Origin of the sequence: Photobacterium sanguinicancri, assembly GCF_024346675.1 — a bacterium.
In the GTDB taxonomy this organism is placed as follows: domain Bacteria; phylum Pseudomonadota; class Gammaproteobacteria; order Enterobacterales; family Vibrionaceae; genus Photobacterium; species Photobacterium sanguinicancri.
Map to the genome: position 1 here is coordinate 1,672,470 of NZ_AP024851.1, position 57,671 is coordinate 1,730,140.

Consider the following 57,671-nt stretch of genomic DNA (forward strand, 5'->3'; position numbering starts at 1 on the left):
GACTCGGTATTTGGTTTCTATGCTCCTGATTATGCTCCAAGCGGAGAAATAGAAGACATTGAGCTGACCGCGCCAGAATTCTTTATTCATAACCAGGACTGTGTCATGGGGATCAATAATACATTTTGGGATGCTATCTTGGCATATAATTCTACTCATAATAATAAACATTGGAGTTGGGATAGGGGGGATTTTGAAAAAGTACATGAGGATCCGAAGGCACTTGTTGAACTCATTAATGAACGCTTGTTTGGCGGAAATATGTCTAGAGAACTGATTTCTTTTCTTAAAGAAAATATTAATGAATTAGATATTTATGATATTGACCGCCGTATTTGTAATGCACTCTATATCGCTGTTAGTTCCCCTCAATTCCGCTGCCAGGAGTAAAAGAATGAAGCTTAACCGACGTAATTTTCTTAAAAGCAGTTTAGCCGTAGGTGCATCTTCACTTGTTACGTCAACTGCAGTTAAAGCTGCAACGGCGGGATCAACGGACTATAAAGCACTCGTGTGTATTTTTTTGAAAGGTGGTAATGATGCTTATAATATGGTGGTCCCTAGAAGCCCATCAGCCTATCATCAATATGAATCTTTTCGCCACAATATAGCTATAAATAAAGATTCGCTAATAGATATAGATATAACCACATCCAATGGTATAAAACTAGGTTTACATCCTTCTATGAGTGCGATGAAGCCTATTTTTGAAAAGAATAATGCAACCATCATTGTTAATTCCGGTACACTTGTTGAATCATTAATTGATAGGGAAAATGGATGGGAAGACGCGATATTCCCAGAATTCTTGAGAGCGCACAATAAGCAGCAGTCAATGTGGCAAATAGGGACCCTAAATCAAGGTACTTCTTTGGGTTGGGCTGGTCGAATGATGGACTATATGTCTCTTAGAGGTAAAGTGTCCCCGGCAATATCAATATCTGGTAATTGCAATTTTTTGCGAAGTAAAAGTCTGCAACCACTTGCGCTTAGCACTTCTGAACCTGGTAATTATAAGGGAATTGATGAACTGCAGCGATACAATGGACTAATTTGGAATTGGGAGCGAGAATATAGTAACTTATATGAAAGAAATTATGCACTCATGATGAAGCAACGCTTCGTACAGAGTGAACTGCTCAAGGAAGAATTAAACAATTTCCCATCAGGGGAAGGATATTCTGGAAGCCTTGGCAGTCAGCTTTCTATGGTTGGTCGAATGATTCGGGCTAAATCTGCATTTAGTCATAGTCGGCAAGTGTTTTTTGTTAGCCTAGGTGGTTTTGACACACATCAAAAACAGTTAAAGCAACACTCAAAACTTCTTGAGCAAGTTGCAAAAGCAATGGCTGCTTTCCAAAAGGAGATGGAGCTGACAAATAACAGTGATAACGTTACTGTTTTTACTATGTCTGACTTTGGACGTCGACTACAATCAAACGGTGATGGTACTGACCATGGTTGGGCAGGTCACCAAATAGTTATGGGTGGTGCCGTTAATGGTGGCAAGGCTTATGGGAAATGGCCTGATTTCAGTTCAGATCGTGAATATCATAATGGAGATATTATTCCAGGGATTGCGGCTGATCAGGTTCATGCTACGCTCGCTAGTTGGTTTGGCTACCCCAGTGATGATGATTACCTAGTGAAGCTTTTTCCTAGCCTTGACAATTTTGAAGACAAAGTAATATCAGGACTACTAAGCTGAATTTGACGGCAAGGAATATTTAACGTTTCTTACTATTAAACAAGTAGTGTACTATTATTTAAATAAACATGAAAAATGACTATTTATTTTAATCTCTTTGAGGTTTGAATGTGTTTTTTAACGTTATTATAAACATCTGCGCAACCTTTACAGTGCAATAAAGAATTATGAGGCTTAATAATAAACCCTTATAAAAAGGTTATATATTTAAGTGCACTTCATTAATTATGTTACTAATTTAATGAAGTGTACACTTCATTCTATTTAAAATTACAAGTTAAGTGATATGTATGAAATCGTATTATGATATAATAACACGAATAATCCACTGGGTTATGGCTGTTGTAATAATTTATGCTTCAATTGCTGGGTATACCATGCATTTAGTTGTTAATTCACATCCGATAATTTTTAAATTTTTGTCAACTTTGAATATGTCTCTTGCAACGATAGGTGCAGCTTTATTTATTATACGATGGGTATGGAAATTTTTCAGACCCAATATTTCATATGCAAATACAAGAACGAACAAGATTGAGATTAACGTTGCACGTATGATTCACAGCTTTATATACTTCCTTATGTTCTGTGTGTTTGTTAGTGGTTTCATGATGCTTAAAGAAGGGTATACATTTTTTTGGTTTGCTGAAATACCTGCACCGTTAAGTAATCCACCCGTTAACGATTTTTTTCTTTTGGTGCATAGATTTGGATGCGCTTTGCTATCGATAATTGTTATTCTACATGTCTCCGCAGTTATTTTTCATCATGTTATTAGAAATAATGATGTATTACATCGTATGACTGGCCTAACGACATACTCCAAGCAGTAACTATTTGGGGTCTGTCGCTTTTGGTGGGCATTGTTGCAACACTAAAACTTTGGGTTGTGTCGCAAACTGGAGTGCTGAGTTATGATTTCCACCAGCACTCGTTACTTTTATCATTATGACTATCAATTTTTCAGGCCGCCACTTTCCGTCAGACATCATCCTTCAATTGGTTCGGTACTATCTCTCTTATAATAAATGGCATTGTTGCAACACTAAAGCTTTGTGGTCTTTTGATACGGTTAGGCGACCCGGTAGCTATTAGGTATACCGAGGTGAGTGAAGCGATTTAAAATAGAACAATCGAGTAACATTTCCTTTGACTGATTTTCAAACTCTCTGCTGTGTAATGTATTGCCGCACGCTCTGCCGACCGATAATGCCAAGGGCGAAGCAACCTATCAGGCGCTCATTCTCTTTGGAAGGTGAGCTTTATCTGCAAACGTATTTTCTTTCGGCGGAATAACAACCTCAGCCTCCGGGAAATGCTCCTCTAATGTCTGGTACACCGCATTGGTATCATACATTTTATCGGTGAGGACTGCACTTTGAATGAAGTGAGCCTCATCAACAGCGAAATGCGCCTTTCGCCAGCAGCATTTTGCATTAACCTTATGTTTTTCTTGATGCCATTCATCCTTCCCTAACCGCTTGAACCCGTTGAATCAATGGCTATTGCTGCAATTTTGTCATCTGGTCTTTCATGCTTTCTAAATCGAGGCACCGTAAGATTAAGTTGCTTTAGCCGCTTTGACAGCAGCGTATAATTAGGGCATTGAAGGTTGGTCATGCCAAACTTCATCAGTAAACTATCAATCAACCCTTGAGCTTGACGTAGAGGAAGTTTGTACCCCAGTCGGATCTAATGGCAGGCTTCAATGGTGCTGTCAGGATACTTTACAGAAGAACCAGTACCATCATAAATACGAATGTCATGCTGCCAATGTTTGATGATATCGTCAGATATCCAAATATCGAACCGCCCACGTTGCCTGAGAGCCTGGTTATACTCCCGATAGTTATTTAAGGCGTAGGTATGCTTCTTAAAATGATGGCGTTTTTTTTCATTGTGTTTGTAGGGCATGTGTTAAACAGCTAACCGGAATGAAGGGCTGGCTATGATAACTGAACTCAGTGCTAATGGAATTATTGAGTGTTATATGAGCAATTCAACAAAGCCCTTTCGAAATGATATAGGTACTGGGCGGTTCTGAGGCTCGTGTATTTTCTTAATTTCATTAACCCTTTTTAATAAAATTAAAGGGAGAGAACATTTACCCTTTTGGCTAATAACAATAGAGTCTAATGAAAGATAACCCTTCTTTTCAATTGTACGCTGAAAGGTTAGGTAGACTCTCTTATCAAAAAAAGCCCATCGACTAGCCATTACTTTCTCCTTCATTTGAAATAAATCAAGCTTGATTGTCATAAGTGAAATCTTATTTACCTCACTAAATAGGCTTTGTTGAATCGCTCATATAACACTCAATCATTCCATTGGCACTGAGTGCAGTTACTGAGGGGAAGATCACCACCTTGATCATCTTTCCGTTTCTGGTGGCCCTTGCTTCTCCTTTGCCTGCTAGATCCAGAAGCCACTTCTACATCCATTTACAGAAACGATAACGTGTTAATCTGTAAACGCTAAGTAGGCATTGTACCTCAATGCGCTGACATTCCTTGCCGATGCTTTAGCATGACAAGGAAGAGGAAGTTATTGATTAGAATAATAACTCAACAGCATAAATAACTTCATCGGGTTGGCAATTCATATATAAAGGCTTGAATGTATCGGACCTTTTATATAGTCGTTCAATATCATTATACTCAATGCTTCCACTATTTTTTAATGAATAGAATTTTAATATTTCACTTGCTCTTTTAACATCTAATGGGAAAACGCTCATAATATCATAAGTGCTAATTTTTCCTGATTTGTTTATTACTGCTTCTATAAATTTATCATGATAAATAGCCATACAACCGCCTTGTATTAAACGATAATTTAGTACTTTTGATTAATAAATGTTATCAATTGAATATGTATATTGTCATTTTTATTAAAATAACAATAAATTTAATCATTTTAAATTATGCCCCTTGTCGTGGTTAAGAAGATAGACACATTGTATCTTGCTCTATTTTTTATTCAATACACAAATTTCACGGAAATCAGGTGTTATTTTAAATTAACAGTTGAATTATGTTGATGTAAAAAGGATTATAGATTTAGCCAGTTAAGTTTATTTAATATAACAATATATTTAAAAGGTTTAAAAATATGGAATTTACACATATATCTGACTTGAAAGAATTATCAGGTGAGGCCAAGGCATTCATCGCTTACTTCATCGAGCAAGACTTGCCCGAGATTTATGAAAATTTAGGCTTTGTTGAATGTAATATGCCGCTTGGAAGTAAAACTATTAAGTATAAGACTGCATTCAATAACGATCTTGATGGGCGACTTGAGTATTGGGTTGTCTTTAACACCTATGGTGCAGTAGGTTTAGCTAAGAGGCTGACTTACGATGATAAGTTCGAAACAACTTTTGTTCACTTCAATCTAAAGCATGATAGAGATAGTTTTATCAAGGATACGATTGCAAAAATTCCAATGATAATCATTCACTAAGATATCATGGGTATAGGGTGATCATTATATAGTTAGAATCACTTTCCAGTAATAAGGCATAGACAGCTGTATTATAAATTACCTTTATTCAGAAGTGACGAATTATCTTAATTTCATAGTAGTGATTACAGTATGTTTTAAACAAGTTGAATTAATGGGTTAAAATAAGAAGAAAGGACTATATATTGAAGTCAATATACCTTTTTATGTTTGTGATAACTGTTTTATGTTCATTTTCTATATTGGCTAACGATGGGAGTATCAAGTTTGCAATAGGATAGATGAATTCAATGTGAATGGTATTGGCATCGTAATCGCTGCGAAATTGTGTAATTAACTACAAGGTAAGTGAAAGTTCAGATAAGAAAATAGATATAAGTTAACACTAACTTATTTGAATAATAGGCATAGAGAAACTGTAATTTTACTACCGGAATTTAATTAATATTGAGGTGACAATGAGAAGTAATATATCAGCATTTAAACTTATTGAATCAATGATTAAAAAGTACGGAAAAGTAAAACGTAGCAATATATTAGATACTTTTTCTATATCAATATCAGAATGTCAAAAGCTCATTAGGTGCTATGAAGATTTAACTGATTATAATCTTGTATATGATGATTCACGCTGTGAATACTCACTGATTATTGATGGCTACTTCCACACAATGTTCCTAAATGATGATCCAAGTCTGTTCATAAGATCGATTGAGCTTGTTTCTGGAAAAACGATGATAGTCGATGATGATGAATATGATACGTATAGGTTCCAAATCATCGCGGCTAATTGTAATGAGAATACAGATCAGGAGTTGATAAGAATTTCTGAAGCCTTAATTGAATATGGTTGTGATGACGTAACGATAGGCGTGATATGTGGGGAGCTGTACATAGAGTTTGAAAGAAAAGACGCATGTTATGACATGGCGGTCGCGAGGGCATCAAGCCAGATCAACGCTGTCTATGGGTTACATTGTATTAAAGATGAAAGATTATAATCACCATGTCCTGAGGCTCTCTCTCACAGACATGATTCGCATCGATAGGCTGATGTTAAATCCAGAAAATGGTATCCTAGGCGGCTGTTAGGTGCTCCATGCTGGAAAGATAATGAATTATACCCGAATCGTCTGTTTTGACCTCGAAATGTGTTGCTGGGATGATGAGCGCAAAGCTCGGACAGGTGAAATCATTGAGATCGGTGTCGCTGAATTAGATCTCCAGAGTGGTGAGATTGTTCGCCGAGCTCAACATTATGTATTGCCAGAGCAAGATGAAGTGTCTTATTTTTGTACAGAGCTGACGGGCATTAAGCCTGAAGTTATTGCAAAAAATGGTAAGCCGTTAGGCTCTATTTTGAAATCGATAGAACAAAAATTTGGCGGGCGTCATAAAATTTATGCTGCTTGGGGCCATGACGATCGTATTTTACGTGCTGAGTGTGAAGCGAAAGGGCTTAAAGTTCCATTCGAAGAATTCTTAAATATTGCAACCTTGTTTCGCATGCAGAGACACGTAAAGAAAAAACGTTGTGGTCAGCGTGCAGCAATGGAAATGGCGGGCGTTGAATGGGAAGGGCGCCAACATTCTGGTTATGTTGATGCTTACAACCTTGCTAGGTTAACTAAGACCTTATTTTTGCCAGAACAACAGGTAGAGTAACTCTCATTTGCTAAATTGTATTCAGTACTAAAAATGCCGCTGATTTATCAGCGGCATTTTTGTAGGAAGCTATCAAGGAGGTGTTGTGACAAAAAGCCACGAATGTCTCTTCGGTAACTATAAATTGCTTATTGCGTGTCTTTTAGCGCCGCAGTAACAATTAATTCAACTTTTAGCTCAGGACGAGCTAATTTAGCTTCACCACAAGCGCGCGCTGGTGCATCGCCTTCTGGCATCCAGTTGTCCCATACTTCATTCATTTCTTGGAAATCAGCCATATCCGCAAGCCAAACTAAAACTTGCAGCATGTGGTGTTTATCACTGCCAGCTTCATTTAATAATGCTTCCACACGACGAAGAGCTTCTTTTGTTTGGTCTGCAACGCTTTCACCCGCAATACCGACTTGACCACATAAATAAACAGTATCGCCATGTTTAACAATTTTGCTCATGCGTTGGTTAGTTTGTTCACGTTGAATCGTTGTCATCATTTAGCCTTTATTGTTTTCGTATGTTGTCGTAATAACGATATAAGTTCATATCGCCATCATTAAAATTTGTTTGATGTTATACCAGTAAAGTGGCTACTTGCAATGCAAATGTGATCCCTGTCGAGATTGTCGCTAGGGCTAATCATGTGCTGCAATGGCAATGAACATAGGGAATATAAGCTTAATAGGAATATTGCCTGCATAAGTATCTATGCATGTAGTTTAACCAAAACAAAAAAGTTCAAAAACTTTGTTAATTATTTAGAACAAAAAAGCATAAGTGGTGAGAGTTATTTTATAAAAAGTAATCGGAGTTAAGTGCATCAATATACATGTTTTGCTGGTTGTTTATTCTTGTTGTTGGTTTTTTATGTGCTTGGTTGAAGTCTTGTGTTGTGGGGGTTCGTGCTATAAATATTGTTTATGGTGGTCGTTTATTACTCTGCTTTGTTGAATAAAACATGAAGGTTAAGTTTCAATGTACGTGGTGGTTTCATTCAGTTTATATCTTGTTTTGTTAAAGTTTTGTAATTTTGTTGTGCGATTGGCTGTTGTCTCAGTATTTTTTTCCTGTTAGTTTTTTGTCAGCAGATTCAGGAAAGAATGTGCAATTAAGGAAAATAATAATACAGGATCGTATGATGAAAAAAACACTATTAGCAGTAGCAATCCCTTCTCTTCTTGTGGCTAACATGGCGTCAGCGGCAGAAATTTATAAGTCAGACGAAGGATCCGTCGACTTTTACGGTCAATTACGTACCGAACTGAAAAAAAATGAAGATAAAGACGTAACACTTAACGCGGGTTCTTCTCGTGCAGGTGTTGCTGCACAATACACAATTGCTGAAGGCGTTGATGTGTTTGGTAAGGTTGAGTTTGGCCTACAAGGCAAAGGCGACTACGTAATGAAAAACCGTCTACACATTGCTGGTGTAGCAACAGATTTTGGTAAATTCTCTTTTGGTCGCCAATGGGTTGTATCAGATGATGTATGGGGTGCTGATTACTCTTACTTCTTTGGAGGCACTGGTCTTCGTCACGCAACGTTATCTGGCGCTCGTCACGACTCGCTAATTAAATATAACTACGAAGGCGAAAGTTTTTGGGTTGCTGCCAACTACGGTCTTGCTCAAGATGATTCGAATCAAGAGCTAGCTGAACTATACGCAGGTACCAGTGTTGCAGGCTTTAACTTACACGTCGGTGGTGGTCAAAACCGCGATAAAACGTTTGAAGTGACACTTGCAGATAAATCAAAAACTAAACATGACCTACAGAACACGTATTTTGAAGGTACAGTTGAATACACATTTGGTGCTGCGCTGATTGGCTTTACTTACTACAACGCGACACTTGATGAAAAAGACACGTCAGACAAAATCAAAGAAAATGCATATAGCTTAGGTGCAACTTACGGTTGGGCTGATAATGCAACGGCATACACTGGTTTTGAATATGTGACTCAAGAAGCAGAAGACAGTACGGTAGCTGACGGTAAAGGTAAAAACTTCTACCTTGGTTCTGATTACCACTTTAATAGCTGGGCACGCGTATATGCAGAATACAGCTATGCAGACGGTGATACTTTAGGTTTCACTAACAAAGCATCTGATTCTTTCGTTGGCATCGCATCAACAGATGGTGAGAGTCGCTACGCAATCGGTGCACGTGTTTACTGGTAATACGTAGCAACCACTGAGTCTTTTCTTTTTGCCCAGCCTGTTTATTTAGGCTGGGTTTTTTCATTTATAGGATAGGGGGGTGGCGAAAATTCACACTGTAAATCGCTTGGGTTACTGATTTATTATTTATCCTGAACCTAGTTGAGCGCGTGATTAATCGTTATTTTTGATTGCCACTAGTGCCATGAAAAGTAGCTGTTTGTCGCGGTCTGTCACATGTTTTGTGGTGATCGTTTGATTAAAAGCATCAAAATCGCTCGATGTCAGAGCCCTATTCTCTCTTATATAGTCAGCAATATGCTCTGTTATTGATGAACCTAAAGTAATGAGTGTTGGGTGAATATCGTTCTGAAGATCTCGTGGTAAACTGCTGGAAGGCAGTGATAACCAATCGGCTCGGTGTCGGTATTGAATTGCCTTTGCAACCGCAATTTGTGCTTTAAAGAAAGATTCCAATTGCTCAGGGTTTAATCCTTTCTCTATTGCTTCTGCTTTGGCTTTATTTAATACGATTTCTTCTCGTAAAGGATCTTCAATTGGTTGATGATGCGTCGCCTTATATAAGGCCACCGCTTTCATGAAGCTTAAGCGTAGATTTATCGCTGTAAAGAGGTCTTGGCTAGCAGGTGAGGTATAAGTTGTCATGGATAAAAAATATAAAGGTATAAAGTGATTAATTTACACACGGTAGCGCCAATTTAAGTTGGATCCTGTGTACTATGCGCGGTGTTACATTGGTAGTGTTATTTACAGCATGTTGATTTATTGCCAGATTTTGCACAGTGAATAACGGCATAACCGATAGCCATTAAAATATGATCTTCAGGGTTTTCGTCATCCCCACCAATAAGCTCAATCAGTCCCGCAACGCCTTCTTGTTCATTACACAGTGCATTCGCATGTGCGATAACATTACGAAAATAGCTGTCGTTATCGATGGCATCCTTCCAGCTTTCAAAGAATTTTTTCCCACTCGTGAAATCAAGCTTGTCGGTGATCACTTTTTTTAGCATGGGCTTGAGGGCATCTAACAGTTCAGACTTCTTTTTAAAGTGCGCATTGATACCAGAACGACTGACTTTTGCCGCTTGGGCTATTTTCGTAAAAGTTAATGCATCGTTACCGTACTCAACTAATAACGAAAAAGAAGCATCAATGATTTTTTGGCGGGTCTGCGCCGCAACTTCCTGACTAACTCGTGGCATTTTTATCGTTCTCTTTAGCGTTAAGCGTGCAATTCTACACGAAAGCATAGAGTAGATGCTAAATGAAGATAGGGCTATATGTGGTTATCTTTATGACTGTGTATCGAGTACGTTGAGTTTAGAGTGACAAACTGAAACAAGAAGATGCCCAACGAAGACTCATTAGGCACGTAGTTTACGTGTTGATTAGAACTTGTAATTGACGATTAACGAGAAAGTATCCAGATCCAGGTCGTTATATTCAGGTACGTCGACCGACGAGAATTTGTACTCAGCTGCAAGTACGAAATGTTTGTTGAATGTCGCTCTTACACCTGTACCAATTGCAAAGGCATATTCGCTGTCATCAAAACGCTCATTGCCTAAATCGGTAGAAACGCCGATACGTTCAACACCCAGTAGGCCGTACGGTTTTATTGTAAAGTTATTCCGCCCAATAAGGGTATAGCCAATATCGGTGTAGAGTCCAAATGTTGAAATTTCAACATCACCCGGAAGTTTTGATGGATTCTGGGTATTATCATTATCGAAGGTAGCATTTGAATAACGACCTGATACACCAAAAATTTTGTTAATGTCGTAACCCGCCTCAATGACATAGCCTGTCGCGTCATCGAGCAGATCATCTGAATCGTGGTTTAGTACGCCCGCACCTACTCGAAAACCTGAAACATCAGTGTTAGCCAATGCTGAATGTAGACTCTCATTGTTTGCAGCATCGCTGTCGATTGCCGTGTTTTCTGCTGCTGCGGAGAAGGATACTAAGAACGGTAAAATTGCTGCCAGAAATTGCTTTTTCATGAATGAACCTTATTCCTTAAAAACACAGTGAGCTAGCGATGCACACTTCCATTTTCGGATAATTATTATTTTTCAATATGTAAGTTGTAGCACTAATATGAACTAATTAAAAAACACTCGTTTTTAAATTAGTGAATACTGTCACATTGATGAGTACTTTTTATGGTGCATTGTTTAAACCATGCTGAGAGTGATCCTATCCATATGATTTTATTATGTTTGGTTTTTAGAGTTGAGGTCTGTATTGCATATCCAAAATGAATGTTATATCTGCATTAATGTTATGTTGCTGACCAATTTTTATCATTACCTGCAGCGTCATACGGAGATTACCTTATCTAATCTGATGCTATTTTCTTTTGGTGAGCATTGTTAGAGTCGATATGATATTTGGATGATGAATGGATTTTATCAACCCAACACCGAAAATAAAAGATACTATCTCTTATTTTCGGTGGTTTCAGAAAAATAAAAAATTGGTGAGCGATTTTAGCGGTATGAATACCTAGGATGGCACTGATATTGGCGATAATAAAAGCTATGATACTCAGCATATTGAGTGTAATAAGTATTGAAATAAACGATGATAAATGTGAACAAAGGTGAAGGTATGAGCCTGGATCTAGATGGTTTTTTTTCTAAGGAACAAGGAGATGAATTACCATTGATACTGGCAGGGCCTATTTTACGTAAGGTAACCGCCTCACATATTTCAATTTGGCTTGTGTGTTCAGAACGACTTCAAGCAACATTTTCATTGTATAACAGTGAAGTAGCGGCCCCTTTTTTCCAAGCAGAGGTACAAGCAGAGCATCAAATCCAAGTTGGGGTTAATGCGTGGGTGGTGCATGCTCAGTTTACGGGGTGTTTCCCAACCGATACGGCACTTCAATATTGTCTCGATACTCAGCAAGGCAAAATCACTACGCTATTACCTCATTTACTGTACCGTGATGAAACAGCGCTGACATTTAGTATTAAACCGCGGGCCGATTATGTCTTGCACGGTTCTTGTCGTAATCCCCATCACCCAAGCCAAGACAGTTTAGTGGCCGCTGATGATAAAGTGTCGACACAAGCGATTAATGAACGTCCTGCATTACTGATGATGAGTGGTGATCAGATTTATGCTGATCATGTGGCAGGGCCTACGCTTGATGCGATAGAGCAAGTGATTAAGTTATTGGGGTTATCGAATGAAGGTTTTCCCGATGGCTGCGAAAGCGAATTAGTGTCGGCTGAAGATATTTTCAATAGTCCTCATCATTTTTATGGACGTGATGAATTACTGCCTCATTATGTTCATGATCATTTGGATTCGCGTTTTTCACGGCTGAAAGACTATCTACCTAAACGAAAGTTGCCCGTATTTAGCTCTCGTGAAAGTGAAAATCATTTGATCACCTTTGCTGAGTATTTCGCGATGTACTTATTGGTATGGTCGCCACAGCTTTGGAGTTTGGTGAAGACTAACCGCTTAGCTGAACTCGGTTTTAAGGTTAATGGACAAACGCTTAATGCTAAATGGCAGCAAGTCTGGCATGAAGAAAAACAGCATATTGATGTGTTTGTAGCAGGTTTACCGCAAGTACAGCGCTTAATGGCCCATATTCCTACTTATATGATTTTTGATGATCATGATGTTACCGATGATTGGAACCTAACTGTCGGCTGGGAAAAAGCCGCTTTTGATAGCTTATTGGCACGTCGAGTGATCGGTAATGGGTTAATGAGTTATTGGTTATGTCAGGGGTGGGGTAATGCACCTGAGCATTTTGATGAAAATTTCATGTCTTTAGCACGACGTTATTTTGCTCAACCAACCGTTGCGCATCACGATGAATTTATCGCTCATCTATACCGTTTTGAACAATGGCATTATGCCATAGAAACACAGCCGAAAATGTTGGTGTTAGATACGCGCACTCGACGTTGGCGTTCTGAATCTCGGATGAATAAGCCTTCGGGCTTGATGGATTGGGAAGCCTTGGTTGAAATGCAACAAGCTATGCTGAATGAGCCTGCGGTGATCATTGTTTCTGCAGCCCCTATGTTTGGGGTGAAGTTTATTGAGACGCTGCAGCGTGGTATGACGTGGCTTGGTCAACCTTTGCTTATTGATGCTGAAAACTGGATGGCGCACCCCGGTGCGGCGAATACCTTACTGAGTATTTTTACCCATACCAAAACCCCAACTAATTTTGTGATCTTATCAGGTGATGTGCATTACTCATTTGCTTATGACATCAAACTCCGTTTTCGTCGTTCGAGCCCGAATATTTTTCAGATCACTTCTAGCGGGATCAAAAATGAGTTTCCTAATCGGTTATTGCGGGTCTGCGATACCATGGATCGCATGCTCTATAGCCCGAGATCACCACTGAACTGGTTAACAAAGCGAAAGCGACTAAAAGTGTATAAGCGAGACCCTAGTATTCAAGGTCACCATAGGTTGATTAATCGAAGTGCGATAGGTGAACTACGACTAGATCAACAAGGGCGTCCGAGCCAAATATCTATATTAACAGCTGGTGGTGATGCTATTATTTTTCCGCCAATTAAAGATCAAAATATAACAGTGTTACTCGATTAACAATAAACAGTCGAAAAGGATGCGTAAATTAATAGCCGATATATCTCGGCTATTAATTATGATTTTTATCAAGCATTACCTGCGGTAGCTATATAGACAATTCTTTTCTAAGTTGGAATGTTATAAGTTTGCATGAATGATTTTTCTAAAATTGCATATTAAATTAGGATGTTAGTAAAAAATAAAATCGTTAAACTTTAGAAATTAGAGCAAGGTTTTCATTAATTGTAAGTTCAGCATCTTCTAACCATTGGTAACGTTTGGTGTAAAGGCGTCTTTTAGTTTTTTTAAGGGTTGATGGGTCTTTACGTTCTGGTTTTATTGGAATATCGAACAGATACTTATTTATTGCAGTTCCACCATATTCTTTCCAGAAGTCATCATAATCAAAGGTGACTGATTTTCGTTTTGACCCCATATAGCGTAGTGCTTGATAAATATGTCCTTTATTTGATACACCCTTTACTTGTGTGATGTTCCAGTGCTTAGCCAGAATTAATGCAACTTCGATCATTAGTGCTTTGGTTCTAAGTCCATGTAAAGAGCGGGTCAGCGTTCGAATTAAACATGGACGGTCTTCGATTTGCGGTGTAGGCCCTTGAACCATACCTATGTACATACAGTGTTGCGCTGTGCCTGAAATATTAAGCGCTAACGAATAGACTTCGAGTCCTTTAGCATTAATTAGCTTCAGTCCCAGTCCACCTTCACGGCTTGCTCCACAGTATAAATTTACGCGGTAGTGCTCTTCATTGTTGTCTTGAAAGGTCAGTATTGTGACACCTTGATACGAAGTGACATCACTGGCATTCTCACCAAAGGTTTGCCCCAGAAAACGGTAGTGGTCACTGAGGTGCTGAGCGCGCTCTTTCGGGGACCAACTTACACATAGGTAAGGTTTAAGTGGTTTTTCGATAATGCCGGGGTCATTATCAAAAATAGGTTTAATATCATCATCACTAAAGGCATTAAGGATGTTGGTTAAGGTGCTTTTATACATAACACCCCAAAGACAAAATCGAGCATTTTTTCTTATTTTATGTATCCCTTTAGTATTTGGATGCACTTTATTTGCAAGTTCAGGCAAGCTTGAAATGTAATGGATAAAACTCAAATTTAATTCTCTTCTATTATTTTTGATTAATAGTGTGTTTCCTTCTTGTTGGTCAGAGAGAATACATTAAAAATTGGTTTTTTCTTAGTTATTTTGAATGGTATTTTATTGCTGGTGGGTTAGGTACATCCTTATGGGATGTCTTATTGCGTCATTTATTAATGAACGTTCAAAGAATAAAAAGGTTAACGTTCATTATGGTATTGATATTTAAAATATTAACCGTGGTTGTATTAGCTGTGGTTATTTATTGCAAACCAATAACATTCTAATTGCATAGGCGGTTATGTCAAAATGTGACAACCCTGGCCTGTAATAAGGGTTCTATTCGCGTGAGAGGCCGAAGAGCTCCATGCGGTACTCTGTAATAGTTCGAAATTAACTTTATTGGGAAAAAACGTTGTTTAACATTGAGGATGCACAGTAATATTCACGCAAGGATTGTAGTTCTTTGATGCTTGGTAAGCGCCGTATTGACCTCCATAAGCTGGTTATTGCGGCTCTGTGACACCATGGATCGCTTGCTCTATAGCCCGAGATCACCACTAAACTGGTTAACAAAGCGAAAGCGGCTTAAGATCTTTAAGCGTGATCCAGATACTCATGGACACGATCGCTTAGTCAATCGCAGTGCTATTGGTGAGTTGCGGTTAGCGGAAGACGGTAGTCCGAGCAATATTTCGATTCTTACCGCCAAAGGTGAGGTGATTTCTTTTCCACCCATCAAAAAATTAGAGCCATCAAGTCTATCGAGTCATCAGCAATATGATTAATTGGAAATACCCCCCCAAAAGTTCACTGGTCGCGCAGCATGTTGAATGCTATTGGTGCATTGAAAAAAAACCGCATGATGATGGTCATCCTTTTCCAAAATTGACGCCTGATCCGACGGCGCATTTGATCATCGCGCCTGCTGAGCAGGGGTATCTGTACCAGAGCGACTCTGCTTCTTTCGAGGGGCAGGGGAGCCACTGGTTATTTCCTCATTGTCAGACGTTTGAAATTGATCATACGGATGCATTTATCATTTTAGGGGTTAAGTTTCACACTGGGGCTTTGTATTCGTTGGATATGACGCCACATCAGGCGGTACTTGAGCAGGTCGTTAAGCTTGATGTCACTGCATTCTTTGACTCGGCTCATCAGAAGCACGGTGATAATTGTAATCAAGTACCTGATCTGGAGCGGCAGGATATATCGCGAGCGCTATTACAGCTTGCACAAACCTCGCCTGAAAACTGCTGCGATACGCTAGAAGCCGTGTTACAGCCTTGGTTGCATCAAGCGTCTTCAGACAAGCACAGCCTACTGACGCGGAAAGCGTTACCGTTATTGCCTAATACGCTCATTTCGCAATTAGGGACGTTATTGCATTGTTCTCAACGTACGCTAGAGCGCAGTTTTACCCGAGTAACGGGGCTGACATTAAAACAGTGCCAGTCGATGAATCGCCTTGATTTGCTACTTGAGTCTTTATATCTCCGTGGTGAAACTGATATTGATTGGGCTGAGGTAGCACAAGAATTTGGCTTTAGCGATCAACCACATTTGATCCGTTATCTAAAAAACACGATTGGGAAGACGCCGGGGGAGTATGCGAAGGTGCGTGATTTGACCATAGATATTTACGGAGGGGTTGAATACTCCTAAGGTATTTGGTGTGAGTATTGCCGCTTTTCCTGATGCGACTTTCTTAGCTATTATAGAGTCGGTTCAAATCAATCTGAGGATTCGAACCGACAATAAAACTGAGGTTATAGCGACCCCATTAATTATCTATTTATCGCTCACTAAGATCACGCCAAGCTTATAGTCGGTTGAACCGAAGTTTGAGGTTAGGCCGTCAGCGAGCCCCATAACAAAGACATGCCCCGTTGATGCTCGCGTGGGTGTTGCGCTCCATGCGGTACTTTCGACTGACAAGAAATCAAAATTAAGCGGGAAAAAGCGCTTATTTAGCGCAGGTGAAATACAACTGGATTCACGCAGTGACTGAAGCTCTTTAATATTCGGTAGACGCCACTCTTGACGGCCACCGAACTGGTGCAGTGGATCGGATTTATCATGATTAATAATCTCCGTTCGCTGTAGCGCAGCTTGCCAGTACATCCCTGTGGGCTTGCCATCGCAAATATTATTGGTTTTGTTCCATGTTTGGCCTATGGTACAGCGATTCCATACTAAATCGGTACGTAAATCGGTAACTGTGCCATCTTGGTTGTCTTTAAAGCGAACATCGGGCGCCGATTTAGTTAAGTTGATATCACATTCTTGAGTTGCAGCAATTGCGCTTGATGCCGTTAATGCCAAGAGTGCAGTGATGAGGGCGTGGTTAATTGTTTTTTTGGTTACTGTCTTTTTCATTGTTATTTTCCTTGGCTAACCATACGTACGTTCATTTTTGTTGGGTAATCACACTCTGCATTTGTTTGTTTGCACAGGTTTTGAACGCCTGAGTCGCCTAAGCTATCGCCGACTTGATCCAAATAGTTGTACACATGCATATCTTGAGGTTGATAAGGGGCGTACATGAAGCTAGATGACCAGTACCATCCCCAGCCTTCATAGCCCACTTCAACATTGGGGAAGTAGCGCGTATTGAGTCCGAGAAGCTTGCCATCAGCATCTTTTGCGGTTGAGCCAAAATCGAGTAAATCAAATTGTTCATTGAGTGTCGGCAAACGCCATGTGTTGATGCCACAAAGTTGGTCTTTGTTGACCATATCTTGGTATTGCTCTGTGGTATTAATACCTGACTTGTTGGTTTGCTGGGCGTATTTTATGTCTTCACTGTGAGGTTGAGCGCCGCCTTTAATTTGCAGTGCGAACTCGTTTTTCTTCCAGCGTGGCGACTTAGGATCGTTGGATTTTACTTCCCAAGTTAGCTGGGTTCGCTCATCGCGGACACAGCTCCATTCCGTTGCATCAACCGGTAGCGCTTGGCCTTTTGCATCTAATTTAGTAAAGATAAAACCAGCACCTGAGTGGGTGTTTTTTTCTGTTGCATCAAAGCCTATATTGGCATCTTGCAGTGGGAAGCCTGCAGGTGGTATGTCGGTAAAAGCAGCGCCATCATAAAACTGCGTTACACCTGTGTCATTGCCCACTAAGCGCGGCATACTTTGTTGTTCCAGTTGATTCACTTTGTTTGCAAGTGCTTGCTCGGTTAGGCTCTCGGCCGTAATAAAATCTTTTTGTTGTGGAAGATCTTTCGCCAGCGTCGCGATCACACGGCTACGTTGTTCAGCTTTGGTACTAGCAGACAGTAGCTGGATGTTTTTATCAATCGTTGCTAAACGGGGATCACCTAGGTTTGCTAGTAAATCATTGTTAGTGGTAACGCCGATTTTTTCTAACTTGGCTTTCACATCACGTGCAGCTTCATGAGGGTTGAGTCCATAGCCCATATTTGCGCTGATCAAGGTGCTGATACCGTTAATAATGTGACCACTTTCTTTTTGCAGTGGTGGCGCCGCTAATACCACAGTGTTGTTGGTATAGGCTTTACTTTGGTTATCTGCCGCATTCAGGGTGGAGACAGCAAGAATACGTGAATGCAAAATGTCTTTGTTCATGCTAGAGATGTTAAATAAACCGCTTTTGGCCGTTGTTTTGGGTTCACTTGGATTACAGACCCAGTCTTTAGTTAAATCGACACATACCGTGATATCTTGCGCGAGATAATTGGATTGTACCTCGCCACTCAGGGTGTAATTCAGCTTTGAATCCGGACCCGTCGTATTGCTGATTTTATTATCTGAGCCACCATTACAGCCAGCAAGTAGCGTAGCTATGGTAAGCGTGAGTAAGGTTTTTTTCATGATGATGGTTTCTCTTTAAAAATTGAATTAACGCTTAAATGAACGACGTTTAGCTGATTTTGCTTTGGTGTATCCCAACTGCAGCATTGCAAGTAGGGTTAACCAAAGGGCACTGCCCCCTCCACCACTATTGTTATTCGGTTTAGGCTGTGGCTTTGGATCTGGTTTACTCGGTGAAGCTTTACACTGATAGTTCTGGATATGCGTGACGCCAAAATCGATCAGTTGGCCGCTATTACCGACGGCGATATCACTAATTTCTAGTCGCCATGCACCTGTCATTCGGCCGCCCAGTAGTGGTTTGAGTTGTGGATGATCGGCCAAGCGATACACGGTTTGTTTGTTGTTTTGGTAGTAGGCTTGGTGGTCGTGCAAAATCACTTGTTGGCCATCTGGCGCGATGAGTGTCACTTTCAATTCACGGTGATCAGGGTGAGAAATATGGGTGATGATCGCTAAATCATCGCCAACATGCTCCTGCTCGCCAGTGTTAAAGTAAGTTGCGTAGGTGAGCCCTTTACGCATAGGTTGCAGCGGACTTGTGCCTTTTTTCGCATCAATCACAGCTTGGTTTAGGGTCTTAGGTGCTTCGGCAAAATTTGGCAAACCAAACACAAAACTTTGGTCAAAACTGGCTTGTTGCATCCGTTGTTTATTGTCGAAGCTTAATGCTGCGTCCAGCGTTAAATCGATACGCTGACCACACTGTGGTCGAGCATTAAGGGGGAAGTTAACGGTTTGGCTTTTTCCTGCCTTCAGGCTTGATGGTTTGTCGATTGAAGCCAGATCTTGCGAGCCTGATTGGCCCGATACCGTCAGTTGCCCACTCAGTGCCATATCACGAGTCGTCGGGTTATAGATGACAGCGCTAACTTGCCCATTGCTGGTGGCGATATTTGCTGTTGTTGCCAGCGTCGTATCAATAAATTGCGGTGCTGGGGCAAGGATCAGCTCGGTTGGCAGCAAATTATGATGATTGAAATGACGACGTAAAATTGCACCGTATTCATGATTTGGATAGAGATTTTGCGCCGCATCTAAAATACTTTGCGCCGCATGATGCATTTTAGTGCCACGACCTAACCCGTAGAGGCCTTCGATAATAATGCGGTTCATTGCATTGAACGCATCAACGTCATATATCGCGACGGCTTCTTTTAATGATTGGAAGATCGGTGTTGACCACAGTTGATCAGACAGAGTGCCATTAACGGAAATATGTGCTTGGTATTCAGCCGATGGGTAGTAACGCGCTGCTTCGTCATTGAGCGAACGAGTGCCGCCGCTTTTGCCGCCAAAATGGCCGTCAAAGTTGAATACGGTATCTAACTCAAAGTTTGTACCTTGCTGGTGTTGGGTGCGGTAAGTTGACATCCCTGCCCAGTAGTCACCAAAGCCTTCACCAATACCACTGGTATCACCATATGCCCAATCAGGGACGATAAAGTAATTTATGGTATGGCCGAATTCATGCAAGATTACATCAGCATCAAGGGTGTCGGGTGAGCCACCCATGCCAAATGAGAGCAAGTTCATGTCGCTTAAATACTTCGAGTTATTCTCGTTGGAACCTTGTGCGTCAAATTGTACAGGTTGATTGAATAAATCATTGAACCCTAAGGACTCCACATAGTGTAGCGAGTTGTCGAGGTGGTAAAATGCCATCACATCGTAAAAGTAATTATTAACGGCTGATTTGTTGGCCGAAGGTGTTTGTGTGACGTCTATTTTGGCTAAGTCGTTAGGCGAAAAGGTCAGGAGGCCTTGCTGTGGCTGTTGCTCTGCTTTGGCGGTTTCGCCATCGGGTAAGTTAACAATATCAATAGCCATGACTTTGTCATTGGCTAACACGCATTGTGGATTAGCCGAGACGCTACACAGCACTGGCATAGTCACCGTTGTGTAATTTTTTGGCAGGGTGTAGTTGTCAAAATCACCGTCTGTCGGGATCGGTTCTTGGTTCATTGTTCGTGGATCGGGGTTGTAGACTTGGGCTGCTACGTGCACTGTTTTTGTTGGTGTCGGAATAACAGGTTTCGTGATATCAAAATTGGTACGCGGCTTTTCAATCGTGCCATCACACTGGCCTGAGAGAGCTTCAAGCTGTGCGTAAACACGTTGGACTTTTTGTTCTTTATCAACGCTTAGCACTAAGGCTTTGTGGCAATTTTTACCTTGGCTATCGATGACATCAAAATTGTAGTGCGTTGCCGTTAAGCTGGTGCGTTGATAGCGAGCTGATATATCGCTGATCACGGTTTCGGGCTGATCTTGGAAATAATCAAGTAGGAATTGTTTTGCTTGTGCACTGTCGTTCACAATCGCGGCATTCGCTGGGTAGATCAGTTCTGCGGCAACACCCTGCTGGCTAGCTGCCAGCAGGGTAAATAAGCATAAGGTTGTTTTGTTTAATCTAGGCGCTTTCATCAGGCATCCATCCTTAGAATTGATAATTTGCATTGATGTTGAAGTAACGTCCTGGTTCGGTAGAGTAAGATTTTGAACTGTCACCTATGCCAGCAACATCTTGATAGCGAATGAATTCTTTATTGAATGCATTGATCATGGTGGCGTATAGGGTGAAGTTGTCACTGACTTGGTAGCTCGCGCCAAGATCCAGCGTTGCCCAATTACCTGTCGTGGCACAAGGGGTCTCTACTTCTAGGTTGTAGCATTTAGGGGTGCGATCCATCGGCATAGCTGCGGCGAAATTAAGGCGTGAGAAAGCCGTAATTTTTTCAACGGTATAACCCAACTTGATATTGCCTTCTAGCGGCGTCAAAGTACGAATGGGTTCGCCATTTCCATCTTTACCATCAACAAGGCCTAGTTTGCCCGATAGCTTCAATTCTTCTGTTAATTGGTAACCTGATGACAGCTCAAAACCGTAGGTTTTCACTCCTTCAAGGTTTTGGTATTGGAATAACCAGTGCGTTTTATCCGCCGCTTGGCCAATCATTTTTTGTTCGATAAAGTCTTTAAATTTTGAGTAGAAAACAGCGGCATACAACGAGAATTTACCGTCATCGTATTTACTGCCGAGCTCGAAGTTGTCGCTTGTTTCTTGTTTAAGCTCCGAGTTTGGAATGATGATAAAAGGCTTCAACGGATTAAACAGGTGAGGTACATAGCCATATGTTTTGTCGTACGCTGGCGCTCTAAAACCGTGTGAGTAATTTAGGTAGCTGTTTAGCGCAGGCGTAAATTGATAAGCCACTGATAGGCTTGGCGATAACGCGCTACTGTTATTTTCATTGATCTGTATGCCACCGATATTGGCGTCCCCTGTGGGGCTAAGTTGTTGACGGTCATAGCGAACCCCTGGGGTGATCGTCCAATCTTGCCATTTGATTTGATCGCGAATGAATACGGCAGCAGTGAGCATAGTGGCATCGGCAAAGGAGTCTTTGTTTAGTCCTGTAGTGCCACGCCAGTCATAGATATTTTTGCTGATAGGACGCTGGTATTGATTTTGTTCAAACTGCACTCCCCAAACGACTTGGTGCTCGGTATTGTCTGAAAGCTGGAACGCTTTTTTTTGCTCTGCTGACAAGCCTAATAACGTATCTTTGTAGCGACGTTGCTCCACTTGGCGGCGTTTTTCGGTAATGCCTTGATATTCACGTTGCATGAAGACATTTTTATAGGTATCGCTGGTTTTTTCGCGGTAGTAGGCTTTGATGTCTGCGCTATCAAGTAAGAGGTTATCTAGGATCTCGATTTCTGCCCCTACTTGTGCATCAAAGCTGGTACTTTGTGCATCTTCGTAATACTGCTTGGCTTGCCAGATCCCATCTTCTTGAATTGGCGCCATGCCATCGCTACGTTCCATCGTTTCTTTGTAATAAGACACGGTGCCTTTAAACATAACGAGATCATTTAAAAAGTAGTTATGGGTAAACTCGGTGCTGTAACCCTCAAGATCTCTCTCATAAATATCGCGGTTATAGTTATGTGTCTCGCCGCCTCGCCAGCCAGATAGCAGCAGTAAACTTTCATGATCGCCAAAACGCTGTGCCATCGTCGTGCTAAGTTTTTGTTTATCACTGACTCCCGCGTAGGCCACGTTAGCTTCGTAATGGCTGTCTTTTTTTCCTAAATAATCACCCGGTTGTTTCGTTGTCACCACCACGACACCACCGATAGCACCTGAGCCATAGAGTGCAGAACTCGCCCCTTTCATGACTTCAATTTGTTTGACGTTAGAGAGGTCAAAACTATTTCGGCCCGTCACATCATTTAAGTCAGCCGCGCCATAACCATCACCGACTTTCACACCATTTTTGATAATAGCGATGCGGTTACCCGACATACCACGGATAGTGATATTTTGTGGTCGTCCTGCGCCGCCTGTTACGCTAACACCTGGCTCATGATTAAGGGCATCGTAAAGCTCGGTAGCACCTTCTTGTTTAATCTGATCCGAAGTGATAACAGCTACCGAACCGCTGGTTTTCGATAGTGGTTGTTCGATTTTTGTCGCCGTGACTATGACGGTTTCCATTTGGGTGACATCTGTTAAACGGCTATTTTCAGTCGTATTTACAGGCGTATCAGCCACTGAATTTGTGGCTAAATCTGAAGCGTAGGCGTGCGAAGCCAATCCGCTGAGAACAGCGAAGGCGATAGGGTGTAGTTTCATGTTGTTATTCTCTAACTAGGCGTAGATGTTATTAATGTAATGATCGGCTAAGACTGCATGGATAGTCATTGGCGCTATATGGCTATCCATGCGGTATTATTTATTTGTCGTTGTAACCACAGGTGATGATGCTTGCCGCTTGTTAAGGTCAAGCAAGAATGCGTATTCCATCGCTTGGGCAGCTTGTGCCGTGCGGCGATTTTTTTGATGGCCAGCATTAAAATCTGTCGTAAGCAAATAGGGGTTATTTACCGTGCTTTGCTGCTGTAACTTGGCTACAAACTTAGCACCTTCCCAATAAGGTACTTGGCTGTCATGTAAGCCAATTCGCACTAACATTGGTGGGTAGGCTTGCGCACGAATATTGTCGTATGGGCTGTAGGTTTCCATTACTTTACGCTCATCGGCTTTCGCTGGATTCCCCCACTCTTGGTATTCTTGCTGGGTAAGCGGAAGCGATGGATCTGCCATGGTATTGATCACATCGACAAACGGGGCTTGTAACACAGCACCACGGAAAAGTGTGGGCTGAGCATTGATCGCGGCTGCGACCAGCGTGCCACCAGCACTGCCTCCTATCGCTAAAATGTCACGCTTAACTGTTGACTGTGATTTTGTTGGCGAAGCATCGTGAGATGAAGAAGACAAAGAATCACGGCTTGGTACATAGCGCTGCATCACTTCAGCTGTTGCAAGGAAGTCTTTAATACTATTGGGCTTATTTATCCCTTTCCCTGCTTGATACCAAGCATCACCCAAGTACCCACCACCGCGAACGTGTGAAATGGCATAAATAGCCCCTTGATCCAGTAAGCTAATCACCTGCGGCATAAAGTAAGGTTTCATGGGTGTTCCATACGCGCCATAGCCATAAAGAAAGACAGGGCTATCAGGGCTGATTTTATCGTTTCGATATGCCAGTGATACAGGTACATTAACACCATTGGCACTCACCGTAATTTGGGTCGAGGTGTAATCGCTCGGCTCAATCGTCGGGTAGCTATCTTGCGACAGTAGGCGTTCTTTGCCTGTGGCAATATTAAACTCCGACCAGGTTGGCGGGGTTGTCATTGACATTGAACGGATACGAACAAGGTTACTGGCTGCGTCGCCATTATTTGATAGCCAAGCCACTTTGCCTTCTGAAGATAACGGGCGGCGGAATGTTTCGTCGCCATGGTCATTGATTACCAACAAGGTGTCTTTGCCTTGCTGGGTAAGAACAAGTGCAATACCTGCCTCAAAGACGTACCAATTTTTTATTTCTGTCTGTGGATCAGGAATGAACAAAGGTTCAAGCGATTGAATGTTGGATCCTATCTTTCCTTGGTATAAGCCAAAGTGTCCTTGATGATTACTCAGGCTGATGATTTGTTGGCCTTGGATATCACTGTAGTACTCGTTACCCGAAGAGCGTACTTGTAAGCTGGCCTGTAACTTACCTGTATGTGTATCTAGTAGCTGTTGTTGGCTAGTATTGTGATTATTACTTTGAACAATGGCATATTTTTCATTGCCTGTTTTGTAGCTTGAGAGTAACCACGCAGGATCTGTTTCTTCGAGTAAAACGTCTGTTTTTTGCGGTGCGGATAATTGTGTTTTAACGAGCTGATAGGGACGGTAGGTGCCTGCTTCATTCGCTATTACATAGAGAGTATCGTTATCATTTCCCCAGATCAGTTCAGTGCTTACATTTTGGATCAGTGAGTAAGTTTTTTGAGTATGGGTATCAATCACAGTGACAGCGTAATTACGATCACCACGGATATCTTCCGTCACAGCAATAAAGCGTTTATTCGGGCTAAGTGACCAGCTGCCTAGAGAGTAGTAATCTGACATTGCCGCGCGTTGAGTGAGGTTGAATACAACTCGCTCTTTAGAATTTTCCGACGCTTGATTGGTTGGCTTTTCAACTAATACGCGCGCGTTATCACGCGTCTCAAATCGATATTTAACATCATCGCGGATAAGCCATGGTTTTTCTGCTTTTTGTGGTGCGTTGTCTTGCCATTCTTTCAATAATTGTTGCTGAAGTGCCGTTTGTTGTTCTAAAAAAAGTTCGGCTTGTTGGTTGTGTTCATTTAAGTACTGTCGCACTTTTTTAGATTGACGGGAATCGTCTCTCAACCATGAAAAAGTGTCAGCAGAGTGAGGTAACGAAGCGGAGTTTGGCTGTGTCGACATTGCTTCATTCGAGTTGGATTCAGAATGATGTGCTGTTTCTGGTGTTGGAAATGCGCACACAGAAAAACTCGAAAAAAGGAAAAATAGGGCACTACGCTTCATTGTTAGTCTTCTTGCTTTTTGGATGTAGCAGAAAGTCGCTACGAAAGAAGTGAGGAATAATGCACCCTAATGGTAATGATATCAATTATCATTTCTATTAATTTATGTGTTTTTATGACTTATGTAGGGTTTTCAACCGATTTAATCCTTTGTTGCTGGAATATAGCGCTGAACCTCAGCTGTTGAAGCACATTAATGTGTGTATTCAATTGATTTTAATGCGCTTAATTTGATAATGCTCAATAACCACTTAGATTGTATGGTTGAATAATTATTTGTGTGATGAATGCAGAGTTGTTTCTTTGATGAAATCAGTATGATGCCCGCAGAATTTTGTACTGGTTTAAATTTTATCATCAGGGAGATTGATGTGTTTTTAGTTGAATTTTTAATTGTACTTGGCTGTATTTTGATCGGTGCTCGCATCGGGGGGATCGGTCTTGGTGTCATGGGTGGTGTCGGTCTGGCAATACTGAGCTTTGTGTTTGGTATGCAGCCAACAAGTCCACCGATTGACGTGATGTTAATGATCATGGCGGTAGTGGCAGCGGCGGCATCTATGCAAGCAGCAGGCGGTTTAGATTACTTAATCAAAATCGCTTCAAACATTTTACGTAAAAACCCTCGCCAAATTACTTTCATTGCACCATTAGTGACTTATGTTTTCACCATGATGGCAGGTACAGGTCATGTGGCTTACTCGGTATTACCGGTAATTGCTGAAGTAAGCCGTCGTAGTGGTATTCGCCCAGAGCGTCCACTTGGCATGGCGGTTATCGCATCACAATTTGCGATTGTAGCTAGCCCAATTGCGGCAGCAGTTGTTGCTTTGGTGGCTTTCCTTGAACCACAAGGTATTACACTTGCTAATGTATTGATGGTAACTATCCCTGCGACTTTCCTTGGGTTAGCAGCAGCGTGTGTGATTGTTAATAAGCTAGGTAAAGAGCTTAAAGACGATCCTGAATATCAACGTCGTCTTCAAGATCCTGCATTCCGTGCTGAAATGGAACAGGAAGTAAAAGTTGAAGAGCTTGAAATCAAACCAGAAGCAACGCGCGCGGTATCACTGTTCTTATTTGGTTCTTTGGCTGTGGTCATCATGGGTGCCTTTCCTTCATTACGCCCAAGCTTTGATGGTCATGTCATGGGTATGGCGCATACGATTGAAATCGTGATGCTATCAATTGCTGCGCTGATTATTTTAATCTGTAAGCCTGATGGCTACGCAATTACCCAAGGATCTGTGTTCCATGCGGGTATGCGTGCGATCGTTGCTATTTTTGGTATCGCATGGTTAGGTGACACCTTAATTGGTGGTCACGGCGACATGGTAAAAGAAGCCGTATCAGGCTTGGTAGAAGTAGCACCATGGACATTTGCGTTTGCGTTGTTTGGCTTATCTGTGATGGTAAACAGCCAAGGCGCAACCACGGCGGTATTGGTACCTGTTGCGATTGCATTAGGCCTACCACCAGCAGTAATTATCGCGACGTTTGTTGCGGTTAACGGTTACTTCTTTATTCCAAACTATGGTCCAATTATCGCATCAATCGACTTTGACCGTACAGGTACTACTAAGATTGGTAAGTATATTTTCAACCACAGCTTTATGCTGCCAGGTTTGCTGAGTATGGTATTCAGTATTATCTTTGGTTTCATTTTCGCTGGTATCGTGTTGTAAGCCCTTCACCAATACACTGGCAATATATACAAATCAGCCCCGCCTTTGCGGGGCTTTTTGTTATATCTAAAAATTCAAAATTTTGCTAGTGAGATGATTTATAAATGGTAAGGTTGATGTGTTTATTGCTTTGCTTAACTTCTTTTACAGTTAGTTCTAATGTCGTTGTTGTTAATCAAGGATTGCTAAAGAAAACCTTTAATTGTAATGACAAAAATAAGAGTGTTTGTTTTATTGGAGCTGAATTATATTCAGAATATGATATTTACATATTCAATTTTTCAATGAAAGTGAAAGTGAAAGGCTCAGACGTAATAAATATGAATATAGAAGAGCATATTAGGAAAACATTAGAGCCTATGCTTGGTATTTTAAATGTTAATGCTGCAATATTTTATAATATTGAACCAATAATGAAAGATTTAGTTTATGACTCCAACGTTCAAAAGCTTATATTGTGACTATGATGTGAATTTAAAGTAGTTTCACATCCTATACGTATGCACTCTCTTATGGCGGCGGGTAAGATCGCGAACGTTTAATGAATTCAAATCGATTTGACCCGTAGATCTGTTTATGATCTTACACTCCCTTTTGTGGAGTCATACAGTTATCAGCAACGTTTTCACCCTGCGTTTTTCTACCATCGAAGACACCCGTTAATTAGTCAAGATTAGTTATCTATTATTTGATGTGCTGTTCCTCACTATTATGCTATTCGTAGTCATTGGGGGATCGAGAACAAACTATACTGGGTCTTAGTGGGCATATTTTAAGTGATTAGTAATTTTACGTGAGCAATCATGAATTTATTTAGAGATTTTTTATTTTTTATGTACCATGCTTTTTTCATGTCTTTCAGAATTCTCGTTATTCTGATTTTTGCGGTTGTGGTTTTTTTTATGCTGGACTTTTTTACACTAGAGGAAATTAAACCATTTGAATACTATGTTAATTTGTATGTTATTTTATCTGGATTATCAATATTCGGAACTTTTTCATGGGTGTTATATATGTTTTTTAAGCATTTTTTCAGAATGAAAAGATTGAAAAAGTATCATAGAGATGATATGAGTGACTAATTTTTTGCTTGCTAATATAGTTAACCTTTTTATGGTTAACTATATTGTGGTTTTGTTTTTATTTGTTTTTATTTGTTTTTATTTGTTGATTATTTTATGAAAAAACAATTCTATTGTGTGGTTTTCTGGCTTATTTCTCTTTAGACATTGTGATCTTGTAGATTGTGTTAGGGGTAGCTTTACAAGGCATACTTTTTCAATTGAAATCTTCCTGATAGTAGTTTACCAACTTGCGCTCTTTACACTGTAAATAAAAAACGCTCAGTGGCTGCCAGCCTTTCTGAGCGTTTTGGTTTGTTGCGGATGCTTGCTTACGTAGTCAGAGTTAAATTTTAATCTGTTTGGCTAACTGCTGGCGCTTGGCTCACCTTATCCACTAAATACAATATCGAGCGGTATTCAATGCCACTGTGCTCCGATAAGCCTATCTCACAGGTACGGCTGTTTGAATAGCCTTCATTGCAGTTACTTGGCACTTGGGCTTTCAACGGTGCAAGGGCAGAGGCATTGAGTTCTGGCGTGGTAAAGCCTTTATCACCGGCAAAGCCACAACACAGAATATCTTCTGGGATAATTACTTGTTTAGCACAAGCTTCTGTCACCTTTTGCATCACACCGGCTAAGCCACTACGGCGTGAAGTACAGGTGATATGCAGCATGACGGGTTCATCTTGGGGTGTGATGTCGAGCTTCGGCAGCACAAAATCCGCCACAAACTTAAATGGTTCTAGAATGGTAATGCCTTGGCGCATGGTTTCTTTACTCAGGCTGGCGCACGGGCTGGTGTCCATTAACACCGGAAATTTACCTTGTTCAGATATCTGCCATAAACTGTTTTCTAGCTCTTGCGCTTTATTGGCAGCTGTGTCGACAAAGCCTTTGCTCTTATACGGCATACCACAGCACAGGTTATCGAGTTTATTGGGTAATATGACCTCGTAACCTGCTTTTTCTAGCAATGAAATGGTCACTTCTGCTAGTGGGCGTGAATCCGCTGCATTTTTTTCGGTGCCCATGTTACGTGAGGCACAGCTAGGGAAATAGACCACCTTCTCTTTGCCAATCGCAAAGATGGTCGGTGCTTTCATTTTCCCTGCTGAACGTGGCATGTGCTCTGTCCATAATGGCAGCTTTTCCCCACTTAATTTATAGGCAGTTTTGCTAATCGCTTTCATGCCCTTGGTGCCAATCACAGAGTGGACACCATTAACCACACCCAAGCTCACCTTGGTTGTTTTGGTAATGGCAGAGAAATGCTCGGCAGTCCAACGCGCAATGGAATTCGCCATTGGCGAGTGCTGCTGGCGCAGTTTGCGCATCAGGTCACCCGTGTTGATGCCAACAGGACAACGATCGGCACAAAGCCCTGTCGCCGCACACGTATCGACACCTTGGTATTGAAAGGTTTTTTCCATGTCGGCTAATCGAGCGGGGTCTTCTTCGGTGCGTCGTAAACGGCTAATTTCACGGAACACGGTATTACGCTGGCGTGGCGTCAAAGACAGGTTGCGCGACGGACAAACGGGTTCACAAAAACCACATTCAATGCATTTGTCGATCAAGGTATCTGCCGCGGGCATGGCTTTGAGGTCTTTGACGTGGGCTTGGTGATCATCATTAATAATCACCCCTGGGTTTAAAATACCCGTCACATCGAAAATCTGCTTAATACGTTGCATCAGTGCAAAGCCTGCTTGGCCCCACTCTAATTCAACATAGGGTGCCATGTTACGGCCAGTACCGTGCTCGGCTTTTAGTGAACCTTGGTAATCCACGGCAACCAATTGGGCAACGGCATCCATAAAATCGCTATAGCGCTGAATTTCTTCTTGGCTATCGAATGCCTGCGTAAATACAAAGTGTAAGTTACCCGCTAAGGCATGGCCAAAAATGATCGCTTCGTGGTAGTGATAACGGGTGAATAGCTCTTGGAGTTCACGCACCGCGGGTGCAAGTTGTTCAATCGGAAAGGCAACATCTTCGATGATCACCGTGGTGCCTGTTTCACGCACCGCACCGACAGCGGGGAACAAGCCTTTACGAATAGCCCAAAGCTGCGCACATACCGTGGTATCGGTACTGAATGCCACTTGGTGCATTGGAGCAAATTGGTTAATCAGCGCGGTAATTGCAGCATCCTGCTGGGCTAAATCAGCGCTATCTTTGGCGTGGATTTCAACCAAGAGTGCGGCAGCTTCGGTATTGCCTTCTTGCCCGAGCTGGGCGATGAAATCAGGCATCCCCGGTTCATTGGCAACCGATGCTAATGCGCGGCTATCCATCAGTTCAACAGCCGCTGCGGTGGTTTTGCCAAGTTCGCTGACTGCACGACAGGTGGTTTCAATATCCTTGAAAACATACAGGCCAGACGCTTTGTGAGCGTGGTCAATTACAGTGTTGTAGGTGATGTCAGCAATGAAGCCGAGCGTGCCTTCCGAACCGATAAAAAGGTGCTGAAGAATATCAATCGGATCGCTGTAATCGGTTAGCGAGTTAAGGCTATAGCCTGTGGTGTTCTTTAGGCGATATTTATGGCGAATTTTATCGGCCAGTTCTTCATCTTCTTGGCAAACCGTGGCCAGCTCAGCCAAATCGTTGAGTAATTCAGCATGAGAGTGTTGGAATGCATGGCGGCTATTTTCGTTTAGCGTGTCTAGAACCGTACCGTCGGCTAACACTACTGTCATGCCCGCTAAGGTTTTATAACTGTTTTGGGCCGTACCACAACACATACCTGATGCGTTGTTTGCTGCAATACCGCCGATTTTGCAGGTATTGATAGAGGCGGGATCGGGCCCGATTTTTCGGCCATGTGGTGCGAGAAGTTTATTGGCTTCAGCACCAATAATGCCAGGCTGCAAAGTAATTTGGTGCGCATCTTCACTGATTTTATAATTACGCCAGTTATTGGTCAGCGTAATTAAGACTGAATCAGATAATGCTTGGCCAGATAGACTGGTACCCGCTGCGCGAAAGGTGACAGGAATAGTGAGTGCATAGCAGGCTTTGAGCGCTGTAACGACTTCATCGAGTGAGTCTAGCTGCAAAATGATTTTTGGCACTAAGCGATAAAAACTGGCATCGGTACCGTATGCCAAAGTCAGGGTAGGATCAGTAATTATCCGCTGTGCGTCAACGGTATCTTTTAATTGTTCTATGAGTGTTGTGTAGGGATGTTGCATGCTCTATTGCTCCATGGCCTTAACTGCCTCAACGTACTGACAGGAAATGCTGGTGGGATTAAGTATAAATAGCTCTGCTTGGCCTTTTTAGGCTTCTTGTTTAGCAAAAGATCGACTTACTATCATATTTAACATTTTAATAGCATTCCTTTGGTTGATATACTGCCAGCAATACATAAGTTTGTTGCAAAAAGTGTACTAATGATGCGAAGCACAGATGATTTCCTGATTTTTTTCCATTTAATTGAGCAAGGCTCGTTTAGCAAAGCGGCTGATCTTGTTGGACTTACCAAGTCTGTCGTCAGTAAAAGGATCACTCGATTAGAGCAAGACCTTGGTGTGCAACTGATTTATCGAACTACCCGCAAGCTGACATTAACCGAAGCGGGAGAGGTTTTTTTCAGCCATGCGAGAGAGGTGTATCACTCGGTACAGAATGCCGAGCAAGCCATGAGTGGTTTAGGTGAAAGCTTAACTGGGACGATTCGGATTAGCGTGCCGACCATTTCAGGGGAGTTGTTATTGCCAAAGGCCATTGCAGAGTTTAGTGCCAAATATCCAGAGATTCATATCGATATGGATTTGGACAATCGCTTTGTTGATATTGTGGCAGAAGGATTTGATTTAGCGATCCGTACGGGAGCATTGCCTGATTCGAGTTTTATTGCACGGCGGTTAGTGGACGCCCACTGGGTGATTTGTGGCGCACCTGATTATTTTGCTCGCTGCGGTGTACCGAAAATACCGTCTGAGTTAACGCAACATAATTGTCTCGCGTATAGCTACCAAGAAACAGGTGCGCAAGAGTGGTTGTTTAAAGGCGATAACAAGCCTTGTACCGTTAGGGTGAATGGCAACTTTACCACCAATAATGCGTCTGCTTTACGTCGCGCAGCCTTGTTTGGCCAAGGTTTAGTGTATGTCCCTAAAGTGCTGGTGGCGGAAGATTTAAAAGCAGGCACTTTGATCGAAGTACTGCAGGAACAAGTGGCTAAGTGCTTGGGGATTTATGCGGTTTACCCATACACGCGCCACCAGCCTATCAAGGTGAAATTGTTTATTGAGCACTTGTATCAGTGTTATCAAAAGCACGTCGAGAAGTTTTAGTTCGACGAACTCTGGTAAGAAAATAGACAAAAAGCGAAATGGATAATCTGATATTGAATCAGGCCATTTCGCTTTTTATTAGGCTGACTTAATTGTATGGCGCCTTATCGCTAAGGCGCTAACCCTGTCAGTTAAACCACTGTACTCATAATGGCTGCCACAATACCGTAAGCAATCATCGGAATGACGGTACGTTTAATGATGTAGCCTTCTTTGTTAGCGATGCCCAAGATGGTTGAAACGGCAATAATATTGTTGATACACACCATATTACCCATTGCTCCCCCGACAGATTGCAGCGCCAAAATAGTTGTTTGAGGCAGCCCAACATTCATTGCAATTGTCTGCTGAATCGCCCCAAAGGTGAGGTTAGATACAGTCGCAGATCCTGAGAAAAATGCCCCCAAGGCGCCAAGGTATGCTGCAACATATTGCCAGCTTGTTCCCATTAAATCAGAGAAGGCTTGGCCCGTTGTCATGATTGGCGAGTTTTCGCCTCCCGTCATCATCAGTTTCACCATGATAAGCGCACCAACCAAGGCGATAAATGGCATCTTGATACGGCTCGCGGTTTCAGAAAACATCTGCTTAACGATGCTGCCTTGCAGTTTGAATAACGGAATCGAAATGAGTACCACCAGCAAGAAAGGGATCAGCGCAGGGACATAAAGCGTTTTATACGCCCAAGTGACATCCGTACCAAGAATATGGCTGAGCTTAATAATTAATGCCTTGCTGAGGCTGAAATCGCCCAATGGGCCGAATGAAACCGTAAATAACTCTGTGCCATCGGTGAGCAGTGACTTGATGCCAAATTGCTTAATACGTGTCACGATTAAAATCACAATCAATAAAATGGTTGGTGTCATCGCTTTAAATATTTGTACCGATGACACACTTTCTACTGGCTGATCTTTCTTAGACGATCCTGATTTCACCGAGTTTTGCGTAGATGAAGCCATGTTCATCGCTACATTTTCACCCAAGGTTGCAGCTTCACCTGCCATGGCTGTTTTCGTTACCGTTTGTTGCTCGGTAGCTAATCCTAAACCAAAGCGTGCCACAAGAACCGATGCGATAAGACCGATTGCCCCACCCACTAAGGCTGGGAATTCATAGTTCCACTGTGCCAGTAAGAAATAAGGCACGGTACATGACAAGGTACTGATCAGCACGAACAGGTAGTTCTTACGAATTTCACTCCAACTCACAATAAAGCGCAGTGCCATCGGTGGAATGATGAAAGCGGCGACAAAGTGAATGAGGGCGGTAATTTTTCCTGTTTCAAGCAAGGTCGCATCGTCTAACCCAAGGTTAGAGAAGCCAAACCAGGTTGGTGTACCTACGGCACCAAATGAGACGGGTACTGAGTTCATCACTAGCGCGAGCATCGCAACTTTTAATGGATTGAAGCCCAAGCCAACAAGAATGGGGGCGGCAATCGCAGCTGGGGTACCGAAACCCGACGCGCCTTCAATCATAAAAGCGAACGCCCAGCCAATAATCATCAACTGTGCGACTTGGTTTTTACTTATTCCTTCTAACCAGCGACGGATAATGTCTTCAGATCCAGAAAGATAAATCATTCTGTTTAATAAAATTGCGCCAGCAACAATAGAAATAGGGGTGATTGCAGAGAGGATACCAGCAATGATGTTGGCGCTAATTAAGGTGAAATCAGTATTGAAATAAAACAATTGCAGCAAACCGACCATTAAAGCGGTGATCGGCAAGGCGATGTGCGAAGGTAAGCCGTTCTTCTTTGTCATCATCCAAATCAGGATAACAATGGGCATAACGGATAAAAATAGGGACGTCATGTTTTTCCACTCCATGTGTTCGGCCTGCAAACTACCTAGCCGATTAGGTAATAGTCGATGAGGTAAATGCTTTGGTGTTGCGGCCTTATTTATAATTTTGTTGTTTGGGTTACAGGCTGTATGTCGAAAAGTAATTTTCTGTTAGCTGTTTTTTGTGGGGAAGACATTCTACGGCCGAAAAAACATATGGCTATGCCTCTTTTTTTCCGAGCAATAGCCACATTCACGGTAAGGTATAATGTTAATGAATGTTTTAAAATATGATCAGGCTTATGAAGCCATATAAAACAAGGGTGTAACAAGTGATTAATGGATATTACTGTGTCGTGATTATGCGACGGCTGGAAACAGTGATTTTCGATATATCCATTAATAAAGTAAGTGAATTTGACACTGTGGGCGTAGTTAATTGGTCATTGACTGTTAGTACAACGCTAATGGATTGATTTTTTGATGTAATTTAACCACGGTTTCCAAGGGGTAATGATTTTTAGTGGCTTATTTGTAATTTAATTACTCGCCGGATTGAGCTTGTCTAGGCGAGTTGCTGGGATAATAGATAGCGATGATAAATATAAATCAGCGCCCTTTGATCACAAATAATTAACAATCATTAAGGTGCGCGTTGACTTTATATCAGGGACTGACTATCTATTGAACAACAGATTAAACGTAAGTATTAAACGAGCGTTTAACTGCTTAGGATCATAATCAAGGATGAAGGTGTAACGCTATGATGAGTCTTGCTGCTGCCCTACAACGAAATGCGCAATGTAAACCGAATAAAACGGCCATTATCTGTGGTGACACCCAATTAACCTACGCCCAGTTTGATGCGCTAGCGGGCCAGGTGGCCAGTGGTTTAGTGGCGAAGGGATTGCAAGCGGGCGATCGTGTTGCTTTGAGCTGCCCCAACTTACCTTTTTTCCCTATTGTGTATTACGGTATTCAGAAAGCGGGTGGTGTGGTGGTACCGTTCAACGTGTTATTACGCCAGCGTGAAATTAAATACCACCTCGAAGATTCGCAAGCGAAATTTTTCTTTTGCTTCGAAGGCACGCCTGACCTCCCTATGGCGCAAGAAGGCATTGCCGCCTTTAATCAAGTTGCGGAATGTGAAGATATGGTGGTGATGACGGTTGATCAAAGCCAGCTGGTCTATAACGGTATACCGACACTCAGCAGCTTTATTGCCAAGCAAGCGCCGCTTGCTGATTATGTGCCGCGTTTAGAAGGGGATACGTGCGTTATTCTTTATACCTCAGGAACCACAGGGTTACCGAAAGGGGCTGAATTAAGCCAAAGCAACATGGTATGTAATGCCTTGGTGGCGCAAACACTGATGGGGTGCCAAGGTGATGATGTTCAGTTAGTGACCTTGCCTTTGTTCCATACTTTTGGTCAAACAGTACAAATGAATGCCTCGGTATTGATGGGGGCAAGTATGGTGCTTGTGCCTCGTTTTGAACCTAGTCTTGTCTTGTCATTGATTGCCAAACATAAAGTGACTGCATTTGCGGGCGTCCCAACGATGTACATCGGCTTAAACCATTGCCAAAGTGATGATGATACATCTAGCTTGCGCATCGCAATTAGTGGGGGAGCTTCACTGCCAAAAGAAGTGATTCATACTTTTGAAAATCGCTTTAATGTCCCTATTTTAGAAGGGTATGGGCTATCAGAAACCAGTCCTGTTGCTTGTTTTAATCACTTAGATCAACCGCGTATTCCGGGATCTGTTGGCCAACCTATTCAAGGTGTGGAAGTGCGTTTGGTCGATATTAGTGGTCAGTCCGTACCTGTAGGTGAAGACGGGGAAGTTATTATTCGCGGTCACAATGTGATGAAAGGGTATTTGAATCGTCCAGAAGCGACTAAAGAAGCGATGCGTGATGGCTGGTTTTATACCGGGGATATTGGGCGCTTTGATGACAACGGCAATATGTACATTGTTGATCGGGTTAAAGATCTGATTATTCGAGGTGGTTTTAACGTCTACCCACGTGAAATTGAAGAAGTGTTCATGACCCACCCTGCGGTGGCGATGGTCGCAGTGATTGGTATCCCTAATGCCGAATACGGGGAAGAAATTAAAGCTTATGTGGTGCTAAAAGAAGGTGCAGATGCAGAAGAGACAGCATTGTATGAATGGGGTAAAGAGCAGTTTGCAGCGTTTAAATACCCACGTAGCGTTGAAATCCGCCAGCGGTTACCGATGAGCGCAACAGGTAAAATACTGAAGAAAGATCTAAAAGCTGAAGTTGTTGAGCAACAACACAGTCAGGAACAAGCTTCAGCCTGATCATTTTCAATAGAGTCGATAACAAAAAACGCGGTTCATCTTAAGATGAACCGCGTTTTTAATGGTGCGTTAAAGAAGATTAGAATGGTTTGTGTGCGAAACCAGTAACTTCTTTAATTTTCATTTCACGACCAATTGCAGTCATAGGGTGAACGACAATTAAACCTTTAACAGATTTTTTTAGTTTACCCATATCCGCTTGCTCTGCTTTCGTCAGTGCACGGTTAAATGACATTGATTTAATGTCGTTACCTTTGTCATTTGCTTGACGTGATTGCGTGCCCTTGATGCTATCACGTTGTTTCTCAAGCTTAGCAACTTCATTCTTAAATTGATTCACGACTGGCTGATCGTTACGACTTTTTGCTGCCGCTAGCTTGTTGCGGCACTTGTCTAGTCGGTTATTTAAATTTTGAAGTTCTTGCTTTAAATTCATCTTGTTACCTTTAGGTGTACATAGCGATACAGCCCAACAGTTGGTGCGAAGACCATGGCTGTTGTGTGTTATTGCGCAAAGTATAACAGCTAGAACAAACATGCTGCTAAATAAATCACATATTTATAGTCATGCTGGTAGCAATGGGGGCTTATTGTGAAACCAATTGAGGCTCAACGCATGAATTGGTTAGGTGTTTCGCCGATATGTTGGCGGAAAAAGCTAATAAAAGCGCTATCGCTTGAAAAATCTAACAAGAAGGCGGTGGCTGATACCGACTTTCCTTCAGCTAAAAACTCGATCGCGGCGAGTAAACGCCATTGTTGTCGCCATTGCTGATAGGGCATCCCAGTGTCATGGCTAAAAATACGGCTGATGGTTTTCTCACTCGCACCGATGTTTTTTGCCATTATGTTTAATGGTGGCGGCGGTGTATGGCCGACTTCAAGTTGTTGCCACCAAGTGCTTAGGCGTGGATCTTTGGGTAGCGGTAAGGAGAGGTGCTCTGGCTGGGCAAGTTGGAGTTCTTGCCAAAATAGCGCCAGCAAGGTGGATTGCTCCTGGCTTGACATGTCCCATGACCAAAAAGCCATCCGTTCGATCAATGCACTGAGTAAACTATTTACGCTGAGGATCTGAATGCGATCTAATGCAGCGATCTGGTTAAGATCGGCATAAAGGCTGGGAGAAAAATAGATCGAACGATAAGGCACTACATTACGCATGACGGCGCGGTGATTGATCCCTGGCGGGATCCATGCGGCGCGAGTTGGCGGTAATACACTTTGCTGATCTTCTAGCGAAATGGTCATACAGCCTTTTGGTGCAAACAGCAGCTGAGCCATTTGGTGTTGGTGGAGACCTGAATCGTGCTGACCTACATCAGCGGCGATCCCCACGACATTGGCTGGAAGTGTATCTGGATTAAAGGGAACCTCCCCAGTAATAAATGCCATGAACGTGGGTGTCCTTATTTTTATGTTTCTTGTTTTTATGATTGTAACGGGACATCTTGCGGGTTGATACCGTGATGAAGGGCACTGAGTGGTTTTTTATCGAGGATCTTGCCATTTTTTCAGGTGCCGAGAAAGCCGCTACACTCAGGTAGAGAAAAAATAAACTATTGCTAACACTAAGGAGGTTGCTATGGCGGTTGTTCACGGTTTAGCAATGGATATCGAACGAACAGACGATCTGTTTTTTATTGAGCTAAAAGCGACTGGCACATTAACTCACGCTGATTATGAAAAGATAGTCCCTATTTTGGATGAAGCCTTGGCGGAAGTGGAGAAACCGATTGTCGATGCCTATTTTGATGGTACTGAATTTGAAGGCTGGGAATTACAAGCCGCGTGGGATGACTTACGGCTAGGTCTAAAACACGGTAAGAAATTCCATCGTATAGCCATTTACGGTAATCAGCATTGGCAAGAGATCATGGCGAAAGTGGGGGGCTGGTTTGTGGCGGGGGAGGTGAGATATTTCGATGATCCGCTTGATGCTTTGGCATGGTTACGCGGCAGTCATAACTCCTAGCCGCGATTTCAGCCAGTCGTCTTTTGGAACAAGCGAGGGTAACGATGAGCGATTTTCTTTTGTTTAGCGTCGATTTTATATCAAGTTTATTTATTGTCGTGATTGGGGTTGGTGCGCTGGTGGTGATCTATTTTTATATTGCCGATAGACGTCAGCACAAACATGCGATTCGGCATAACTACCCTGTTATTGGACGCTTTCGTTACCTGTTTGAGAAACAAGGTGAGTTTTTCCGCCAGTATTTTTTTGCCATGGATCGTGAAGAAATGCCATTTAATCGGGCAGAACGCAGCTGGGTATATAAGGCGGCCAAAAATGTTGATCGTACCCTCGCGTTTGGTTCAACCCGCAATCTAGAGTCGACGGGCACCATCATGTTCATGAACTGTGCCTTTCCAACGCTTGCAGAGGATGCGGTAGAGCCGAGTCCTATTACCATCGGTGAAGGTTGCCAATATCCGTATACCACGCGCTCGATCTTTAACATTTCGGGTATGAGTTATGGGGCGATTTCCAAACCGGCGGTGCGAGCTTTATCTCACGGTGCAAAAATTGCAGGATGCTGGATGAATACTGGAGAAGGTGGATTGAGCCCGTATCACCTAGAAGGCAAAGCCGACATCGTATTTCAAATCGGCACCGCTAAATATGGTGTCCGTAATCAGCAGGGCCACCTAAGCGAAACCAAGCTGAAAGAAATAGCAGCGCACCCAGAAGTTAAAATGTTTGAGATTAAGATGAGCCAAGGGGCGAAACCGGGCAAAGGCGGTATGCTACCGGGATGTAAAGTCACAGCTGAAATAGCTCGTATTCGTGGAATTAAAGAAGGGGAAGACTCGATTAGCCCTAATGGTCATATCGATGTACGTTCTGTGGGGGATTTACTGGATATGATCGCTTTTGTTCGACAAACAACGGGTAAGCCCGTTGGCTTTAAATCTGTGATTGGCTCGCTTGAGTGGTTTGACGATCTTATCGCTGAAATTAGTGCGCGTGGGGTTGAAAGTGCACCGGATTTTATCACGATCGACAGTGCTGATGGTGGAACAGGCGCGGCACCACAGCCATTAATGGATTATGTCGGTTTACCGTTGAAAGAAAGCTTACCCTTAGTCGTAGGACGTTTACGCCAGCATGGCTTGAAAGAGCGGATAAAAGTGATAGCCTCGGGCAAGTTAATTACCCCATCGAAAGTGGCATGGGCGATTGCATTGGGGGCCGACTTTGTTGTGTCTGCACGAGGACACATGTTTGCTTTGGGTTGCATTCAAGCGCTGCAATGCAATAAAGATACTTGTCCGACAGGGATCACTACTCATAATAAACGTCTCCAAGAAGGGCTTGATGTCGGGGATAAAACCCAACGAGTGGCAAATTACAATAAGTACATCCATTATGGGCTGGGGCTTATTGCACATTCCTGCGGGGCAACGAATGCGAGAGATTTAGACACTCAGCATATTCGTATCGTCACGGAAAATGGTTTATCGGTTGCGTTAGATGAGTTGTATAAGCACCATAAATAGCCGAATTAACCATCATTCAACCCATGATAGTCCTCTCGTTAAGCGAATGACGAACTTCACAATGTTTACAAGGTTTACTCACTGTATTTGGCGCGTATAATGCCTGCTCTTAGCAAAACGACAACCATTATCAATAAGGACTTCAGTTTGAAGCTATTCGTTAAAGATCTTACCGTTATCGATGCCTCGTACCTCTGTGCAACACGCGGTATGGTTGGAGAAAGCTGGATTCTGGATGTGGTGATGTCTGGCGAGCTAAATGAAATGAGCATGGTGTTAGATTTCAGCCGAGTGAAAAAACAAATCAAACACTTAGTGGATGAATATGTTGATCACCGTTTGTTAGTGCCAATGCGCGATCCTGCGGTTCACCTTGCTACAACAAAAGACGGGTACTCAACGCTTGATATTCTACGTGGCGAAAAAGGGATCCACCTGCATTGCCCAGATGAAGCGTATTGTTTAGTCGATACTGATGCTATCACAGTTGAAACCGTGACAGAGCATGTATACCAAGTCTTAAAGGGTGAATTACCAGCCAATGTCCAAGGTCTGGAAATTACCTTACGCCATGAAAATCTTGATGGTGCTTTTTACCACTATACACATGGCTTGAAAAAGCATGATGGCAACTGCCAGCGTATTGCTCATGGCCACCGTTCGCCAATTGAATTATTGGTTAATGGCAAGCGTGATGCTGAACGTGAACAGCAATGGGCGCAACGTTGGCAAGATATTTACCTTGGTTCAGCGGAAGACCAAGCTAACGTGAACGACCTTACATTAAGCCAACATGCTCAATCAGTTTCGGATGAAACGCACTACGGTTTCCGTTACACAGCACCTCAAGGCGAATTTGAACTTGCGATTGCACGCACTGAAACGGAAATATTGGATACGGACACAACCGTAGAATTACTTGCGGGTTATATTGCGCAACAAGTGAAACCTACCTTGAAAGGCGATGACATACTGGATGTTGTGGCTTACGAAGGCGTAGGCAAAGGTGCAATGGCCTCGTTATAACCCCAAAAATGTGTAAAACATAAGTTACTGTTAGAAGAACTTCTTTTTAAAAATGCCCATCACGTTCGTGGTGGGCATTTTTTTATCCGGCGTAGTAGGTCAATTTTATGTGCTGATTAATTTTCTGCGTTTAACTGAGGCAATGTGATGGCTCAGTAATAGTCATGTACGTAAATGAGCATCAAAAAAATCCACAGTTCGTTGCCATGCGCGCTCGGCTTCGGCTTCTGCATAGCGTGCAGTTGAATCATTGTGAAAGCCATGATTAACCTTTTGGTAAAGGTAGGCGTGATATTTCGCCTGCATGTTATCTAAGTCTTTTTCGTAGTCAGGCCATGTGGCATTCACGCGTTTATCTAAGCTGGCAAAGTGGAACTGGAGTGGGGCTTTGATTTGCTGGCGAAGTGCCTTCGCTGGTGGTGTCCCATAAAAAGGCACGCCCGCATTGAGATCTTCAGCCAGTGTTGCTGCAAGCATATTGACCACATAGCCCCCAAAGCAAAAACCAACAGCACCTAATTGCCCGTTGCTGTTAGCATGCTTTTTTAGGTGCTGTGCCGCTGCGATAAAATCTTGTTCTATTTTGGCTTGGTCGAGGCTTTTTTGCATTTCTCTGCCTTTATCATCATTGCCAGGGTAGCCGCCTAGTGGGTATAAGGCATCGGGTGCAAACGTGATAAAGCCTCTTTTTGCTGCGCGTCGAGCAACATCTTTGATATAAGGGTTGAGACCGCGGTTTTCATGGATCACTAGCACCACAGGGGCATTGCTTGGTAAAGGGTTCGGTGTGACAAGATAACCTCGGCCCTCACCGTGCCCGTTAGGTGAGTCAAAGGTTTCATAGCTGGCTAGAATATCTGGGTCATTAAACGAGATTTGCTCGGCTTGTGCATACTCAGGGAGTAATGCATTGGTGAGTAAAGTCAGGTTCATCCCGACGATAGCTAACCCCGATAGCCGTGCAAGAAACTCCCGACGATCGATTAAGCCATGGGTATATTCATCGTACCAATCGAACGCTTCTTGCGGGATAGGCTGAAGCGGTTGCGAGGCGGCATCGTGTTTGATGTGTTTATCTTGTGCGTTCATCTCGAATCCCCAGCTGATTTTAATAAAGCATAGCTACAAATCCTAGGGTTAGTGAGAGCAAGATAAACAGGTATGAATAAATCACCCTTGATAGGGTGATAATCGGTCAAGATTAGAATTTGTATGCCGCCCCAACACTAAATTTCCAGCCAAGGTTGTTCTGTACTAAAGGGCTATCGCTGTCATGATGCTCAAGTTCTAGCTTAGATATCCCTAAGAATTTGTCAGAAAAGTCATATAAACCTATGACCCCCGTTTTGTAGACCCAAGAGGGCTTGGCATCGAATTGTGCCAATCCTGATGCACTCGACTCGTTTGGCGAGATACTGTAGAGGTGCTCTGACAGTTTACGATCTCGATAATCGACTTCAAAATAGGGTGATAATACCAAGTTATTAATGGGTGTATCGAAAGCTCGCCCTAAGTGCAGTTGAAGCTCATAGCCATTATGTTTGTCGGTCACATCATGGAGAAAGGTTAGGCGTGCACCCAAGGTACCAATTGTCACGCCTAGTTCACCACTGCTGTCGCGATCATTGATGCCATCGGGCAGATCTGTAAAGTCATTCGATACTTGAGAAAGGCGGACGCTACCAGAGATACCAAACCAAGGGGTAATAGCAAAGTTCGCGAGGCTACCATCAATGAAGCCATATTGGCTGTGATGAAAAAGGTACAGGGCCGCGCCAGGTTTAGCACCGTCATTAGCAAATACCGACTCTTCAACGGCAGCACCCGCACCAATAAAGGTAAAGTCTTTAAACCTCTCCTGCGCATTGATATCGGCTGAAAACACTAAGATTGTGGAAAGAGTGCAACGCCACAATGAAACCGTTTTATTCATAATACTTCTCCTTATTTACAGGAGTAGAAATGGCTTAGGCTGAGTTTATTGCACTATTTTGCATTTTTTTAGAAAAAACTGTGTTGTGTTGCTTTAGTGATACAAGCTGAAGAGGGAAGAGGAAACAGAGTAGAAATTACTTGAATGACAGGCATAAAAAATGCCGACCGAAGTCAGCATTTTTTTAATAATCTTGGAAGTATTAAACTTCTAAATTATAGAGCTACAACGTTTGCAGCTTGAAGACCTTTTTGGCCTTGCTCAGTTTCGAAAGAAACTTTTTGACCTTCAGCAAGAGTTTTGAAACCCTCTGAAGCGATAGCACGGAAGTGAACGAATACGTCAGCGCCGCCGTTGTCTTGAGTGATGAAACCGAAACCTTTCTCTTCGTTAAACCATTTTACGATGCCAGTAGACATGAGTGTATCCTTTTAATATAAAAAATTCGCAATATGCGATTTGGGTAGCCAGGTAAAAAATTACATATTTATGTAAAATTTATGACAGGGAAGACTTCATGACATTAACTGGTATAGCAGATGCAGCGAAGATTTCTTAAAGCATAATATTTATTACATTGAATAGGTCTGATTACAGGCCGAGGAGAATCATACCAAGATATAGGGGGTTGTCTAGCGTTATTTGACAGGAATTTTCCTTTTTTAATCACATTATGGTTAATTTTTTAGTTCTTCGACTGCACTGAGAGTTCGCCATGGAATTAACCGTATGAAAAGTGGCATAGTTGGCGGAAATTAAGGCATTATTATGCAGCTTATCAATGTGCGTGATGCGTGTTGGGTAATTCAAAACTTTGATTGTAGTGGCTGGAAGATTTTAAGGTCGACAGCTTACTTTGGTGCAAAGCAAGAATGGATTGAATGATTTTAGTGCCGAGCCCAAGATCACCGGATGGGGCATCTGGATCTACATCGTTTTGTACTGAAATACTTACCCCGTGTTTACGGCTATCTGACAGGATGTTGATTCTACTTTTAGCGGGTGCGTGGCGAATAGCATTTTCTAGTAAATTAGCAAAAAGACGCTGGAGTAATTGTTTATCCCCTTGGATCTGCGTTGCTTCTGACATGGTTAGGTTAACCTTAATTTGTTTACGGCTGGCATGGACGGCCAAGCTTTCGATACTTTCCTCAATGACATGCGCCAGCGCTATTAATTCAAATTGTGGTTCGGGTTGTGGTTTTTGGCTACGCGCCAGGGTCAATTGCTGTTCCAGTTGCATGGCCAGCTTTTGGGCGTTTCGATGCGCGGTGGCGATTAAAGGGTTGGATGCTGTTTGCTGGAGTTGCCACGTTTCTAAATAGCCCAATACACTAGAGAGCGGTGTTTTTAGGTCATGACTTAGCTGCATCAGTAATTCACGACGCGTACTTTCTTGTTGCTGCAGTTGTAAAAACTGACGCTGTATCCGCTGTGACATTTGGTAGAAGTGCTGACTAATCGGGCGTAGTTCTGGTACTTGCTTGATAAAATCAGGCTGTAAACAAAAATTATCGCGAGATTGTGCTTGTAGCCCTTGGCTCATAGCGGCGATGGGGATCAGTAAAGTACGGTTTACTAGCCAGTAAATTAGCATACTAAAGCTAAAAATAAGCAACATGGCGAGACTCAGTATGTGCACGATAGGCAGCATACTGAATTCTGCATCTAATAAACTGCGTTGCTCGCTGCCAATGACTACATACAGATAACCAACCACCGAGCCAAATTCAGTGATTGGAGCAACGGAGAAAACTTTTTTTTGTGCAGGGTTTCGAGGGTCGTCACCTAAAATGGGCAATGTTTGTTGAGTGAGAAATTGTTCAATCGGTTTTAGTGACACCTGAGCTTGAATGTCCTTTCCTTCTGGCGCGGCATGGCTACGAACCCTTCCTTGTTGATCAAGAAAGTAAATTTCAAAGTCTGGTCCTAGCAACATCAGCGTATGGAAAATGGATTTAAGCGCTTTCGGGTTGTAATTTGTCCCTTCCATCAAGGGGCTATCGTCACGCATATGGGCGGCAAGATCACGATGAAGCATTTGCTGGGTGCGTTGCTCTGTATGGGTTTGCTGTAGAGTAACGAATGAGCCAATCACTAATGCCGACAAGGCAAACCAAAAACTAGTGAGTAATAACAATCTGAGCTTAAAGTTCATCTCTGGACTCCTTTCTCTCTCTTGCTTGTGACCCTGTCACTGATTGGTATTGCTAATTGGTGCGTAAGCCCTTCAAAGCTAAACACCAAAGCTAAGTACCAATTTGAGTATTTAATGATTTATGCAGCTTCAAATTTATAACCCACGCCCCAGACTGTGTGGATAAAAGGTTGATTTGGGTTCGCATGTTCCAGTTTTGTGCGTAAGCGATTGACTGTGCTACATACCGTGTGTTGATAGCCTGAGAAATCGGTTTGCCATACTTGCTGCAGCAACTCTTCTTTGCTGTAAACTCGACCGGGCTTTTGGGCTAAAAAGTAGAGCAAGGTGAATTCGGTGGCGGTGAGCTGAACTGCATGATGGTTAATTTCTACATGGTGTAATTCAGGGTTAATCACCAAGCCGTTCAATGACAGTGTCGCTGGAATATGCGTGTCGCCTTCTGAGTGGTACGCACAGCTTGAACGATGCGATCTACGGCGCAAAATAGTGCGTACTCTGGCTTGAAATTCAAGCACACTAAAAGGTTTTGTTAAGTAGTCATCAGCGCCTGCTTCTAAGCCTGCCACTTTGTCTATTTCGCTATTTCGTGCGGTGAGCATTAATACGGGTAACCAATTTTGCTTATGACGCAGTGACTGGCACAGCGTAATGCCATCGCCATCCTCTAAACCACGGTCAAGTATGATTAAGTCATACTGGGTTTGGCTAAGGTGCAATTGCGCCACGCCTAATGAGGTGACACGGGTAGTCTCATGGCCTTGTAGCGACAGGTGCATTGCGATTAATTCTGCAAGATCATTATCATCTTCGACTATCAAAATTTGCCCTTGCTCGACGGTGCTAGGGGGAATGCTCATCGACTTTGGCTCGCGAGCTGCTGAGTGCGAAGCGGTACTGAAGGTTGCTGTGTTTGACGTGTGTTTTATCGCTGTCATTATTCACTCCACAACGGTCTGTATATCACAGTTTCTACTGATGCGTTGTACGCCGACGAATAGGGCGCACACGCATCATGTTGGTTATAAGACCGTGTGGAGATGCAAATATTTCATTTGAGTGTTCGTGCTGGCATTACTTACTTTATACGGGTGATGCTCAACCTTGCCCCTGGGTTTAAAAAGCGATGGCTGGCTGTCAGCACTGAGGTTGTTAAGCCATCATCAAGGCTGATGACTCCAGCATGAAAGCTCACCTTATCATCGTCATCTCTGATGGTATTAAAGCCCTCACCGCCAGCAGCTGGCCCAGGAATGGATGCGCTGGTTTCACTATTGGCTTCAGTTCCTGCATCCCAGACTGGCATATTCATGGTATAGCTTTCACCTATAGCGATGGTACTCAGGTCGATCCCCGTTTCTCCGACAAAACCATCGTTGGTATTGACCAGCATGCTTGCTATGGACAGTTGATTTGCGTCATCGCCAACAATATCTAACGTTAGTGAATCTGTACTACCCGGCAAAATGACCCCAGTGCCGGAATAGCTCATAGTGACATTATCGTTACTGTCTTTTTCAGCCAGCAAATCTGTATTATCACCACTCTCTGCGATTTTCTCTAACGCGATAGAGGCGGGTTGTCCGACTTGAAATAACTGGTAGCCACTACTGTGCGTTAAGACAGCCAGTGGCGATAAGGGTTGGCTCACGGTTAAATTGATTACCGTCAATTCATATTGTTTTGCCGCATCAGTTTGAACAGGAGGTGAAGCCGGCGGTGAATCGTTATTTGAGTGTGTGTCATCATCAGGACAACCAGCGAGTAACCCGACACTCGCGGCAAGTAAAAGTATGCGCGTATTCATAGTGCCTCCTTATTTCACGGTTACAGTGACAACAGCAACAGGATTTAACCAACGATGCATACCGCTATTCAAGTCACTCTTTCCACCAGTGGTATCGCCGTCACCAAGGTTACCAGGGTGAATGTGAACTTTGTCATTGCTAATGGTGGCTTCGACCCCTGTGCCGCCAGACCCAAAGGTGATGAAAGGTGGATTTGGCATGCTGGCGGCTAACTCATCATTTGCTTCTGTACCTGCATCGTAGCCATTAAGTCGAATGGTGTAAGTGCCTGGTTGTGACGGGATCTGCCAACTGTCTAAACCGACAAAGCCATCGTTGGTTGGTAACAGCATGGCGGTTAGTGATAACCGATGAAATGAGCCTGTATCTAGGCTTGCTGTGGCAGATACGCCGGGATTAAGAATGCCGCTGGCAGGGTTTTCTGAAACCACTGCACCTGCATTTGCTGCGAGCGATGATAAACCCGAAATGTCCCCGCCTTCTGCCATGACTTTGATTTCAGGGGAAGCGGCGACACCAGCTTGGAAAAGATGAATATCGCTACTGTGAGCAACGACTAGCAAAGGGGTGAAGTAAATACCTTTGGTGGCATTGGTGATAGAGACATCGATGCTGGCAGCGTGCGCTGTTACCGATGCTGTGCTCAGTGCTGCAGTTATTGCGAGAAGTGCCAATCGTATTTTCATGGTGATAATCCGTCATGTGATGAGGTAATAATTCAATCATGGCGGTTAAAGTTGGCAATCTTCTCGCGAAGTTCTCATAAATTTCTCACAGCGTAAAATATCTCACTGAACGTCGTTACGACATCATATGTTCTATGAACCAAGTGCCTGCTGGGCCTATCGCGTTGGTCCACTTCATTTCGATATCCCAAGTCATGTCGGTATCACTAAAGTCCAGAGCGAGTGTTTGCAAAATGTTGTTTTCAAATAAATGCGGATCAAGTTGTTCTGGATAAAGTCCAAACCCAGCTCCAGAGATGAGTAGCTCACGATATTGATAAAAGCGTGAACAATTTATGCTGTTAGAGCTAAACCGCAGTGACTCAATAAGGTCTTCATTCGCAAAGTCAGAAATTGCAGGCAGTATTTGATGGTATTGCAGTAAATCTTGAACTGAAAGCTGGCTACGAACTTGCGCGAGTGGATGAGCGGGCGCAGCAACAAACCGCCACTGGATCCGATCCAGAATAAAGCTCTCAACGCCGCGGCTCTGTCTAAGTTGTACCGGGGCAATAATAATATCTGGGGAGCTGGGCTGTCCCATAAGCGTGGATGCGTGATCTTCGATATCAACTAAATTGATACTTAAATCTGGAAAGGCTTTGAGTAAAGCGGTGATCCCTTCACGTTGCTTGGGATACATAGTAAAGCCATGTACTGCAATTGTAATTTTGTCTTCAATGCCGCTTTGAAATGAAAGTGCCTTTTTCTCAATAGCTTCGAGGCGTGGGATGATCTCTAGCGCTTGTAAGTACATGGACTTGCCGACATCGGTCAATGTTGGGGCTTGGCCTGATACTCGGCGAAAAACTTTAAGATTGAGGTCGACTTCCATATTTTGGATCACTTGGCTAACGGCTGAAGCACTGATCCCCAATTTTCGCCCTGCTGCTGAAAATGATCCTGTTTCAGTGACAAGAACCAAATAGTGTAATCGCTCTGGTGTCATTAACATTTTTCCCCCCTCATTTCTTTTTGTCATCCGTATCCATACCGTAACCTATTCTTTGCAATGAAGGCTATTCAATGTGTGTTCTTGAATTGATTAAAGCGTGTGCTGGCTTGTCGTAGCTTAACTTCTTGTTTGTTTTTAGTTTCAGCGAGGTGTAAGTCTAACTTAAAGAACCTGATTTAACCGTTTTTCTGATTCGACGTAATATGACATCACACCGAACGAGGGTGGTTTAAAAATAATTAATTAGATTTCATGGAATGAAGTCTCTTATCAAAAATATGATTATGTCTAAGAGGTGTTCCATGAAATTTTCAATGGTTAAAACAGCAGGCGCAGTACTTGTTGCGGCAATGGCAATGAACGTGGCAGCGCAAGAACAAGAAGATATTAATTACGGTGACCCAACAGCATCGTTTTCAACTCTAGGGGTGAGTGCATCGAAAGATCATACCCAATTAAACGGCATGTATGGTTCTGGCTCAAATATTTTCCAATTAGACCTTGGAGTTAAAAATAAAACCGATGATAAAGGCAAGGGAGGCGATGTTAATTACCGTGGCCGTTATTTCCATGTTACCGATGGTCTTGGCTATTCAGTCGATGTTTTAGGTGGCCAAACCAATCTTCAGAATGGCGATAAATCGACAACAAACACAGTCCTAGCTGGTTTAATCTATAAATTCCAAGTCACGGATAATATCAGTGTATTCCCGATGGCAAGTGTAGGCTACACCCGTTCAGACAATGAACCAAAGAGCGGAGCTAGCTCAAAGTCTACCGATACCTTATACCAAGGTGGCATCTATGCAATGTATGGCTTTGATGAGGGGCACTGGGTTTATGTGAACCCGAAAGTGACGCATATGCGTAAAGCCAATGCCAATCTGGCTCAGGTTGAAGCCGGTGGTGGTTTTATGGTTGCCGAAAAGGTGAGTGTGGGGGCAAAAGTAGAGTACACAGCGAAGAATACCAAGCTGAACATGGATAAAGATGACACAGTGGCATGGCTACAAGCTAACTATTATTTCTAATTTCGAATAATTACGATAAAGCCGCGAGAGCAATGTATTTGCCTCGTGGTTTTTTGTGTTTTGATTTTTGAGGTAACGAGGAGATAAAAAGAGGCAATGTGAAACTGGATAAATCACTATCAGAGAGGGGGCGTTGGAGTTGTGTTATAGCCACTATTTAAAATGAGGTTTAAAACACTAAGGCGGAGATGCTTTAAAAGAGAATTATAATGGAGAAGGCAGATGAAAATTCTGTTTATACGGTGGAATAAAATAAACTTTACCACTCCACTTTATGGATCACTATAAAGGGAATGATACGTTATTTCAAAATGTATGTTCAATAAAATGATTGTCAGTTTGGCGAATTATAGACAGATCACTATTAATTGAATGTTTCACTGTAGTGCTATTTACAAACTTAAATTTATTAACCCAGGAGCAGAGAGGGATAAATCGTTAAGTGATTTAAAAGTAAGTAGAAAAGTTACCAATTAATTGATTATCTTTATTCAGTATTTTCCCTTTACCTGTATCTTCACAATATGAAAGTTGAAGATCAACGGTATCTACATTGCCGCGCATTAAAATATGACGTAATAAAATGTCACTATTTAATTGGTGGATTAATGCATTCCAAGAAATGTTACCTTTTAAAATATTAAAGTTTACTGTCATTTATTTACCTTTATTGTTGCATTGTTTTGAGTGATATCTTTACGGCTATTTTGAAACCAAAAGCGTTTACGGCCAATTGAACGAGACATAATTATCCTTGATGTATTATTAAAATAGGTTAATAAAACCTACATATAGTGAATTAATCGACAATTTTTAATTGAAGAAATAGATCTAATATAGCGAAGTTGACTACAACGAGGTGCGATATATAAAAGCAGATGATTGAGTGTTTCGACTGTATGGTGTTACGAAGTATGTGTTACTGAGGGTTTAGCTTTTAAAAGACGCAAATAGTAATGATACCATTTACGTCTTTTTGCTAATGGCTATAAAAAGCCATTACGTTATAACACTAAATTATAGTGCAACAACGTTTGCAGCTTGAAGACCTTTTTGGCCTTGCTCTACTTCAAAAGACACTTTTTGGCCTTCAGCAAGAGTTTTGAAACCTTCAGAAGCGATAGCACGGAAGTGAACGAATACGTCAGCGCCGCCGTTGTCTTGAGTAATGAAACCAAAACCTTTCTCTTCGTTAAACCATTTTACTAGACCAGTAGATTTAGCAGACATGTTATGCCCCTTATATTAAATTCATGAGATAATCGCAAAAAATGCGTGCACTGAAAGCTTGAATTATTGAATGTGACGATGAAGCTAAGGGAAACACTGAGGATAACAACAATAACGAAGAAATTCTAAGGTTTTACTTTTACTTGATGTTTCATTAATAACTCTGTGTAACAGAGCGAGATGAATCATACCTCAGTGCTCGATATTGTAAAGGCTTAATTTAATATTTTTTAAATTATTTTTTGGTAGTGGTATTGAGTGCCTTGTTACCCGCTCGCATTTTGGTGACTTCTATTGCGGTTCAGATGAATCGCCGATTCGGTTTCATCTGCTAGTTCTCGCTATATAAGTGGGATGACTCTTGCAGGCACTGTGGTCAACACCGTCCTCTTAATATGTAGGCCGACGTTGAAGGTTGTCTGCCATAATTTACGATATTAGCCATGTTAACAGTAAGGGTTATGGCTGTTTGGTGAGTAAAGTTGATGCTAAAAGCAGCAATTAGATGATTATCAGAAGTGTTAACCCTTTATCCGTAAGCTAAGTCACTAAATTTAAATAATTTTATGACTACACTGAATTTATGGAAGCTAACAGAGGGATATGCTTATGCCAATTCAACCTCTAGGCAGTGAAAAGCTGTATCGTGGTTCGGCACTCAACGGACTGGACGAGGAATGTAAGTCGACGAAAAATCTGACCCCACTAGACGAAATTGTGGGTCAAGAACGCGCGCAAAAAGCGGTCGAGTTCGCGATGTCGATTAAAGAAAAAGGCTATAACATTTATGCGATTGGGCGGAATGGTTTAGGCAAGCGCACCATGGTACTGCGTTATTTAAATCGTCATGAGCCTAATGGAAACGCAGTGCCTTTGTATGACTGGTGTTATGTCGCCAATTTTGATGATACCCGTATTCCTAAAGTGCTTAAATTACCTGCAGGCACGGGCGCTGAATTTAAAAAAGCCATTGAAAAACTGATGACGCGCTTGGTGAAAGCCATGCCGTTGGCTTTTGATAACGAGATGTACTATTCACGTGCTGAAACGCTTAAATCGCAATTAGCTAAAAAGCAAGAAAGTGCCTTGCTGACTTTAACAAACAAAGCTAAAACACAAAGTATTAGTTTAAGTTTAACCCCGCAAGGTGAATACCAACTGGTTGCTTTGAATGGGGAAGAGCCCCATACCGAAGAAAGCTTTGCGACGCTGACGGAAGCTGAACAGCAGCAATTTGAAGAAGCCATTGATAGCTTGGAAATAGAGCTACGTGGCATTGTGCGCAAGTTAACAGAGTGGGAAGAAACCTATTCAGACAAACTGCAAAAGCTTGACGAAGAGATTGCGCTAGAAGTGATTGCGCACGTGATCAAAGCGCTAAAAGATAAGTACAAGCACTTGCCGGAAGTTAAACAGTATTTATCAGCGATGCAGGCTGACATGCTGGATAACCTAGATATCTTCCTTGGTGAAAGCGAAGAGCAAGTTGCACTGGCTTACGCGGCACTAGAAAAGAAAATGCCGCGCCGCTACCAAGTGAATGTGTTGGTGAATCAAGACGATCACAAATTCCCCGTGGTAGTAGAAGAGAGCCCGAGTTATCACAGTATCTTTGGTTATGTTGAAAATGCCACTTATAAAGGCACTGTTTTCACTGACTTCTCGTTGATTCGCCCTGGTAGTCTGCACCGTGCTAACGGTGGTGTATTGATGATGGATGCGGTGAAGGTGCTTGAGCGTCCTTATGTATGGGATGGGTTAAAGCGTGCATTGCGAGCCAAAACCTTAAATTTGAGTTCATTAGAACGTGAAGTCACGTTATCAGGTGCTATCTCACTAGACCCAGAACCGATCCCTCTTGATGTGAAAATCATTTTGTTTGGCGACTACGAAACTTATCGTTTGCTACAACACTACGATCCTGAGTTTAGTGAACTGTTCCGTGTTACCGCTGATTTTGAAGATGAGATGACACGTACCGATGAATCGGAAGAACAGTACGCTCGCTTTATTTCTAGCATCGTCAATGACAACAATATGCTGCACTGCGACCGTAAAGCCATTGCTCGTATCATTGAATACAGCTCTCGTCAGGCAGATGATCAGAATAAGTTGTCGTTACATTCTGCTGATATTGCTAACTTGCTGCGTGAAACTAACTACGTCGCGAAAGCATCAAATGCAACCATGATCCGTGCCAATCACGTAGAGCAAGCACTGCAGAATCAAGAAATGCGGGTCAGCCGCTTGAAAGACCATGTAATGCAAAGCTTTGTGAATGGTACAACCTTGATGACCACCCAAGGTGACAAAGTTGGTCAGATCAATGCCCTGTCAGTGATATCAACCTCTGACTATCAATTTGGTGCTCCCAACCGAATTACTGCCACAACGGCTTACGGTGAAGGGCAAGTTTTTGATATTGAACGCAGTGTGGACTTAAGCGGTAACATCCACTCGAAAGGCGTGATGATTTTATCGGCTTATTTAGCTTCAGTGTTTGGTAAAACGGCCAAAATACCTCTGACGACTCACTTAACGTTCGAGCAATCTTACGGTGGCGTTGATGGTGACAGTGCAACCATGGCTGAACTGTGCGCGATTGTTTCGGCATTCTCGCAGCAACCGTTGCGACAAGATATTGCGATTACAGGGTCGATGAACCAGTTTGGTGAAGCGCAACCAATTGGTGGTGTTAACGAAAAAATCGAAGGCTTTTACGATGTTTGCGTGATTCAAGGGCGTGCTAATGGTCAGGGGGTGATCATTCCTCAATCTAATGCACATAACTTGATGCTAAGAAAAGATATTGTTGAAGCTGTTGAAAAAGGTGACTTCAATATTTGGGCTATCAGCCATGTCACAGAAGCGCTAGAGCTACTCACTGGTAAACCTGCTGATGAACAAGATGGCGACAACGGCTATTCAAGCCACAGCCTGTTTGGTTTGGCACAAGCGAAACTGAATGCGCTGCGACGTTAACAGTCGGCCTTAGTATCGCGTGTCATTGCACGCTTTGTTTGAGGCGAAAAGTGAGACAAAAAGAAGAGGCAGCCGAGTTCATATTGGGCTGCCTCTTTTATATTGTATTGCGGTTATTTCTTCTAATTTTGACTCTTGCTACTAAACTGGCTGACTCTTACTGCTAAACATGAGCACAGCTGCCAATGCGAGAAAGGCCGTCATCATCAAGAATACATCGTTGTAAGCCATGATGGCCGCGTCACGTTGCATGGTGGCCGCTAATGAGGCTTGGGCTTGTAGCATTGCCGTTGCGCTGTCGCTGCCTGCGTGCATAAATGCACTTGCTTGTTGCTGTAATTGATACCATGCATCGGTACTTACCGCGGGTAAGCTGGCTTTGATGTGTGCTAAATGCTCACGCGTTTTATTATCCAGCAAGGTTGCAATAATCGCGATGCTGAACGCCCCACCTAAGTTACGCATCACATTAGTGAGTGTTGACGCATCCGGTGTTTGTTCTTTGCTGATCCCCTGCATGGCAACCAGTGATAGTGGCACCATAATAAATGGGCTACCAATCGCACGTAATAGCATAGAGAAGATAAGCTGTTGACCGCCGTAGTCCACAGTCATGTGGGTATTTACAAAGCAACTGAGGCCAAACATCGCAAAGCCAAATGTCACCAGATACTTTGGCTTAATTATGGAGGTTAGCTTAGGAACTAACGGGAATATCAGTAACTGCGGGAACCCCATCCACATTAGAACACTGCCAATTTCCATCGCGTTGTATTGCTGTATTTGTGTTAAGTACAGCGGCAAGACATAAATTGAGCCGAGTAATGCCATCCCCAGAATCAAATAGGCAATACACGACATCGCAAAGTGCCGATTCGAGAGTAAGCGTAAATTCACCAGCGGCTTTTTGTGTTGGAGTTCGTTTATCACGAAATACACCAAGCTCACCCCTGAGATAATCGCTAAGGTAATAATGAAGGGCGAGCTAAACCATTCTTCCCGATTGCCCTCTTCTAACACAACTTCTAAACAGCCAAGACCCAGTGCCATAGTGATGATGCCAAGCCAGTCTGCTTTCAGTAAACGGCTTAAGTTGAGTGGTTCATCATCAAGGCCATAGCGCACCATGAAGATCATTAACATCGCGGGCGGAATATTGATGTAGAAAATGTAGTGCCATGAAAAGTTTTCGGTTAGCCAGCCACCCAGTGTTGGACCAATCGAAGGGGCAAAGGTAGCGGTGACACCGAACATCGCCATACCTATTGCGCGCTTTTGGATTGGCAGTAGTTGCACCACTAATGAAAAGGCCAGTGGGATTAAGGCCCCGCCACTAAAACCTTGCAGTGCGCGAAAGACAATCATTGAACTCATGTTCCATGAGATCGAGCACAACAGCGACGACAGGGTAAAAATCACTGTGGTCCAGGTTAAGTAACGGCGCTTGCCAAGTGCCATAGAAAGCCACCCACTTAATGGGATTGCAATCATCTCGGCGACTAGGTAAGAGGTCGAAATCCACGAACTTTCGTCCAGTGTTGCAGACAGCGCACCTTGGATGTCTTTGAGTGATGAGTTGGTGATCTGAATATCTAAGATCGCCATAAAAGCCCCCAATAGACCACCAATTAAGGCAATCCAATGGCGACGTGGCACTTCACTACTTGTTGGTGACGGCATAGGTGCAGATACCGCTTCGGTAACCGTACTCATGGCTTAGCCTCGGGTATCAACAGTAGCGACAACAGATAAACCTGGGATTAAAGCGCGCGTTAATTTTTCAGGCTGTGGGATAACGATCTTAACGGGAATACGCTGTACGATTTTAGTGAAATTGCCTGTTGCATTTTCTGGCGGTAACAGCGCAAATTTAGCACCTGTTGCTGGAGAAAAGCTGTCAATTACACCTTCAAAATGCTGATCGGGATACGCATCTAACGCAATATCAACTTTCTGACCTTGGTGCATTTTGCTGAGCTGCGTTTCTTTGAAGTTGGCTTCTATCCAGACTTGCTCTGTAGGTACTAGGCTCAATAGTGGCATCCCCGGCTGTACTAATAAGCCAACACGAACACTACGCTTACCGACAATACCGTCAACAGGAGCAAAAATGTGGGTGTAACTAACATTGAGTTGAGCTTGCTCTAGCTGCGCATCTGCTTCAGATAAGGCTGCAGTTGCTTGAACAATTTGGCTATCAATCACACCACGTTGGTCTTGCGCAGCTTGGTGGTTTGCTTGTGCTTCAGACAATTGGGCGCGAGTGACTTTTAGGTGTGACTGCATATCGTCGAGCTCATCCTGCGATGAGTAATTACGCTTTAGCAGACTACGGGTACGGGTTACTTGTTGCTGAGCTCGTTCGTATTCTGCTTGAGCCGATTCTATTTTACTGCTGGATTGACGGATCAAAGTTTGTTGCAGTTCGCGTTGCGCTTTTAGGTTAGTGATCGCAGCTTGGCTAACAGCAAAGTTTGCTTTGGCTTGATCAGCAGCAACTTGGTAATCGCGATCGTCAATGGTCGCAATTAAATCGCCCGCTTTGACCACTTGGTTGTCGGTCACGAAAGATTGGGTGATATAACCAGATACTTTTGGGCTAATGGTGGTGATTTCGCCTTGTAGGTAGGCGTTATCGGTGGATTCAAAATGGCGGCCGTACCCATACCAATAGCTGCCTCCAGCGATGCCGAGCGTAAGCATAATGACAGTGGCGATAAGTGGCGCTTTATTTTTTTTAGTTAGTGTCATTCGGTGTTTTTCTCACGTTTTGTATGGCTGTTTATTTGTAACCAAGTGTAAATGAGAATGATTGGTTGATTAGATAGGAAAAAAAGGAAACACTGTTGCAGAAATATAACTAATAGGGTGAGTGATGGATCTCAATAGTGCCGCTATGTTTGCTCAAGTGGTTGAATGTGGGAGTTTTACACAGGCAGCTGAAGCGCTTGATATGACTAAGTCGACGGTCAGTCGAAAAGTTGCTGATCTAGAAAAGCATTTAGGTGTGCGATTGATCACGCGTTCAACCCGGCAGCTAACATTAACCCAAGAAGGCGAGCGCTTTTATCAATCATGTATCCAAATGCTGGAGATCATGTCGCAAGCTGAGCTTGAAGTGACGGCAAGCCAAGACTTGATTCGTGGGCGGTTGAACATTGCGATGCCAGTCGAGCTTGGTCAAAAAGTGATGGGGAAATACATCAATGCCTTTTTGAAAGAGTACCCGAATGTCACTATCCACCTTGAATTGACCAATCGGGATGTCGACTTAATTGCCGAAGGGATCGATTTGTACGCGCAAGTCGGAGCGGTGAGTGATTCCAGCATGGTGGCGCGTCCTTTTCATCTCTCCCATCGGATTATTGTCGCCAGCCCTGAATACTTGGCACAGCATGACACCATTGAGCATCCAAGCGATTTGGTATCCCCCCATCATCAAGTGAAAGTCTCTAACGTGGTGAAATTGCCATATTGGGAGTTAACGCAAGATGAACAACAAGAAATCGTTAATCTGCCTTATCGTTTGCGGGTAAATACTATTACGTCGGCGTTATTGGCGGTGGTTGATGGCTTAGGTGTCGCGATGCTGCCTGAGTTTATTTGCCGTCCGCACTTGGAAGAGGGGCGGTTAGTGCAGATTTTACCTGATTGGCAGCTTCCTGCGGTACCTGT

Annotated in this window: 47 protein-coding genes and 1 pseudogene (2 of these 48 cut by a window edge); 20 read left to right on the top strand and 28 right to left on the bottom strand. The window is 42.7% G+C overall.

What is annotated here, in order from left to right; all coding sequences use genetic code 11:
• From OCU87_RS24260 to OCU87_RS24270, 3 genes are all read left to right on the top strand, one after another.
• Positions 1-390 carry the final stretch of a DUF1800 domain-containing protein gene (locus tag OCU87_RS24260; protein ID WP_261858797.1) on the top strand. The gene continues 1,122 nt to the left of window position 1, outside the view, so the window shows 390 of its 1,512 coding nt (coding positions 1,123-1,512); its start codon lies off the left edge, out of view; the stop codon is at positions 388-390.
• Between the two features lie 4 nt (positions 391-394).
• Positions 395-1,708 carry a DUF1501 domain-containing protein gene (locus OCU87_RS24265; protein ID WP_261858798.1) on the top strand — a complete coding sequence of 438 codons (1,314 nt, stop codon included), beginning with the start codon at positions 395-397 and terminating at the stop codon, positions 1,706-1,708.
• A 335-nt stretch (positions 1,709-2,043) separates the two neighbouring features.
• Positions 2,044-2,541 carry a cytochrome b gene (locus OCU87_RS24270; protein WP_261859361.1) on the top strand — a complete coding sequence of 166 codons (498 nt, stop codon included), beginning with the start codon at positions 2,044-2,046 and terminating at the stop codon, positions 2,539-2,541.
• A 640-nt stretch (positions 2,542-3,181) separates the two neighbouring features.
• Here the strand turns inward: OCU87_RS24270 and OCU87_RS24275 are convergent.
• On the bottom strand, positions 3,182-3,340 hold the full coding sequence (locus OCU87_RS24275) for a hypothetical protein (RefSeq protein ID WP_315972503.1): 159 nt from the start codon (positions 3,338-3,340) through the stop codon (positions 3,182-3,184).
• A 919-nt stretch (positions 3,341-4,259) separates the two neighbouring features.
• Positions 4,260-4,517: a hypothetical protein gene (locus tag OCU87_RS24280; RefSeq protein WP_062692163.1), complete on the bottom strand. Its 258-nt coding sequence runs from the start codon at positions 4,515-4,517 to the stop codon at positions 4,260-4,262.
• A 302-nt stretch (positions 4,518-4,819) separates the two neighbouring features.
• Between OCU87_RS24280 and OCU87_RS24285 the strand changes: the two genes are divergently transcribed.
• The 3 genes from OCU87_RS24285 to OCU87_RS24295 all read left to right on the top strand — a co-directional run bounded on the left by OCU87_RS24285 (position 4,820) and on the right by OCU87_RS24295 (position 6,838).
• A complete protein-coding gene (locus OCU87_RS24285; RefSeq protein ID WP_062692161.1) occupies positions 4,820-5,173 on the top strand; it encodes a hypothetical protein in 354 nt (117 codons plus the stop codon).
• Positions 5,174-5,631: 458 nt separating this feature from the next.
• On the top strand, positions 5,632-6,174 hold the full coding sequence (locus OCU87_RS24290) for a hypothetical protein (RefSeq protein ID WP_261858800.1): 543 nt from the start codon (positions 5,632-5,634) through the stop codon (positions 6,172-6,174).
• 112 nt (positions 6,175-6,286) lie between these two features.
• Entirely contained in the window at positions 6,287-6,838 is a 552-nt protein-coding gene (locus OCU87_RS24295) for a 3'-5' exonuclease (protein WP_062692157.1), read from the top strand.
• 128 nt (positions 6,839-6,966) lie between these two features.
• Here OCU87_RS24295 and OCU87_RS24300 read toward each other — a convergent pair whose 3' ends face one another.
• Positions 6,967-7,326: a RidA family protein gene (locus tag OCU87_RS24300; protein WP_062692155.1), complete on the bottom strand. Its 360-nt coding sequence runs from the start codon at positions 7,324-7,326 to the stop codon at positions 6,967-6,969.
• Positions 7,327-7,970: 644 nt separating this feature from the next.
• Between OCU87_RS24300 and OCU87_RS24305 the strand changes: the two genes are divergently transcribed.
• Positions 7,971-9,011, top strand: coding sequence for a porin (locus tag OCU87_RS24305; protein WP_062692154.1), 1,041 nt, complete (start codon positions 7,971-7,973; stop codon positions 9,009-9,011).
• Between the two features lie 153 nt (positions 9,012-9,164).
• Here OCU87_RS24305 and aroQ read toward each other — a convergent pair whose 3' ends face one another.
• From aroQ to OCU87_RS24320, 3 genes are all read right to left on the bottom strand, one after another.
• On the bottom strand, positions 9,165-9,656 hold the full coding sequence (gene aroQ, locus OCU87_RS24310) for a gamma subclass chorismate mutase AroQ (RefSeq protein ID WP_083541023.1): 492 nt from the start codon (positions 9,654-9,656) through the stop codon (positions 9,165-9,167).
• 98 nt (positions 9,657-9,754) lie between these two features.
• Positions 9,755-10,216 carry a TetR/AcrR family transcriptional regulator gene (locus OCU87_RS24315; protein WP_062692150.1) on the bottom strand — a complete coding sequence of 154 codons (462 nt, stop codon included), beginning with the start codon at positions 10,214-10,216 and terminating at the stop codon, positions 9,755-9,757.
• Positions 10,217-10,402: 186 nt separating this feature from the next.
• Complete coding sequence (locus OCU87_RS24320; protein ID WP_261858801.1) at positions 10,403-11,017, bottom strand: porin family protein; 615 nt, start codon at positions 11,015-11,017, stop codon at positions 10,403-10,405.
• Positions 11,018-11,627: 610 nt separating this feature from the next.
• On the opposite strand from OCU87_RS24320, the gene OCU87_RS24325 reads away from it, so the two are divergent.
• Positions 11,628-13,610 carry an alkaline phosphatase D family protein gene (locus tag OCU87_RS24325; RefSeq protein WP_261858802.1) on the top strand — a complete coding sequence of 661 codons (1,983 nt, stop codon included), beginning with the start codon at positions 11,628-11,630 and terminating at the stop codon, positions 13,608-13,610.
• Between the two features lie 190 nt (positions 13,611-13,800).
• Here OCU87_RS24325 and OCU87_RS24330 read toward each other — a convergent pair whose 3' ends face one another.
• Positions 13,801-14,610 carry a VirK/YbjX family protein gene (locus OCU87_RS24330; RefSeq protein ID WP_261858803.1) on the bottom strand — a complete coding sequence of 270 codons (810 nt, stop codon included), beginning with the start codon at positions 14,608-14,610 and terminating at the stop codon, positions 13,801-13,803.
• 605 nt (positions 14,611-15,215) lie between these two features.
• On the opposite strand from OCU87_RS24330, the pseudogene OCU87_RS24335 reads away from it, so the two are divergent.
• Positions 15,216-15,497, top strand: a pseudogene (locus OCU87_RS24335) (hypothetical protein); the annotation flags it as partial.
• Positions 15,490-16,374: a helix-turn-helix domain-containing protein gene (locus OCU87_RS24340; RefSeq protein WP_261858804.1), complete on the top strand. Its 885-nt coding sequence runs from the start codon at positions 15,490-15,492 to the stop codon at positions 16,372-16,374. The pseudogene OCU87_RS24335 and the gene OCU87_RS24340, both read left to right, overlap by 8 nt.
• Positions 16,375-16,500: 126 nt before the next feature.
• On the opposite strand, the gene OCU87_RS24345 is transcribed toward OCU87_RS24340, so the two are convergent.
• From OCU87_RS24345 to OCU87_RS24365, 5 genes are all read right to left on the bottom strand, one after another.
• Positions 16,501-17,088 carry an Lcl C-terminal domain-containing protein gene (locus OCU87_RS24345; RefSeq protein WP_261858805.1) on the bottom strand — a complete coding sequence of 196 codons (588 nt, stop codon included), beginning with the start codon at positions 17,086-17,088 and terminating at the stop codon, positions 16,501-16,503.
• 2 nt (positions 17,089-17,090) lie between these two features.
• Positions 17,091-18,545: an Lcl C-terminal domain-containing protein gene (locus tag OCU87_RS24350; protein ID WP_261858806.1), complete on the bottom strand. Its 1,455-nt coding sequence runs from the start codon at positions 18,543-18,545 to the stop codon at positions 17,091-17,093.
• A gap of 27 nt (positions 18,546-18,572) precedes the next feature.
• Positions 18,573-20,972 (bottom strand): proprotein convertase P-domain-containing protein, encoded by a 2,400-nt coding sequence (locus OCU87_RS24355; protein WP_261858807.1) that lies wholly within the window; start codon positions 20,970-20,972, stop codon positions 18,573-18,575.
• Positions 20,973-20,985: 13 nt separating this feature from the next.
• Positions 20,986-23,187, bottom strand: coding sequence for a TonB-dependent hemoglobin/transferrin/lactoferrin family receptor (locus OCU87_RS24360; RefSeq protein WP_261858808.1), 2,202 nt, complete (start codon positions 23,185-23,187; stop codon positions 20,986-20,988).
• A gap of 96 nt (positions 23,188-23,283) precedes the next feature.
• Entirely contained in the window at positions 23,284-25,473 is a 2,190-nt protein-coding gene (locus OCU87_RS24365; protein WP_261858809.1) for a prolyl oligopeptidase family serine peptidase, read from the bottom strand.
• Positions 25,474-25,843: 370 nt separating this feature from the next.
• Here OCU87_RS24365 and OCU87_RS24370 point away from each other — a divergent pair, with 370 nt between their 5' ends.
• Together OCU87_RS24370 and OCU87_RS24375 are read left to right on the top strand one after the other, a co-directional pair.
• Positions 25,844-27,157 carry an anaerobic C4-dicarboxylate transporter family protein gene (locus OCU87_RS24370; protein WP_062692650.1) on the top strand — a complete coding sequence of 438 codons (1,314 nt, stop codon included), beginning with the start codon at positions 25,844-25,846 and terminating at the stop codon, positions 27,155-27,157.
• A 116-nt stretch (positions 27,158-27,273) separates the two neighbouring features.
• On the top strand, positions 27,274-27,618 hold the full coding sequence (locus OCU87_RS24375; RefSeq protein ID WP_261858810.1) for a hypothetical protein: 345 nt from the start codon (positions 27,274-27,276) through the stop codon (positions 27,616-27,618).
• A 953-nt stretch (positions 27,619-28,571) separates the two neighbouring features.
• Here the strand turns inward: OCU87_RS24375 and OCU87_RS24380 are convergent.
• Positions 28,572-31,421 carry an FAD-binding and (Fe-S)-binding domain-containing protein gene (locus OCU87_RS24380; protein WP_261858811.1) on the bottom strand — a complete coding sequence of 950 codons (2,850 nt, stop codon included), beginning with the start codon at positions 31,419-31,421 and terminating at the stop codon, positions 28,572-28,574.
• Between the two features lie 204 nt (positions 31,422-31,625).
• Here OCU87_RS24380 and OCU87_RS24385 point away from each other — a divergent pair, with 204 nt between their 5' ends.
• The gene (locus OCU87_RS24385; RefSeq protein WP_062692647.1) at positions 31,626-32,528 is read left to right on the top strand and encodes a LysR family transcriptional regulator; all 903 of its coding nucleotides are present in this window, start codon (positions 31,626-31,628) and stop codon (positions 32,526-32,528) included.
• Between the two features lie 131 nt (positions 32,529-32,659).
• Here OCU87_RS24385 and OCU87_RS24390 read toward each other — a convergent pair whose 3' ends face one another.
• Entirely contained in the window at positions 32,660-34,348 is a 1,689-nt protein-coding gene (locus OCU87_RS24390; protein ID WP_261858812.1) for an L-lactate permease, read from the bottom strand.
• A 733-nt stretch (positions 34,349-35,081) separates the two neighbouring features.
• Between OCU87_RS24390 and OCU87_RS24395 the strand changes: the two genes are divergently transcribed.
• Complete coding sequence (locus OCU87_RS24395) at positions 35,082-36,650, top strand: long-chain-fatty-acid--CoA ligase (protein WP_261858813.1); 1,569 nt, start codon at positions 35,082-35,084, stop codon at positions 36,648-36,650.
• A gap of 79 nt (positions 36,651-36,729) precedes the next feature.
• Here the strand turns inward: OCU87_RS24395 and OCU87_RS24400 are convergent, their stop codons facing one another.
• Positions 36,730-37,086, bottom strand: coding sequence for a YibL family ribosome-associated protein (locus OCU87_RS24400; protein WP_261858814.1), 357 nt, complete (start codon positions 37,084-37,086; stop codon positions 36,730-36,732).
• A gap of 173 nt (positions 37,087-37,259) precedes the next feature.
• Positions 37,260-38,042 (bottom strand): AraC family transcriptional regulator, encoded by a 783-nt coding sequence (locus OCU87_RS24405; RefSeq protein ID WP_261858815.1) that lies wholly within the window; start codon positions 38,040-38,042, stop codon positions 37,260-37,262.
• Positions 38,043-38,232: 190 nt separating this feature from the next.
• Between OCU87_RS24405 and OCU87_RS24410 the strand changes: the two genes are divergently transcribed.
• From OCU87_RS24410 to OCU87_RS24420, 3 genes are all read left to right on the top strand, one after another.
• A complete protein-coding gene (locus OCU87_RS24410; RefSeq protein ID WP_062692119.1) occupies positions 38,233-38,622 on the top strand; it encodes a SpoIIAA family protein in 390 nt (129 codons plus the stop codon).
• 44 nt (positions 38,623-38,666) lie between these two features.
• Positions 38,667-40,148 (top strand): FMN-binding glutamate synthase family protein, encoded by a 1,482-nt coding sequence (locus tag OCU87_RS24415; protein WP_261858816.1) that lies wholly within the window; start codon positions 38,667-38,669, stop codon positions 40,146-40,148.
• 147 nt (positions 40,149-40,295) lie between these two features.
• Positions 40,296-41,174, top strand: coding sequence for a 6-pyruvoyl trahydropterin synthase family protein (locus tag OCU87_RS24420; RefSeq protein ID WP_261859362.1), 879 nt, complete (start codon positions 40,296-40,298; stop codon positions 41,172-41,174).
• Positions 41,175-41,336: 162 nt separating this feature from the next.
• Here the strand turns inward: OCU87_RS24420 and OCU87_RS24425 are convergent, their stop codons facing one another.
• From OCU87_RS24425 to OCU87_RS24460, 8 genes are all read right to left on the bottom strand, one after another.
• A complete protein-coding gene (locus tag OCU87_RS24425; protein ID WP_261858817.1) occupies positions 41,337-42,263 on the bottom strand; it encodes a dienelactone hydrolase family protein in 927 nt (308 codons plus the stop codon).
• Positions 42,264-42,375: 112 nt separating this feature from the next.
• A complete protein-coding gene (locus OCU87_RS24430; protein WP_261858818.1) occupies positions 42,376-43,107 on the bottom strand; it encodes a MipA/OmpV family protein in 732 nt (243 codons plus the stop codon).
• Between the two features lie 215 nt (positions 43,108-43,322).
• A complete protein-coding gene (cspE, locus tag OCU87_RS24435; protein WP_062692113.1) occupies positions 43,323-43,526 on the bottom strand; it encodes a transcription antiterminator/RNA stability regulator CspE in 204 nt (67 codons plus the stop codon).
• A gap of 359 nt (positions 43,527-43,885) precedes the next feature.
• Positions 43,886-45,265, bottom strand: coding sequence for a sensor histidine kinase (locus OCU87_RS24440; protein ID WP_261858819.1), 1,380 nt, complete (start codon positions 45,263-45,265; stop codon positions 43,886-43,888).
• Positions 45,266-45,384: 119 nt separating this feature from the next.
• Positions 45,385-46,125, bottom strand: coding sequence for a response regulator transcription factor (locus OCU87_RS24445; RefSeq protein WP_094958661.1), 741 nt, complete (start codon positions 46,123-46,125; stop codon positions 45,385-45,387).
• 218 nt (positions 46,126-46,343) lie between these two features.
• Positions 46,344-47,072, bottom strand: a complete 729-nt coding sequence (locus OCU87_RS24450; protein WP_094958658.1) for a spondin domain-containing protein — start codon at positions 47,070-47,072, stop codon at positions 46,344-46,346.
• A 9-nt stretch (positions 47,073-47,081) separates the two neighbouring features.
• A complete protein-coding gene (locus OCU87_RS24455; RefSeq protein WP_261859363.1) occupies positions 47,082-47,765 on the bottom strand; it encodes a spondin domain-containing protein in 684 nt (227 codons plus the stop codon).
• Positions 47,766-47,874: 109 nt separating this feature from the next.
• Positions 47,875-48,780 (bottom strand): LysR family transcriptional regulator, encoded by a 906-nt coding sequence (locus tag OCU87_RS24460; RefSeq protein ID WP_239928885.1) that lies wholly within the window; start codon positions 48,778-48,780, stop codon positions 47,875-47,877.
• 275 nt (positions 48,781-49,055) lie between these two features.
• Between OCU87_RS24460 and OCU87_RS24465 the strand changes: the two genes are divergently transcribed.
• Complete coding sequence (locus OCU87_RS24465) at positions 49,056-49,784, top strand: hypothetical protein (protein ID WP_206422929.1); 729 nt, start codon at positions 49,056-49,058, stop codon at positions 49,782-49,784.
• A 447-nt stretch (positions 49,785-50,231) separates the two neighbouring features.
• Here OCU87_RS24465 and OCU87_RS24470 read toward each other — a convergent pair whose 3' ends face one another.
• Positions 50,232-50,441, bottom strand: a complete 210-nt coding sequence (locus tag OCU87_RS24470; RefSeq protein ID WP_062692103.1) for a hypothetical protein — start codon at positions 50,439-50,441, stop codon at positions 50,232-50,234.
• A gap of 360 nt (positions 50,442-50,801) precedes the next feature.
• Complete coding sequence (gene cspE, locus OCU87_RS24475) at positions 50,802-51,014, bottom strand: transcription antiterminator/RNA stability regulator CspE (RefSeq protein ID WP_048897328.1); 213 nt, start codon at positions 51,012-51,014, stop codon at positions 50,802-50,804.
• Between the two features lie 609 nt (positions 51,015-51,623).
• On the opposite strand from cspE (OCU87_RS24475), the gene OCU87_RS24480 reads away from it, so the two are divergent.
• Positions 51,624-53,996, top strand: coding sequence for a Lon protease family protein (locus OCU87_RS24480; RefSeq protein WP_062692101.1), 2,373 nt, complete (start codon positions 51,624-51,626; stop codon positions 53,994-53,996).
• A 141-nt stretch (positions 53,997-54,137) separates the two neighbouring features.
• Here OCU87_RS24480 and OCU87_RS24485 read toward each other — a convergent pair whose 3' ends face one another.
• Together OCU87_RS24485 and OCU87_RS24490 are read right to left on the bottom strand one after the other, a co-directional pair.
• The gene (locus OCU87_RS24485) at positions 54,138-55,676 is read right to left on the bottom strand and encodes a DHA2 family efflux MFS transporter permease subunit (protein WP_157072713.1); all 1,539 of its coding nucleotides are present in this window, start codon (positions 55,674-55,676) and stop codon (positions 54,138-54,140) included.
• Between the two features lie 36 nt (positions 55,677-55,712).
• Entirely contained in the window at positions 55,713-56,747 is a 1,035-nt protein-coding gene (locus OCU87_RS24490; protein WP_261858820.1) for an HlyD family secretion protein, read from the bottom strand.
• Positions 56,748-56,871: 124 nt separating this feature from the next.
• Here OCU87_RS24490 and OCU87_RS24495 point away from each other — a divergent pair, with 124 nt between their 5' ends.
• On the top strand, positions 56,872-57,671 hold the 5' portion of the coding sequence (locus tag OCU87_RS24495) for a LysR family transcriptional regulator (RefSeq protein ID WP_062692096.1). It continues 88 nt past the right edge of the window; the window shows 800 of its 888 coding nt (coding positions 1-800); it begins with the start codon at positions 56,872-56,874; the stop codon falls past the right edge of the window.

What these genes read in the sequence shown, in the direction of transcription:
- OCU87_RS24450 (WP_094958658.1), bottom strand. Translation starts at nt 47,072, where the DNA reads ATGAATACGCGCATACTTTTACTTGCCGCGAGTGTCGGGTTACTCGCT.
- OCU87_RS24280 (WP_062692163.1), bottom strand. Translation starts at nt 4,517, where the DNA reads ATGGCTATTTATCATGATAAATTTATAGAAGCAGTAATAAACAAATCA.
- OCU87_RS24330 (WP_261858803.1), bottom strand. Translation starts at nt 14,610, where the DNA reads ATGTATAAAAGCACCTTAACCAACATCCTTAATGCCTTTAGTGATGAT.
- OCU87_RS24360 (WP_261858808.1), bottom strand. Translation starts at nt 23,187, where the DNA reads ATGAAACTACACCCTATCGCCTTCGCTGTTCTCAGCGGATTGGCTTCG.
- OCU87_RS24295 (WP_062692157.1), top strand. Translation starts at nt 6,287, where the DNA reads ATGAATTATACCCGAATCGTCTGTTTTGACCTCGAAATGTGTTGCTGG.
- OCU87_RS24445 (WP_094958661.1), bottom strand. Translation starts at nt 46,125, where the DNA reads ATGAGCATTCCCCCTAGCACCGTCGAGCAAGGGCAAATTTTGATAGTC.
- OCU87_RS24405 (WP_261858815.1), bottom strand. Translation starts at nt 38,042, where the DNA reads ATGGCATTTATTACTGGGGAGGTTCCCTTTAATCCAGATACACTTCCA.
- OCU87_RS24300 (WP_062692155.1), bottom strand. Translation starts at nt 7,326, where the DNA reads ATGACAACGATTCAACGTGAACAAACTAACCAACGCATGAGCAAAATT.
- OCU87_RS24415 (WP_261858816.1), top strand. Translation starts at nt 38,667, where the DNA reads ATGAGCGATTTTCTTTTGTTTAGCGTCGATTTTATATCAAGTTTATTT.
- OCU87_RS24395 (WP_261858813.1), top strand. Translation starts at nt 35,082, where the DNA reads ATGATGAGTCTTGCTGCTGCCCTACAACGAAATGCGCAATGTAAACCG.
- OCU87_RS24290 (WP_261858800.1), top strand. Translation starts at nt 5,632, where the DNA reads ATGAGAAGTAATATATCAGCATTTAAACTTATTGAATCAATGATTAAA.
- OCU87_RS24350 (WP_261858806.1), bottom strand. Translation starts at nt 18,545, where the DNA reads ATGAAAAAAACCTTACTCACGCTTACCATAGCTACGCTACTTGCTGGC.
- OCU87_RS24305 (WP_062692154.1), top strand. Translation starts at nt 7,971, where the DNA reads ATGAAAAAAACACTATTAGCAGTAGCAATCCCTTCTCTTCTTGTGGCT.
- OCU87_RS24470 (WP_062692103.1), bottom strand. Translation starts at nt 50,441, where the DNA reads ATGACAGTAAACTTTAATATTTTAAAAGGTAACATTTCTTGGAATGCA.
- OCU87_RS24385 (WP_062692647.1), top strand. Translation starts at nt 31,626, where the DNA reads ATGCGAAGCACAGATGATTTCCTGATTTTTTTCCATTTAATTGAGCAA.
- OCU87_RS24265 (WP_261858798.1), top strand. Translation starts at nt 395, where the DNA reads ATGAAGCTTAACCGACGTAATTTTCTTAAAAGCAGTTTAGCCGTAGGT.
- OCU87_RS24320 (WP_261858801.1), bottom strand. Translation starts at nt 11,017, where the DNA reads ATGAAAAAGCAATTTCTGGCAGCAATTTTACCGTTCTTAGTATCCTTC.
- OCU87_RS24345 (WP_261858805.1), bottom strand. Translation starts at nt 17,088, where the DNA reads ATGAAAAAGACAGTAACCAAAAAAACAATTAACCACGCCCTCATCACT.
- OCU87_RS24275 (WP_315972503.1), bottom strand. Translation starts at nt 3,340, where the DNA reads ATGAAGTTTGGCATGACCAACCTTCAATGCCCTAATTATACGCTGCTG.
- OCU87_RS24315 (WP_062692150.1), bottom strand. Translation starts at nt 10,216, where the DNA reads ATGCCACGAGTTAGTCAGGAAGTTGCGGCGCAGACCCGCCAAAAAATC.
- OCU87_RS24490 (WP_261858820.1), bottom strand. Translation starts at nt 56,747, where the DNA reads ATGACACTAACTAAAAAAAATAAAGCGCCACTTATCGCCACTGTCATT.
- OCU87_RS24285 (WP_062692161.1), top strand. Translation starts at nt 4,820, where the DNA reads ATGGAATTTACACATATATCTGACTTGAAAGAATTATCAGGTGAGGCC.
- cspE (WP_062692113.1), bottom strand. Translation starts at nt 43,526, where the DNA reads ATGTCTACTGGCATCGTAAAATGGTTTAACGAAGAGAAAGGTTTCGGT.
- OCU87_RS24460 (WP_239928885.1), bottom strand. Translation starts at nt 48,780, where the DNA reads ATGACAAAAAGAAATGAGGGGGGAAAAATGTTAATGACACCAGAGCGA.
- OCU87_RS24410 (WP_062692119.1), top strand. Translation starts at nt 38,233, where the DNA reads ATGGCGGTTGTTCACGGTTTAGCAATGGATATCGAACGAACAGACGAT.
- OCU87_RS24325 (WP_261858802.1), top strand. Translation starts at nt 11,628, where the DNA reads ATGAGCCTGGATCTAGATGGTTTTTTTTCTAAGGAACAAGGAGATGAA.
- OCU87_RS24340 (WP_261858804.1), top strand. Translation starts at nt 15,490, where the DNA reads ATGATTAATTGGAAATACCCCCCCAAAAGTTCACTGGTCGCGCAGCAT.
- OCU87_RS24430 (WP_261858818.1), bottom strand. Translation starts at nt 43,107, where the DNA reads ATGAATAAAACGGTTTCATTGTGGCGTTGCACTCTTTCCACAATCTTA.
- OCU87_RS24440 (WP_261858819.1), bottom strand. Translation starts at nt 45,265, where the DNA reads ATGAACTTTAAGCTCAGATTGTTATTACTCACTAGTTTTTGGTTTGCC.
- OCU87_RS24480 (WP_062692101.1), top strand. Translation starts at nt 51,624, where the DNA reads ATGCCAATTCAACCTCTAGGCAGTGAAAAGCTGTATCGTGGTTCGGCA.
- OCU87_RS24380 (WP_261858811.1), bottom strand. Translation starts at nt 31,421, where the DNA reads ATGCAACATCCCTACACAACACTCATAGAACAATTAAAAGATACCGTT.
- OCU87_RS24390 (WP_261858812.1), bottom strand. Translation starts at nt 34,348, where the DNA reads ATGACGTCCCTATTTTTATCCGTTATGCCCATTGTTATCCTGATTTGG.
- cspE (WP_048897328.1), bottom strand. Translation starts at nt 51,014, where the DNA reads ATGTCTGCTAAATCTACTGGTCTAGTAAAATGGTTTAACGAAGAGAAA.
- OCU87_RS24485 (WP_157072713.1), bottom strand. Translation starts at nt 55,676, where the DNA reads ATGCCGTCACCAACAAGTAGTGAAGTGCCACGTCGCCATTGGATTGCC.
- OCU87_RS24400 (WP_261858814.1), bottom strand. Translation starts at nt 37,086, where the DNA reads ATGAATTTAAAGCAAGAACTTCAAAATTTAAATAACCGACTAGACAAG.
- OCU87_RS24465 (WP_206422929.1), top strand. Translation starts at nt 49,056, where the DNA reads ATGAAATTTTCAATGGTTAAAACAGCAGGCGCAGTACTTGTTGCGGCA.
- aroQ (WP_083541023.1), bottom strand. Translation starts at nt 9,656, where the DNA reads ATGACAACTTATACCTCACCTGCTAGCCAAGACCTCTTTACAGCGATA.
- OCU87_RS24270 (WP_261859361.1), top strand. Translation starts at nt 2,044, where the DNA reads ATGGCTGTTGTAATAATTTATGCTTCAATTGCTGGGTATACCATGCAT.
- OCU87_RS24355 (WP_261858807.1), bottom strand. Translation starts at nt 20,972, where the DNA reads ATGAAAGCGCCTAGATTAAACAAAACAACCTTATGCTTATTTACCCTG.
- OCU87_RS24365 (WP_261858809.1), bottom strand. Translation starts at nt 25,473, where the DNA reads ATGAAGCGTAGTGCCCTATTTTTCCTTTTTTCGAGTTTTTCTGTGTGC.
- OCU87_RS24375 (WP_261858810.1), top strand. Translation starts at nt 27,274, where the DNA reads ATGTGTTTATTGCTTTGCTTAACTTCTTTTACAGTTAGTTCTAATGTC.
- OCU87_RS24425 (WP_261858817.1), bottom strand. Translation starts at nt 42,263, where the DNA reads ATGAACGCACAAGATAAACACATCAAACACGATGCCGCCTCGCAACCG.